This window comes from Streptomyces sp. NPDC006602 (genome assembly GCF_042870385.1).
GTDB lineage: Bacteria > Actinomycetota > Actinomycetes > Streptomycetales > Streptomycetaceae > Streptomyces.
This window is the reverse complement of sequence record NZ_JBIAHG010000015.1, coordinates 1-55,454: the sequence shown is the minus strand read 5'-3', so window position 1 is coordinate 55,454 and position 55,454 is coordinate 1. Positions and strand designations below refer to the sequence as shown.

Annotated in this window: 54 protein-coding genes, 3 tRNA genes, 1 pseudogene and 1 riboswitch (1 of these 59 running past the window's edge); of the genes and pseudogenes, 38 read left to right on the top strand and 20 right to left on the bottom strand. The window is 70.3% G+C overall.

Features of this window, described 5'->3' with window-relative positions; translation table 11 throughout:
* The 5 genes from ACFYO2_RS30780 to ACFYO2_RS30760 all read left to right on the top strand — a co-directional run.
* Positions 1-234, top strand: partial view of an ABC transporter substrate-binding protein gene (locus ACFYO2_RS30780; protein ID WP_388355533.1) — the end only. It extends 1,098 nt beyond the left edge of the window; 234 of the gene's 1,332 nt are visible here — the last part of the coding sequence; its start codon lies beyond the left edge, outside the window; it ends in the stop codon at positions 232-234.
* Positions 231-1,232 (top strand): carbohydrate ABC transporter permease, encoded by a 1,002-nt coding sequence (locus tag ACFYO2_RS30775; RefSeq protein WP_388355531.1) that lies wholly within the window; start codon positions 231-233, stop codon positions 1,230-1,232. The genes ACFYO2_RS30780 and ACFYO2_RS30775 overlap by 4 nt, the downstream gene beginning before the upstream one ends.
* Positions 1,229-2,116, top strand: coding sequence for a carbohydrate ABC transporter permease (locus ACFYO2_RS30770; protein WP_388355530.1), 888 nt, complete (start codon positions 1,229-1,231; stop codon positions 2,114-2,116). Before ACFYO2_RS30775 ends, ACFYO2_RS30770 begins: the two co-directional genes overlap by 4 nt.
* Before the next feature lie 35 nt (positions 2,117-2,151).
* Positions 2,152-3,180: a LacI family DNA-binding transcriptional regulator gene (locus ACFYO2_RS30765; RefSeq protein ID WP_388355528.1), complete on the top strand. Its 1,029-nt coding sequence runs from the start codon at positions 2,152-2,154 to the stop codon at positions 3,178-3,180.
* 103 nt (positions 3,181-3,283) lie between these two features.
* Positions 3,284-4,156 carry an HAD family hydrolase gene (locus ACFYO2_RS30760; protein ID WP_388355526.1) on the top strand — a complete coding sequence of 291 codons (873 nt, stop codon included), beginning with the start codon at positions 3,284-3,286 and terminating at the stop codon, positions 4,154-4,156.
* Here ACFYO2_RS30760 and ACFYO2_RS30755 read toward each other — a convergent pair.
* Both ACFYO2_RS30755 and ACFYO2_RS30750 read right to left on the bottom strand, forming a co-directional pair.
* Entirely contained in the window at positions 4,120-4,881 is a 762-nt protein-coding gene (locus ACFYO2_RS30755; RefSeq protein WP_388355524.1) for a transglycosylase SLT domain-containing protein, read from the bottom strand. The genes ACFYO2_RS30760 and ACFYO2_RS30755 overlap by 37 nt on opposite strands.
* Before the next feature lie 5 nt (positions 4,882-4,886).
* A riboswitch (cyclic di-AMP (ydaO/yuaA leader) is annotated at positions 4,887-5,048 on the bottom strand.
* A gap of 281 nt (positions 5,049-5,329) precedes the next feature.
* Entirely contained in the window at positions 5,330-7,348 is a 2,019-nt protein-coding gene (locus tag ACFYO2_RS30750) for a CocE/NonD family hydrolase (protein WP_388355523.1), read from the bottom strand.
* Positions 7,349-7,594: 246 nt separating this feature from the next.
* On the opposite strand from ACFYO2_RS30750, the gene ACFYO2_RS30745 reads away from it, so the two are divergent.
* The 5 genes from ACFYO2_RS30745 (at position 7,595) to ACFYO2_RS30725 (ending at position 13,149) form a co-directional block, all read left to right on the top strand.
* A complete protein-coding gene (locus ACFYO2_RS30745) occupies positions 7,595-8,605 on the top strand; it encodes a polyprenyl synthetase family protein (protein ID WP_388355521.1) in 1,011 nt (336 codons plus the stop codon).
* Positions 8,606-8,895: 290 nt separating this feature from the next.
* Entirely contained in the window at positions 8,896-9,810 is a 915-nt protein-coding gene (locus ACFYO2_RS30740) for a CHRD domain-containing protein (protein WP_388355519.1), read from the top strand.
* A 256-nt stretch (positions 9,811-10,066) separates the two neighbouring features.
* A complete protein-coding gene (locus tag ACFYO2_RS30735; RefSeq protein ID WP_388355518.1) occupies positions 10,067-11,299 on the top strand; it encodes an outer membrane lipoprotein carrier protein LolA in 1,233 nt (410 codons plus the stop codon).
* Between the two features lie 10 nt (positions 11,300-11,309).
* Positions 11,310-12,290 carry an ABC transporter ATP-binding protein gene (locus ACFYO2_RS30730; RefSeq protein ID WP_388355516.1) on the top strand — a complete coding sequence of 327 codons (981 nt, stop codon included), beginning with the start codon at positions 11,310-11,312 and terminating at the stop codon, positions 12,288-12,290.
* Positions 12,277-13,149: an ABC transporter permease gene (locus ACFYO2_RS30725; RefSeq protein WP_388355515.1), complete on the top strand. Its 873-nt coding sequence runs from the start codon at positions 12,277-12,279 to the stop codon at positions 13,147-13,149. Before ACFYO2_RS30730 ends, ACFYO2_RS30725 begins: the two co-directional genes overlap by 14 nt.
* A 61-nt stretch (positions 13,150-13,210) precedes the next feature.
* Here ACFYO2_RS30725 and ACFYO2_RS30720 read toward each other — a convergent pair whose 3' ends face one another.
* From ACFYO2_RS30720 to ACFYO2_RS30710, 3 genes are all read right to left on the bottom strand, one after another.
* Positions 13,211-13,795 carry a flavodoxin family protein gene (locus tag ACFYO2_RS30720; protein WP_388355757.1) on the bottom strand — a complete coding sequence of 195 codons (585 nt, stop codon included), beginning with the start codon at positions 13,793-13,795 and terminating at the stop codon, positions 13,211-13,213.
* A gap of 77 nt (positions 13,796-13,872) precedes the next feature.
* Positions 13,873-15,156 (bottom strand): amidase, encoded by a 1,284-nt coding sequence (locus ACFYO2_RS30715; RefSeq protein ID WP_388355513.1) that lies wholly within the window; start codon positions 15,154-15,156, stop codon positions 13,873-13,875.
* A complete protein-coding gene (locus ACFYO2_RS30710) occupies positions 15,153-15,680 on the bottom strand; it encodes a DUF6668 family protein (protein ID WP_388355511.1) in 528 nt (175 codons plus the stop codon). Before ACFYO2_RS30710 ends, ACFYO2_RS30715 begins: the two co-directional genes overlap by 4 nt.
* A 279-nt stretch (positions 15,681-15,959) precedes the next feature.
* On the opposite strand from ACFYO2_RS30710, the gene ACFYO2_RS30705 reads away from it, so the two are divergent.
* Complete coding sequence (locus tag ACFYO2_RS30705; protein ID WP_388355510.1) at positions 15,960-17,519, top strand: tetratricopeptide repeat protein; 1,560 nt, start codon at positions 15,960-15,962, stop codon at positions 17,517-17,519.
* Between the two features lie 33 nt (positions 17,520-17,552).
* Here the strand turns inward: ACFYO2_RS30705 and ACFYO2_RS30700 are convergent, their stop codons facing one another.
* Both ACFYO2_RS30700 and ACFYO2_RS30695 read right to left on the bottom strand, forming a co-directional pair.
* Positions 17,553-18,017: a VOC family protein gene (locus ACFYO2_RS30700; RefSeq protein ID WP_388355509.1), complete on the bottom strand. Its 465-nt coding sequence runs from the start codon at positions 18,015-18,017 to the stop codon at positions 17,553-17,555.
* A 38-nt stretch (positions 18,018-18,055) separates the two neighbouring features.
* Positions 18,056-18,499, bottom strand: coding sequence for a winged helix-turn-helix transcriptional regulator (locus ACFYO2_RS30695; RefSeq protein WP_388355508.1), 444 nt, complete (start codon positions 18,497-18,499; stop codon positions 18,056-18,058).
* A gap of 8 nt (positions 18,500-18,507) precedes the next feature.
* Here ACFYO2_RS30695 and ACFYO2_RS30690 point away from each other — a divergent pair.
* Positions 18,508-19,791 (top strand): annotated as a pseudogene (locus ACFYO2_RS30690) (MFS transporter); the annotation flags it as partial.
* A gap of 32 nt (positions 19,792-19,823) precedes the next feature.
* On the opposite strand, the gene rarD reads toward ACFYO2_RS30690, so the two are convergent.
* Together rarD and ACFYO2_RS30680 are read right to left on the bottom strand one after the other, a co-directional pair.
* The gene (gene rarD / locus ACFYO2_RS30685) at positions 19,824-20,840 is read right to left on the bottom strand and encodes an EamA family transporter RarD (protein WP_388355506.1); all 1,017 of its coding nucleotides are present in this window, start codon (positions 20,838-20,840) and stop codon (positions 19,824-19,826) included.
* Positions 20,841-21,028: 188 nt separating this feature from the next.
* Positions 21,029-21,883 (bottom strand): SDR family oxidoreductase, encoded by an 855-nt coding sequence (locus tag ACFYO2_RS30680; RefSeq protein ID WP_388355504.1) that lies wholly within the window; start codon positions 21,881-21,883, stop codon positions 21,029-21,031.
* 94 nt (positions 21,884-21,977) lie between these two features.
* On the opposite strand from ACFYO2_RS30680, the gene ACFYO2_RS30675 reads away from it, so the two are divergent.
* From ACFYO2_RS30675 to ACFYO2_RS30660, 4 genes are all read left to right on the top strand, one after another.
* Positions 21,978-22,385, top strand: a complete 408-nt coding sequence (locus tag ACFYO2_RS30675) for a winged helix-turn-helix transcriptional regulator (protein WP_388355502.1) — start codon at positions 21,978-21,980, stop codon at positions 22,383-22,385.
* 346 nt (positions 22,386-22,731) lie between these two features.
* Complete coding sequence (locus ACFYO2_RS30670) at positions 22,732-23,172, top strand: DUF6082 family protein (RefSeq protein ID WP_388355500.1); 441 nt, start codon at positions 22,732-22,734, stop codon at positions 23,170-23,172.
* Positions 23,173-23,355: 183 nt separating this feature from the next.
* Positions 23,356-23,592, top strand: coding sequence for a hypothetical protein (locus ACFYO2_RS30665; protein WP_388355755.1), 237 nt, complete (start codon positions 23,356-23,358; stop codon positions 23,590-23,592).
* Between the two features lie 151 nt (positions 23,593-23,743).
* Positions 23,744-24,211, top strand: coding sequence for a DUF6082 family protein (locus ACFYO2_RS30660; RefSeq protein WP_388355498.1), 468 nt, complete (start codon positions 23,744-23,746; stop codon positions 24,209-24,211).
* 156 nt (positions 24,212-24,367) lie between these two features.
* On the opposite strand, the gene ACFYO2_RS30655 is transcribed toward ACFYO2_RS30660, so the two are convergent.
* The 5 genes from ACFYO2_RS30655 to ACFYO2_RS30635 all read right to left on the bottom strand — a co-directional run bounded on the left by ACFYO2_RS30655 (position 24,368) and on the right by ACFYO2_RS30635 (position 31,452).
* Positions 24,368-25,447, bottom strand: coding sequence for a 2-oxoacid:ferredoxin oxidoreductase subunit beta (locus tag ACFYO2_RS30655; RefSeq protein ID WP_388355497.1), 1,080 nt, complete (start codon positions 25,445-25,447; stop codon positions 24,368-24,370).
* The gene (locus ACFYO2_RS30650) at positions 25,440-27,365 is read right to left on the bottom strand and encodes a 2-oxoacid:acceptor oxidoreductase subunit alpha (RefSeq protein ID WP_388355495.1); all 1,926 of its coding nucleotides are present in this window, start codon (positions 27,363-27,365) and stop codon (positions 25,440-25,442) included. Before ACFYO2_RS30650 ends, ACFYO2_RS30655 begins: the two co-directional genes overlap by 8 nt.
* Positions 27,366-27,638: 273 nt before the next feature.
* Entirely contained in the window at positions 27,639-28,298 is a 660-nt protein-coding gene (locus tag ACFYO2_RS30645; protein WP_307680173.1) for a response regulator transcription factor, read from the bottom strand.
* A gap of 370 nt (positions 28,299-28,668) precedes the next feature.
* Positions 28,669-30,066: a sensor histidine kinase gene (locus ACFYO2_RS30640; protein WP_388355494.1), complete on the bottom strand. Its 1,398-nt coding sequence runs from the start codon at positions 30,064-30,066 to the stop codon at positions 28,669-28,671.
* A 186-nt stretch (positions 30,067-30,252) separates the two neighbouring features.
* Entirely contained in the window at positions 30,253-31,452 is a 1,200-nt protein-coding gene (locus ACFYO2_RS30635; RefSeq protein ID WP_388355492.1) for a sensor histidine kinase, read from the bottom strand.
* Positions 31,453-31,659: 207 nt separating this feature from the next.
* Between ACFYO2_RS30635 and ACFYO2_RS30630 the strand changes: the two genes are divergently transcribed.
* The 12 genes from ACFYO2_RS30630 to ACFYO2_RS30575 all read left to right on the top strand — a co-directional run bounded on the left by ACFYO2_RS30630 (position 31,660) and on the right by ACFYO2_RS30575 (position 43,543).
* Positions 31,660-32,055, top strand: coding sequence for an NADH-quinone oxidoreductase subunit A (locus tag ACFYO2_RS30630; RefSeq protein WP_388355490.1), 396 nt, complete (start codon positions 31,660-31,662; stop codon positions 32,053-32,055).
* Positions 32,046-32,681: an NADH-quinone oxidoreductase subunit B gene (locus ACFYO2_RS30625; protein ID WP_388355489.1), complete on the top strand. Its 636-nt coding sequence runs from the start codon at positions 32,046-32,048 to the stop codon at positions 32,679-32,681. The genes ACFYO2_RS30630 and ACFYO2_RS30625 overlap by 10 nt, the downstream gene beginning before the upstream one ends.
* On the top strand, positions 32,678-34,312 hold the full coding sequence (locus tag ACFYO2_RS30620) for an NADH-quinone oxidoreductase subunit C (protein ID WP_388355488.1): 1,635 nt from the start codon (positions 32,678-32,680) through the stop codon (positions 34,310-34,312). The genes ACFYO2_RS30625 and ACFYO2_RS30620 overlap by 4 nt, the downstream gene beginning before the upstream one ends.
* A complete protein-coding gene (locus tag ACFYO2_RS30615) occupies positions 34,309-35,277 on the top strand; it encodes an NADH-quinone oxidoreductase subunit H (RefSeq protein ID WP_388355486.1) in 969 nt (322 codons plus the stop codon). The genes ACFYO2_RS30620 and ACFYO2_RS30615 overlap by 4 nt, the downstream gene beginning before the upstream one ends.
* Before the next feature lie 2 nt (positions 35,278-35,279).
* Positions 35,280-35,951, top strand: coding sequence for a NuoI/complex I 23 kDa subunit family protein (locus ACFYO2_RS30610; protein ID WP_388355485.1), 672 nt, complete (start codon positions 35,280-35,282; stop codon positions 35,949-35,951).
* Complete coding sequence (locus ACFYO2_RS30605; RefSeq protein WP_388355484.1) at positions 35,948-36,583, top strand: NADH-quinone oxidoreductase subunit J; 636 nt, start codon at positions 35,948-35,950, stop codon at positions 36,581-36,583. The genes ACFYO2_RS30610 and ACFYO2_RS30605 overlap by 4 nt, the downstream gene beginning before the upstream one ends.
* Complete coding sequence (gene nuoK, locus ACFYO2_RS30600; RefSeq protein WP_388355482.1) at positions 36,583-36,990, top strand: NADH-quinone oxidoreductase subunit NuoK; 408 nt, start codon at positions 36,583-36,585, stop codon at positions 36,988-36,990. The genes ACFYO2_RS30605 and nuoK overlap by 1 nt, the downstream gene beginning before the upstream one ends.
* Entirely contained in the window at positions 36,987-38,981 is a 1,995-nt protein-coding gene (locus ACFYO2_RS30595; protein WP_388355480.1) for an NADH-quinone oxidoreductase subunit L, read from the top strand. Before nuoK ends, ACFYO2_RS30595 begins: the two co-directional genes overlap by 4 nt.
* Before the next feature lie 6 nt (positions 38,982-38,987).
* A complete protein-coding gene (locus ACFYO2_RS30590) occupies positions 38,988-40,562 on the top strand; it encodes an NADH-quinone oxidoreductase subunit M (protein ID WP_388355478.1) in 1,575 nt (524 codons plus the stop codon).
* Entirely contained in the window at positions 40,559-42,082 is a 1,524-nt protein-coding gene (locus ACFYO2_RS30585) for an NADH-quinone oxidoreductase subunit N (RefSeq protein ID WP_388355476.1), read from the top strand. The genes ACFYO2_RS30590 and ACFYO2_RS30585 overlap by 4 nt, the downstream gene beginning before the upstream one ends.
* A gap of 208 nt (positions 42,083-42,290) precedes the next feature.
* Complete coding sequence (gene htpX, locus ACFYO2_RS30580; RefSeq protein WP_388355474.1) at positions 42,291-43,154, top strand: zinc metalloprotease HtpX; 864 nt, start codon at positions 42,291-42,293, stop codon at positions 43,152-43,154.
* The gene (locus ACFYO2_RS30575) at positions 43,151-43,543 is read left to right on the top strand and encodes a YccF domain-containing protein (RefSeq protein ID WP_388355472.1); all 393 of its coding nucleotides are present in this window, start codon (positions 43,151-43,153) and stop codon (positions 43,541-43,543) included. Before htpX ends, ACFYO2_RS30575 begins: the two co-directional genes overlap by 4 nt.
* A 542-nt stretch (positions 43,544-44,085) precedes the next feature.
* Here ACFYO2_RS30575 and ACFYO2_RS30570 read toward each other — a convergent pair.
* Complete coding sequence (locus ACFYO2_RS30570; protein ID WP_388355470.1) at positions 44,086-45,336, bottom strand: APC family permease; 1,251 nt, start codon at positions 45,334-45,336, stop codon at positions 44,086-44,088.
* A gap of 177 nt (positions 45,337-45,513) precedes the next feature.
* On the opposite strand from ACFYO2_RS30570, the gene ACFYO2_RS30565 reads away from it, so the two are divergent.
* The gene (locus ACFYO2_RS30565) at positions 45,514-45,780 is read left to right on the top strand and encodes a GlsB/YeaQ/YmgE family stress response membrane protein (RefSeq protein WP_388355468.1); all 267 of its coding nucleotides are present in this window, start codon (positions 45,514-45,516) and stop codon (positions 45,778-45,780) included.
* Between the two features lie 109 nt (positions 45,781-45,889).
* On the opposite strand, the gene ACFYO2_RS30560 is transcribed toward ACFYO2_RS30565, so the two are convergent.
* On the bottom strand, positions 45,890-46,378 hold the full coding sequence (locus ACFYO2_RS30560; RefSeq protein WP_286064023.1) for a YajQ family cyclic di-GMP-binding protein: 489 nt from the start codon (positions 46,376-46,378) through the stop codon (positions 45,890-45,892).
* A 234-nt stretch (positions 46,379-46,612) separates the two neighbouring features.
* Here ACFYO2_RS30560 and ACFYO2_RS30555 point away from each other — a divergent pair.
* Positions 46,613-46,694: transfer RNA gene (locus tag ACFYO2_RS30555), tRNA-Tyr, on the top strand.
* A 629-nt stretch (positions 46,695-47,323) separates the two neighbouring features.
* Here ACFYO2_RS30555 and ACFYO2_RS30550 read toward each other — a convergent pair.
* Entirely contained in the window at positions 47,324-47,977 is a 654-nt protein-coding gene (locus ACFYO2_RS30550) for a hypothetical protein (RefSeq protein WP_388355466.1), read from the bottom strand.
* A 345-nt stretch (positions 47,978-48,322) separates the two neighbouring features.
* Between ACFYO2_RS30550 and ACFYO2_RS30545 the strand changes: the two genes are divergently transcribed.
* Positions 48,323-48,535: a hypothetical protein gene (locus ACFYO2_RS30545; RefSeq protein ID WP_388355464.1), complete on the top strand. Its 213-nt coding sequence runs from the start codon at positions 48,323-48,325 to the stop codon at positions 48,533-48,535.
* 30 nt (positions 48,536-48,565) lie between these two features.
* Here ACFYO2_RS30545 and ACFYO2_RS30540 read toward each other — a convergent pair whose 3' ends face one another.
* The 3 genes from ACFYO2_RS30540 to ACFYO2_RS30530 form a co-directional block, all read right to left on the bottom strand.
* Entirely contained in the window at positions 48,566-48,952 is a 387-nt protein-coding gene (locus ACFYO2_RS30540; RefSeq protein WP_388355462.1) for a nuclear transport factor 2 family protein, read from the bottom strand.
* A gap of 2 nt (positions 48,953-48,954) precedes the next feature.
* Positions 48,955-49,611, bottom strand: coding sequence for an NAD(P)H-binding protein (locus ACFYO2_RS30535; protein WP_388355460.1), 657 nt, complete (start codon positions 49,609-49,611; stop codon positions 48,955-48,957).
* Positions 49,612-49,707: 96 nt separating this feature from the next.
* The gene (locus tag ACFYO2_RS30530) at positions 49,708-50,994 is read right to left on the bottom strand and encodes an amidohydrolase family protein (RefSeq protein WP_388355458.1); all 1,287 of its coding nucleotides are present in this window, start codon (positions 50,992-50,994) and stop codon (positions 49,708-49,710) included.
* A gap of 273 nt (positions 50,995-51,267) precedes the next feature.
* Here ACFYO2_RS30530 and ACFYO2_RS30525 point away from each other — a divergent pair.
* The 7 genes from ACFYO2_RS30525 to ACFYO2_RS30495 all read left to right on the top strand — a co-directional run bounded on the left by ACFYO2_RS30525 (position 51,268) and on the right by ACFYO2_RS30495 (position 54,923).
* A tRNA-Thr gene (locus tag ACFYO2_RS30525) sits at positions 51,268-51,340 on the top strand.
* 46 nt (positions 51,341-51,386) lie between these two features.
* Positions 51,387-51,459: transfer RNA gene (locus ACFYO2_RS30520), tRNA-Met, on the top strand.
* A gap of 87 nt (positions 51,460-51,546) precedes the next feature.
* Positions 51,547-51,711 (top strand): 50S ribosomal protein L33, encoded by a 165-nt coding sequence (gene rpmG, locus ACFYO2_RS30515; RefSeq protein ID WP_003948671.1) that lies wholly within the window; start codon positions 51,547-51,549, stop codon positions 51,709-51,711.
* 86 nt (positions 51,712-51,797) lie between these two features.
* Complete coding sequence (locus ACFYO2_RS30510; protein ID WP_388355455.1) at positions 51,798-52,250, top strand: MaoC family dehydratase N-terminal domain-containing protein; 453 nt, start codon at positions 51,798-51,800, stop codon at positions 52,248-52,250.
* 4 nt (positions 52,251-52,254) lie between these two features.
* The gene (locus ACFYO2_RS30505) at positions 52,255-52,683 is read left to right on the top strand and encodes a MaoC family dehydratase (protein WP_388355453.1); all 429 of its coding nucleotides are present in this window, start codon (positions 52,255-52,257) and stop codon (positions 52,681-52,683) included.
* 136 nt (positions 52,684-52,819) lie between these two features.
* Positions 52,820-53,389, top strand: coding sequence for a TetR/AcrR family transcriptional regulator (locus tag ACFYO2_RS30500; RefSeq protein WP_388355451.1), 570 nt, complete (start codon positions 52,820-52,822; stop codon positions 53,387-53,389).
* A gap of 91 nt (positions 53,390-53,480) precedes the next feature.
* Complete coding sequence (locus tag ACFYO2_RS30495; RefSeq protein ID WP_388355449.1) at positions 53,481-54,923, top strand: DHA2 family efflux MFS transporter permease subunit; 1,443 nt, start codon at positions 53,481-53,483, stop codon at positions 54,921-54,923.
* The last annotated feature ends 531 nt before the right edge of the window (positions 54,924-55,454 follow it).

Genomic DNA, 55,454 nt, shown 5'->3' with positions numbered 1-55,454 from the left:
GCGTTCTTCCCGAACCAGAAGGACTTCTACACCACGGCCGCGGAGATAGCCGCCACCACGGCCACCGCCGCCTGGGGTCCGAACGTCCAGACCGCCTACACCGCCTTCAACGACGGTTTCGGCAAGGCCACCAAGGCGAAGAAGGAGGCCCAGTTCCTCTCCGCCCTGAGCACCATGCAGTCGAAGACCTTCGACGACATGAAGAAGCAGGGCTTCGAGGTGACCGAGGCATGACCAGCGCTCCGCTCAAGGGCTCCGACCGCATCACGGTCGGGCCCTTGGCGGACGGCACCGGCACCGCCCCGTCCGTCCGCCCCAGCCGCCCCCGCCGCCGTGGCCGTGGTCGCAGCGCACCGTACTGGTTCCTGACGCCGACCCTGGTCCTGTTCGCCGCCTTCACCGTCGTCCCCATCGGGTACGCGATCTGGCTGAGCCTCCACAAGGTCCGGGTCAAGGGCATCGGACTCGGCAAGGGCGCCCGCGAACAGGTCTGGAACGGCTTCGGCAACTACACCGACGTCCTCCAGGACTCCGAGTTCGGCCACAGCGTGCTGCGCGCCTTCGGCTACGGCCTCATCGTCATCCCGACGATGCTCGGACTGGCGCTGCTGTTCGCGCTGATGCTCGACACCCCGAAGGCGCGCAGCGCGCCCTTCGCACGGCTGATGATCTTCCTGCCGTACGCGGTGCCCGGCATCATCGCCGCCCTCATGTGGGGCTTCCTGTACCTCCCGGACGTCAGCCCGTTCTACTACCTGCTGAACAAGTTCGGGCTGCCGCAGCCGGACCTGTTCGACGGCGGCAACCTGTACCTCTCCTTCGCGAACATCGCGGTCTGGGGCGGCACCGGTTTCAACATGATCGTCATCTACACCGCACTCCGGGCGATCCCGCCGGACATCTACGAGGCGGCGCGGATCGACGGCGCGTCCAACTTCAAGATCGCGCTGAAGATCAAGATCCCGATCGTGATGCCCTCCCTGGTGCTCACCTTCTTCTTCTCGGTGATCGCCACCCTCCAGGTCTTCACCGAGCCGATGACGCTCAAGCCGCTGACCAACGGCCTCTCCACCACCTGGAGTCCGCTGATGGCCATCTACGACAGCGCCTTCCTGAAGTCCGACATCTACGGTGCCTCCGCCACCGCGGTGGTCCTGGCCCTGGGCACCTACCTCATCTCCTTCACCCTGCTGCGCGTCTCCGACCGCTACACCCGGGAGGACCGGGCATGACCCCCCTCACCCTCACCGCCGACACCGCCGGCAAACCCCCCGTCAAAAGCCGTGCGCGGCGCACCGCCTGGGTCCCCACCCTCGTGCTGGTCCTCGGCGCGCTGTACTGCCTGGTCCCCATCGCCTGGGTGGTGATGGCGGCGACCAAGGACCGGTCGGAGCTGTTCTCCACCTTCACCTTCGCGCCCGGCACCGGCTTCCTCGACAACCTGAGCGAGCTGAACGCCTACCGGGACGGCATCTACTGGACGTGGATGGGCAACTCCGCCCTCTACGCGGGCTTCGGCGCCCTGTTGTCCGCCGCGGTCTCCGCCGGCGGCGGCTACGCGCTGGGCCGGTTCGTCTTCCGGGGGCGGGAGTTCATCTTCAAGCTGATCCTGGCCGGCGTCCTGGTGCCGAGCATCGTGCTGACCGTCCCGCAGTACCTGCTGCTGTCGAAGTTGGGCATGGCCGACTCGTACTGGTCGATGCTGCTGCCGTCCATCCTCTCCCCGTACGGCGTCTACCTGGTCCGCATCTACGCGGCCGCCGCGGTGCCCGCCGAACTCCTCGAGGCCGCCCGCATGGACGGCGCGAGCGAGTGGCGGATCTTCTCGCGGATCGCCGTACCGATGATGATGCCGGGTCTGATCACGGTGTTCCTCTTCCAGTTCGTCGCCATCTGGAACAACTTCCTGCTGCCGTACGTGATGCTGGCCGACGACACCAAGTTCCCGCTCACCCTCGGGCTCTACACGCTGCTCGCGCAGGGCGCCTCGCAGCCCGCCCTCTACACCCTGGTCATCACCGGATGTCTGCTGGCGATCATTCCGCTGATCGCGCTCTTCCTGGTGATCCAGCGGTTCTGGTCCCTGGACCTGCTGAGCGGCTCGGTCAAGGCCTGAGGCATCCGCCGTCTCCACCGTCACGAACGAGGAACATGACCACCAGCGCCAACGGACGCCGCCGACCGCCCACCATCCACGACGTGGCGCGGGAGGCCGGCGTGTCACGGGGCACCGTCTCCCGCTTCCTGAACGGCGGCCACTACGTGTCCCCGGCCGCCCGCCGGGCCGTCGAGGCCGCCATCAGGAAGACCGGGTACGTGGTCAACCGGCATGCACGCAGCCTCAGTACGGGACGTTCGGACTCGGTGGCCTTCCTGCTGACCGAGCCGCAGGAGAAGTTCTTCGAGGACCCCAACTTCAACGTACTGCTGCGGGGCTGCACCGAGCGCCTCGCGCAGCACGACATCCCGCTGCTGCTCATGCTGGCGGCGAGCGACGACGACCGGCGCCGGCTGACCCGGTACATCACCTCGGGCCACGTCGACGGCGTGCTGCTGGTCTCCAGCCACAGCGGGGACCCGGTCGCCGCCGAACTGCGCGACGCCGGCATCCCGTTGGTGGCCTGCGGCAAGCCGATGGGCCTCGGCTCCAAGGTGAGCTACGTGGCGGCCGACGACCGCGACGGTGCCCAGGAGATGGTCCGCCACCTCCTCGTCGGCGGCCGCCGACGCATCGGCATGATCACCGGGCCGCTCGACACCCCGGGCGGCACCGACCGCCTGGCGGGCTACCGCGATGTGCTGGCCGAGGCGGGCCTGCCCTACGACCCGGCCCTGGTGGTGGAGGGCGACTACCGCCGCACCGGCGGCGAGCAGGCCGCCCGGCGGCTGCTGGCGCAGGCCCCCGACATGGACGCGGTGTTCGTCGCCTCCGACCTCATGGCCCAGGGTGTCGTCAACTCCCTGCACCAGGCCGGGCGTTCGGTTCCCGATGACATCGCTGTCGGCGGCTTCGACGACTCGGCCGCGGCCACCGCCATCACGCCGGCCCTCACCACCATGCGCCAGCCCTACGACCGCATCAGCGCCGAGATGGTCCGCATGCTGCTCGCGCAGATCGCGGGGGAGGACACGGCGGGAGTGATTCTCCCGACGGAACTGGTCGTACGGGACTCCGCCTGAGCGTGCCGGCCGCCGTAACCGGAGCAGGCGTCAACGCATGTGAAGGCTGCAGCCGTCCGGTTCCCGTCGAGTCGATGCGGCGTTCCATCCGTATTCTCTGATCATGGCCGCTCCCACCGCATATTCACTCATCGCCACGGACCTGGACGGAACGCTGCTGCGAGCCGACGACACGCTGTCCGACCGGTCGCTCGCCGCGCTCGCGCGGGTGGCGGCGGCCGGGGCGCGGCATCTGGTGGTGACCGGCCGCCCGGCGCCCAGAGTGCGGCCGCTCCTCGACGACCTGGGCAGCACCGGCCTCGCGGTGTGCGGGCAGGGGGCGCAGGTGTACGACGCCGGCGCGGACCGGCTGCTGTGGTCGGTCACCCTGGACCGGGAGCTGGCCGAGACCGCCCTCGGCAAGATCGAGGCCGAGATCGGGCTGGTGTACGCGGCCGTCGACCAGGACGGCGTCGACGGGCTCACGCTCATCGAGCCGGGCTATCTGATGCCGCACCCGACCCTGCCCGCCGTACGGGTCGGGCGGCGCGACGACCTGTGGTGCGAGCCCATCAGCAAGGTGCTGCTGCGTCATCCCGACCTGTCCGACGACGAGTTGGCGGCGACGGCCCGTTCCGTGGTGGGTTCCCTCGCCACGGTCACCATGTCGGGACCCGGGACCGTCGAACTCCAGCCATGCGGCATCACCAAGGCGACGGGGCTCGCGCTCGCCGCCGACCATCTGGGACTCGGGCCCGAACACACCATCGCCTTCGGGGACATGCCCAACGACATCCCCATGTTCGACTGGGCCGACCACGGCGTCGCCATGGCCAACGCCCACCCCGAACTCAAGTCCGTGGCCGACGAGATCACCCTGTCCAACGAGGACGACGGCATCGCCGTCGTCCTCGAGAGACTGTTCCCCGTTGTTCCTCGGTACGCGCCTCAGTACACGACTCAGTACGCGCCGAAGACGTTGTCGATCGAACCGTAGCGCGCGGCGGCGTAGTTGCAGGCGGCGGTGATGTTCGCGACGGGGTTGTAGGGGTCCCACGAGGTGCCGTCCACGTGGTACGCCTGGAAGGTCGGGTCGATGGTCTGGAGCAGGCCCTTGGACGGGGTGCCCGCCGCCGCGTTGGAGTCCCAGTTGTTGATGGCCAGCGGGTTGCCGGACGACTCGCGCATGACGTTGCGGTAGATGCCGTCGTACGAGCCGGGGATGCCCTTCTGCGCCATGATGTCCAGCGATTCGCGGATCCAGCCGTCGAGGTTGTTCGCGTACGTCTTGGCGGAGGCCTGGGTGGCCTTGGCGACGGACTGGGCGGCCTTCTTGGTGGACGTCGAGGCCTTGTCGGCCGTCTTGCGGGACGTGCTCGCCTTCTTCGCCGTCCTGACCGTCAGCTCGAGACCCGGGTGGATCAGCCTCGGGTTGTCGCCGACGGCCTTGCGGTTGTCCTTGTAGAGCTGTCGCCAGCCGCCGGGGGTGTCGTACTTGTCCGCGATGCCGTAGAGCGTGTCGCCCTTGACCGCGGTGTACGTGATGGACTTGACCTGCGCGGCGGCCTGCGCGGCGGCGGGGGCCTTGGCCGGCTGTGCGGCGCTCGCGGTGGTCGCGCCCAGGACCGGGAGGGCGAGGGCGGCGACGCCTGTTCCGGCTGTGACGACGCCTCGGGTGAGCGGGCTGGTTCGGGTACGACGGTGCTTGCCTCGTGCGGCCATGGCGCTGTTCCTCTCCGGCGCCTACGAGGTGAGCTGTCGGGTTCGGGCGGGAGCTGCCCGGCCGTGCCGTGGGGACGGCGCGACTTAACCCCCAGCCGCACCGGCGTGATCTCCGGTGCGGCGACTTACCTGGGTCCCCCGCTCCTGCCGTGCGGTGTTGGTCGATGGGTGTCCTGTTGGGCGGCGGCAGGATTAGGCGTCCGCCCGACAGGCCCGGAACGTATGCGAGAGCACATGTCCGTAACAAGTGGCGGATTCACACATCACCCTGTTGACCTTGACCTGAGGCATATGGGGCGCTTGATCCTTTGCGGTTGCCAAGACTCAACTGGCGCACCGGGCAAGGCGAGGAGTGAGCCTGTGGCGGCGAGGCCGGAGGGCGGCGCGAGTGACCCAACTCACGTGTGTTCGCAAGGGTGTCAAATCGGGCAATGAGCCCAACTCATAGTCAACCGGCCGTCCGTGGGATCCGCTTCTCCCACGTCCGGTGAAAAACGACCTCGTCGCCGTCCGTGCAGATCACCTCGTTGGACGTGAGGAAGTCCGTCCCGTCACAGCCGAGCTCCGACCGGGTACGGACCGTCGCCCGCCAGGGGAGCTCCGGTCGGTGCAGCACGATCGTCCAGTCCGAGCGGGCCCGGGCCGACAAGGGGTCGGACTCGTTGATCGTGTACGTCTCCAGAGTGTCCTCGGTGAACTCCAGACCGTCGGGGTACACCCGGGTGCCGCCGTATCGCGGATCCACCTCCAGCCGCCACTCGCCCTTGGCCACATCGCGGACGACCAGCCGCTCGGGGCGGGGTTCGTCGAGCGTGACGGGGCTCCATCCGTCAGCGGCCACGCCGCGGGTCATGGCGAGGGGCTCGGACTGCTCGGGCTCCTCGAAGATGATGCCGGAGTCGGATTCCCTTGTCCTGACCGGGAGTTCGAGGAAGCAGCCCGCCGGGTCCAGGGTGAAGCCCGCCGCCGAGTCGGGCTGCGGCCAGATCCACGGCCAGTACGCGGAGGAGACGGCGAGCCGGACCCGGTGGCCGGCCGGGAAGGCGTGGCCGATGCCGTTCAGCTCGAACTCGACGTCCTGCGTGGTACCCGGCTCCCACGGCACGACCCGGTCCGGACCCTGCCGCGCCGACAGGTTCAGCACACCCCGGGTGACCAGGGTCGAGGAGCCGTCGGGGGCGACGTCACACACCCGGGCGATCACCTGGCCGCGCGGCACCTCGGAGGTCAGCCTGAGTCGTACCTTCGGCCGCCCCAACACCCAGGTCTCCTCGTCGGCTTCGAACTCGAACGACACCGACCGCGCGTCCTCCTCCCGCTGGTCGGGCGGCAGGTCGGTGTCGTTCCCGAGAGGGAGGAAGCGGCCGGCGTCGACGCCCGTGTGCTGCGGGGAGCGGACGAGGAGAGGGGCGCCCTGAAGGACGTGCGAGACCGGGGAGACGTTGGGGGAGGGCCAGGCCGGCTCGCCGACCCAGCGGCCGGGCAGGGCGTCGTAGACCGTGGCCGGGGGATGGGAGTCGCTGACGTAGGCACGGAGCAGGGGCTCGCGCATCGCGCCGGAGTCGACCCCCTTCAGCCAGTGGTCCCACCAGCGCAGGGTCTCCTGGAGGAAGCCGATCGCCGGGCCGGGCGGCCGGCCGTGATCGGGGTACTGGTGGGACCAGGGGCCGATCAGGCCACGGACCCGGTCGGCCGGGAGGTGCTCGACGAGGCGCAGGACCGTGTCACGGTACGGGTCGTGCCAGCCGCCGACCGCGAGGACGCCGGCGTCGATCGCGTCGTAGTCCTCGCGGACGCTGCCGTGGCTCCAGTAGCGGTCCCGGGTCTGGTGGTCCAGCCAGGTGTGGATGAGGGGATCGATCTCCTCCAGACGCTTGAGCCACATGTCCCGCCAGGTCTCGCCGACGTACCGCGGGTCCGGCGGGCGGGAGGCGAAGGCCAGCATGGTGGCCGCCCAGGCGTGCATGTCCACCGCCAGGACGGAACCTCCCATGTAGTGCGCGTCGTTGTCATAGGGGTCGTCGGTCGAGCAGACCGTGACGACCGCTTTCAGCGGCTCGGGTGCGAGGGCCGCGATCCGGAGGGAGTTGAAGCCGCCCCAGGAGATGCCGAACATGCCGATCTTCCCGTCGCACCAGGGTTGCGATGCGAGCCATCGGACGACCTCGACACCGTCGGCCGGCTCGGTCGCCGGGTACTCGTCGCCCGGCATGCCCTCGCTGTTGCCGTGTCCGCGCACGTCCACTCGTACGGAGGCGTAACCGTGGCCCGCGTACCAGGGATGGCGTTGCCAGTCGCGGGGTGCGGTCCAGTCGGTCAGGCGGTAAGGAAGGTATTCGAGGATCGCGGGTACCGGTTCCTCCGTCAGGGGGCGCCACACGCGCGCGTAGAGGAGGGTTCCGTCCGGGAGCGGGATACGGAGGTCCTCGTGGGTCGTCTCGTAGGGGAAGGTCGTACGGATGTGCATGAGCGTGACCCCGTGAGTTCAGTGGATCGCGGGTCGGAGATTTCCACTACTTCCATGTAAGTCGATAGATATCCGTTCTTTTCAAGTGATCAAAAACATACCCGGCGTGATCCGATACCGCCCGACCTGGACGGGCGGGCGCTATCGGTGATCGAAACGTGACCGGATACGCTGACTTGAGTGATGGCAGCGACCTATCGACAAACCGTGTAAGCGCCAGTAGACACAGCAGACAGGAGATCCCTCGTGACCGTCGTCGGGCCGTTCGGGCTGAGCGTGCGGGACCAGGCTCTGGAAGCCGATGTCCAGGCCGGATTGGCGGCTGTCGAGGAGGGACTGCTCGAAGCCACCAAGAGTGAGGTGCCCTTCATCACGGAGGCCGCCCAGCATCTGGTGCGGGCGGGTGGAAAGCGGTTCCGGCCGCTGCTCGTGATGCTCGCTGCCCAGTTCGGGGACCCCTATGCGCCGGGCATCGTGCCGTCGGCCGTGGTCGTGGAGCTGACCCACCTGGCGACGCTGTACCACGACGACGTGATGGACGAGGCCGAGGTGCGGCGCGGGGTCGCCAGCGCGAATGCCCGCTGGGGCAACTCCGTCGCGGTCCTCACCGGTGACTTCCTGTTCGCGCGCGCCTCGCACATCCTGGCCGACCTCGGGCCCGAGGCGGTCCGGGTCCAGGCGGAGGCGTTCGAACGGCTCGTGACCGGTCAGATCCTGGAGACCGCCGGCCCGACGGACGGCCGTGACCCGGTCGAGCACTACCTCGACGTCCTCGGCGGCAAGACGGGATCGCTGGTGGCGGTGGCGTGCCGCTTCGGGGCGATGATGTCCGGCGCCGACGAGACGGTCGTCGACGTGCTCACCCAGTACGGCGAGCGGCTCGGCGTCGCCTTCCAGCTCGCTGACGACGTCCTGGACATCGCCTCCGACTCCCACGAGTCCGGGAAGACCCCGGGGACGGATCTGCGTGAGGGCATCCCGACCCTGCCGGTCCTGCGGCTGCGCGAGCGGGCGGAGCGGCTGGGGCTGGCCGAGGACATCGCGCTGTGCGAGCTCCTGGACTCCGACCTGACCGACGACGCGCGGCACGCCGAGGCGCTGGCGGGTCTGCGGGCGCATCCCGCGCTGGAGCAGGCGCGACGGGACACCGTGCGGTACGCGAAGGACGCGCGGGCGGCGTTGGCTCCGCTGCGGGAGTGCGACGCGAAGGCCGCGCTGATGGAGCTGTGCGACGCCGTGGTGCATCGGGCGGGCTGATTCTCGCCCCCGCCGCCCCTTCCCTCCCCCACTCTCGGCTCCGCTCGAGCGGGGGGACCCCCATCGTCCCTGGGGGCTGCGCCCCCGGACCCCCCTTCGGCCCTGAACGGGCCTCGTCCTCAAACGCCGGACGGGCTGAGGGGGACCGGGCCTGGGTGGGCGGAGCCCCCAGCGACGCGCCCCACACGCCCGCAGAGCGGGCGTGATGCAGGTCACATTTCTGGTCCGAGTCGTAACGGAGATCAGCCCGTATACCTGCGCAGAAGTCCTCTACGGGGAGAAACGACATCATGCGCATCAACGCGATCGTCGCCGCCGTCGCGGTGGCCGCCGGTGGCATCGCCGCCACAGCGACCCCCGCCTCCGCCTCCGGAGGCGACAGCGGCGGCACTGTCCTCGCCGCCAGCCTCCGAGGCGCCAACGAGGTGCCGGTGGATGGCGGCCCCGCCGTCGGCGACAAGGACGGCGCCGCGCTCCAGTTCGTCAAGGTCCAGGGCGACAAGGTCTCCGTCGCCGTCAAGTGGCGCGGTACCGGCAAACCGACCGCCCTCCACCTCCACCAGGGCGCCATGGGCACCAACGGCGGCATCAAGGTCGACTTCACCGATCTGCTCGACAGCAACCGCAAGGGCCGTACCGTCACCGGAACCGTCAAGGTCGGGGACGCGGCACTGCTCGACGCCCTCACGACCGACCCGGGCTCCTTCTACGTCAACCTGCACACCGCCGAGTTCCCCGGCGGAGCCGTCCGTGGCCGGCTCCACAAGGTCACGGTCGCCGCCTTCGACTTCCGCGACGCCCTGCACAACTTCCAGGCGTCCGTCCTCAAGGGCAAGCAGATCTACGAGTGCAAGCCGGCCGAGGGCGGCGGGTACGCCTTCGCCCAGCGGGACGTCAGCGCCGTGCTCGCCGGCGGCATCGCGCACTCCTTCGTGCAGCCCAACTCCGGTACGCCGCAGTGGATCGCGCCCGACCGCAGCGCGGTCACGGGGGCGGTCCTCTCCAGGACCCCGAACGGGAACGGCAACATCCCCGAGCTGGACCTCAAGGCGACCCGATCCGGCAAGCACCACGGCCTGCTCGCCGACGCCACGGAGATCCTGCGGCTCAACACCGTCGGTGGCGTCGCCCCGGCCGGTACCTGCACGCCGGGCACGATCGTCGGCGTGCCGTATCAGGCGGACTACGTGTTCCTGCGGGGCTGAGGCACCGACCGCGGACGACCGCACACGGCGGCGTCTCCACCCCGACCCCTACGGGTCGGGGGAGGCGCCGCCTCCGTGTGTCATACCCCAGGTGTACGTGGAGTTGAGCCCGCGGGTTGACGAATCCTCCTGGCCGATTTGGTCAGATGGACACACGGAAAACACCACTCCTCACCGATTCGGGTGAGAATGGCGGCTACGGGGTGGACTTACGGGAGTTGGACCAGCCGCCGCCGACGACGGAGGTAAGGCACACATGGCACCGTTCGAAACCGACGACAGCACGACCGCCGCGGAGGCCGACGACCGGCACGCGGGGCGCCGCAGGGCCGCACGGTACGTCGTCCCGGTCGCGGTGGTGGGGGTGGCGGCGGCGACCATCGGGCTCGTCCCGGCGCTCGCCGACTCCGGCGACCCCGACCTGCCGAAGATCAGCGCACAGGCACTCATCGAGAAGATCGCCGCTTCGGACGTGGAGCAGCTCTCCGGCACGGTGCGGATCAGCACGGATCTCGGACTGCCCGACCTCGGCGGTCTGGAGAGCAGCCTGACCTCCGGCGCCATGGACTCGGGTGACGGCGGCTCCTCCGCCGACCCGTCCACCAAGCTCACCGAGCTCGCGTCCGGCACGCACACCCTGCGGGTCGCGGCCGACGGCCCCGACCGGCAGAAGCTGTCGCTGCTGGAGAGCGGCTCCGAGTACAGCGTGATCCACGACGGCAAGGACGTCTGGGGCTACGACAGCAAGTCCAACGAGGTCTACCACGCCACCGCCTCCGACAGCGCGGCGGCCGAGAAGGAGCAGGACGTCCCGGCCACGCCCAAGGACATGACCGAGGAGGCCCTGAAGGCGGTCGACGACACCACCTCCGTGACCGTCGACGGCACCGCGCAGGTCGCGGGCCGCGACGCCTACCGGCTCGTCATCAAGCCCAAGGACTCCGGGTCGACGGTCGGCCAGATCACCGTGGCCGTCGACTCGAAGACCGGGCTGCCGCTCAAGTTCACGCTGACCCCGTCGAGCGGCGGCGCCGCCGTCATCGACGCCGGCTTCACCCAGGTCAGCTTCGCCAAGCCGGCCGCGTCCACCTTCGACTTCACGCCGCCCAAGGGCGCGAAGGTCACCGAGGGCGAGACCATCGAGCACGGCGAGAAGAGCGCGCACGATGGGCACGGCAAGCACGAGGGCGCGGGCGCCAAGCCCGAGGAGGACCTCGGCAAGGGCCTCGACGGTCTCAAGGTCATCGGCGAGGGCTGGAACTCCGTCGCGACCTTCGACACCGGCGGCGAGGGCATGCCCTCCGGCTCCGAGGCCGGCGGCGACATCGGCGGCTTCCTCGACTCCCTCGGCGACAAGGTGACCGGCAAGTTCGGCTCGGGGACGGTCTTCTCGACCCGCCTGGTCAACGCGCTGATGACCGACGACGGCAAGGTCTACGTCGGTGCGGTCAGCAAGGACGCCCTGGTGAAGGCCGCGAACGCCGGGTAGTAAGGCAGCCATGAGCGAAACGCCGGCCACGGAGCCGGAACGGGAGCAGCACGCGGGTGACGGCGTCATCGTCACCCGCGCGCTCACCAAGCGCTACCGGGGCGGGCAGCTCGCCGTCGACGGTCTCGACCTGACCGTCCCGGCGGGCAGCGTCTTCGGCTTCCTCGGTCCGAACGGCTCCGGCAAGACCACCACCATCCGCATGCTGATGGGCCTCATCGAGCCCACGTCGGGATCGGCCCGCGTCCTGGACCGGCCCATGCCGCGTTCCGCGCGCGCGGTGCTCCCGCACGTGGGCGCGCTCATCGAGGGCCCCGCCCTGTACGGCCACCTCTCCGGCCGCGACAACCTGCTCCGCTACGACTCCGCCGACCCGACCGCCGACCCGCGCAGCCGGCGCCCCCGCGTCGCGGCGGCGCTGGACCGGGTCGGCCTCGCGGCGGCAGCGGGCAAGAAGGCGAAGGCGTACTCGCTGGGCATGAAGCAGCGACTCGGCCTCGCCGCCGCGCTCCTCCAGCCGCGCAAGCTCCTCGTCCTCGACGAGCCGACCAACGGGCTCGACCCGCAGGGCATGCGCGAGATCCGGTCCCTCATCCGGGAGTTGGCCTCGGACGGCACGACCGTCTTCCTCTCCTCCCACCTCCTCGACGAGATCGAGCAGGTCTGTACGCACGCGGCGGTGATGGCCCAGGGCCGCCTGATCACCCAGGGCCCGGTGGCCGACCTGGCGGCGGGCACGCGCGGTCGGCTGGTCGTGACGACCCCCGACCCGGCGGACGCGGCCCGGACACTGAAGGAGCAGGGCGCGGCCGACGTGGTCATCGCCGATGACCGGGTGAGCGCCGAGCCGCCCCAGGACCGCGACCTGGCCGACGTGAACGCCGCGTTGGTGACGGCGGGCGTCCGCGTCCGCGGCTTCGGCGTCGAACGGGCCTCGCTGGAGGACGCGTTCGTGGCCCTGACGGGGGAGGGGTTCGATGTCGCAGGCTGAAGCGGTACGTGCGCCGAGCGTCCTGTGGACCTTCGGGTTCCTCCGCAACGAAATGTGGACCACCTTCCGCCGCTGGCGCACCCTCGCCCTGCTGGGCGTGCTGGCGGCGGTGCCGATCCTGGTCGGGATCGCCGTGAAGATAGAGACCAGCGACGGATCGGGGTCCGGCGGCGGAGGCGGCGGCGGGGGTCCGGCGTTCATCTCGCAGATCACCAACAACGGCCTGTTCCTGGTCTTCACCGCGCTCGCCGCGACGCTCCCCTTCTTCCTGCCGATGGCCATCGGCGTCATCGCGGGCGACTCGATCGCCGGCGAGGCCAGCGCGGGCACCCTGCGCTACCTCCTGGTCGCCCCCGCCGGCCGCACCCGCCTGCTGCTCACCAAGTACGCGACCGTGCTGGCCTTCTGCCTGCTGGCCACCCTCGTGGTCGCCGCCTCGGCCCTGACGGTCGGGGCACTGCTCTTCCCCCTGGGCGACCTGACGACCATCTCCGGCACGCAGATCAGCTTCGCCGAGGGCCTGGGCAGGGCCCTGCTGATCGCCCTGGCCGTCGCCGCGTCACTGGTGGGCATGGCGGCCCTCGGCCTGTTCGTCTCGACCCTCACCAACAGCGGCATCGCCGCGATGGCGACCACGGTCGGCCTGCTGATCACCATCCAGATCCTCGACCAGATCCCCCAACTGCACGCCATCCAGCCGTACTTCTTCTCCCACTACTGGCTGTCCTTCGCCGACCTCATGCGCGAGCCCATCTACTGGGACGACCTGGTGAAGAATCTCGGCCTTCAGGCGCTGTACGCGGCGGTGTTCGGTTCGGCGGCCTGGGCGCGGTTCACGACGAAGGACATCGCCTCGTAGTCGTTACGTGTTGTTGCTGGTCGTCACTGGTCGTCACGGGTCTTACGGCGTCTTGTGGCCGTCACTCCGTCTCGTACGGAAAGCGTGCGAGCGGCGCCTCACCCGCGAAGAACGTCTTGGCGCGGGCCAGCGCCTCGGTGTCCTTCAGTACGTCACCGGGCTTGCTGCCGTTGCCGAGCAGCACCCCGCCGAAGCGCATCCCCATGTACGCCGCCGAGTTGCTGAGTGTGCCGACCAGCGGGTCGGCGACCTCCTCCTCCGCGTGCGCGAGCACGGTGACGCCCCACAGCGTGCGCCCGGCCAGCGTGGCCTTGAAGTCCACGTCCGGGGTGCGCAGCCAGCCCGACCAGTGGTCCAGGTAGCGCTTGACCGGAGCGGAGACCGAGTACCAGTACAGCGGCGACACGATCACGATGTCCGTCGCCGCGAGCGTCGCGTCGAGCAGCAGCGCCGCACTGCCCTCCGTCGGGCGGAGGTGGTCACTGTCGTGCCGCAGGTCCACGAAGTCGGGCAATGGATGATCGGCGAGGCTGATCCACTCCTGCTCGACGTCCGCGGGGAGCTGCTCGGCGGCCCCGCGGGCCAGCATCTCGCTGTTGCTCTCGGTGCGGCTGCTGCCCAGGACGAAGAGGAAGCGGCGGGTCATGGGGTCCCCCTGGTGGTCGGCATAACGACTATTCATGCCCGTGCGATTGCATGCTCCTGCGATTGCACGCGTCTGCATTATATGTTCGTGCAAGCAAAAGGGGCAACGTCGATGGTCCGGAGCAGCAGGTCCTCCCGTCCGTGCGGCGCCACGATCTGGAGCCCGACCGGACACCCGTCGCGGCCGAACCCCGCCGGGATACTGACCGCCGGATGCCCGCTCAGGTTGAACGCCCAGGTCAGGGCGGTGGAGTAGCGGTCGCCGGGGCCTTCGTGGCCGTGCGGCGGATTGGGGGTCGTCGGCGTCAGCAGCAACTCCGCGTCGGTGAAGAGGGCGGCCAGACGACTGTCGTTCGCCGCGCGGGTGCGGTGGGCGGAGGCCAGGTCCGCGCCGGGTGACCGGAGGGCGAGCCAGGCGGGGGCGGGGTCTTCGAGGCGGAGAGGCACGGAGGGCCGTATGAGCCGGAGGGCGCCGACTTCCGCGAGGCGTAGGGCGGCAGCGTGGGCGATCTCCGCGATCTCCGCAACGTCCGGATCGGGGCCGGGGGCGAAACCGAGGTCGGCCGACCAGACGGCAGCAGGAGACGGCGAGCTGGCCGATACGGTCGCGTCCCGCGATACGGCCGTGTCCCCCGGTACCGCTGTGTCCCCCAGTACCGCTGTGTCTCCCGATACTGCCGTGTCCGCCGGCACAAGCGGATCCCCCGACACCACCCGCCAGTAGGCTGCCGCGTCCGCCGTGCACCGGGTGAGCACCCCGGGAGCCGTGAGACCCGTACGGTCGGTCGTCGGCAGCCGTCCGTTCGTGACCTTCAGTCCCACCACACCGCACCAGGCCGCCGGGATCCGTACCGACCCCGCTCCGTCGCTCCCGGTCGCGAGCGGCACCAGTCCGGCGGCCACCGCGGCGGCCGACCCGGCCGAGGAGCCGCCCGGCGTACGGTCGGCCCGCCACGGGTTGACGGTACGGCCATGGGCGCCAAGTCCCCAGGTCTGCCAGGGAGTTCCGGGGCCGGGTACGGCCGTCGCACCCACCGCCACGCACCCGGCCGCCAGCAGCGGAGCCGCCGTACGCAGCCCGTGCCGGCCCTTCACCCCGATCGGCACCCCGGCCAGCGGACCTCCGGGGAGCGGCCCCTCACCCGCCGCGACCCGTGCGTCCACCTCAGCTGCCCGCCGCAGCGCTTCCTCACCCCACACCTCGACGAACGCGCACAGCTCCCGGTCCACCCGCCCGATCCGCTCCAGCGCCGCCGCGACCACGTCGACCGCGGACAGCGCCCGCGACCGTACGGCGGCGGCGGTCTCCTCCGCCGAGAGCGCGGCGAAATCGGAGGGGAGGGGGAGGGGACGTCCGTTCAACGCGACCGTCCCGCCGCCCCAGTCAGGCCGGCCAGTGCCTCGGTCTCCCTGGGCGGCGTCCCGCTCAGGTCGCCCAGGCGCCAGGCCGGCACCCAGGGCACGCGGTGCACGGGGATCGCCGAGTCGATCACCTTGATCCGCTGGGCGAGCGGGCGCGGCAGCCGGCCGGGAGCGTCCGCGACCAGGACGACCGCGTGGACTTCGAGGCCGGGCGGAGCCTCGCCGTGCCGGAAGAGTTCCAGGGTGTGCAGCGCGGCGCCGAGTCCGGCCGCGTGGGTACGGGCGACGAGCAGGACCGACCGAGGGTCGGCGGGGCCCGGCCAGTCGCGTCCGCAGTCGTGGCCGCCGTAGACCCTGGCGAGGGTGGAGGTGCCGGCCCCGCCGTGCGTGCCGACGAAGGAGTGGCGCCGGAAGCCGGCAGAGCCGTGGGCTGCCTCCGGCGACTCGCCCTCCAGTCCGCCCACCGGCGCGCGGAGCCAGATCTCGGGCCCCTGCCGCCTCTCGGTCCGTACGTCCGCCCGCATGCCCCCGGGTCCTCCCTCACCAGCCCCGACACCCCCGACAAATCCTTGCTACCCGGCGACACGCACGGCATCCGGAACGCGTCCTGACGAGGCATGAGTTCCTGGAACGAGTCTGTGACGTCGCAGTGACGTGAGAACCGCGAGGGAGCGGAGAGACTCGACAGTACGTGTACGACCGGATCATGCGCTGAGGGTGCGGAAGCCCGACGCGGGAGGGAGCACCATGGAACCCGAACGCGTTGTCCGGCGACTGCCCGACACATCCGAGTGAGGGAACCGATGGCTCGACTCAGCCGCGACAAGAAGCGGGACCAACAGCGCGCAGCGCACCCGGACACCCCCGCGGCGGCGCCGATCGACGTCCATGTCCCGGCGTCCGGTCCGGGCGCGGGCGCGGCGTGGGTCGGTGACGTACGGGTCGTCGCGGCCCCCGGCGAGGAGGTCCAACAGGCCGTCCTCACCCACCTCCACCACCTCGCCGCCACCACCGGGCACGCCGTCCAGGCCACCATCCACGACGAGCGCATCGGCTACGTCGTCCCCCTCCAGGTGGACCCGGACGGCGCAAGCCGCTTCACCTCCGACCCGGTCCCGATGGCTCCGCCCGTGGAGCGGGGGTCTTCCACGGGGGCCGCTCCCGAGCACTCGGGAACGCGGACCCCGGCATCGGAGCCGGGGGTGTCCGCGCCGCCGCCGCTGCCACCCGGCATGCCGACCTCCTCCGACGACCTCGCACCCGCCGCAGAGCCGCAGCAGCCCCGGCGAGATCTGCCCACGGACCTTCCACGGCCGGTCGGCGAGCCCGTGCGGGACGCGGTCCCCACGTTCCGGACGCGGGCGGTGCCGGATGCGCAGCCGGCCGACGAGGCGGGCACCGGCTCGCCCCCGGCCGGGGCTGCCGAGCCCGAGCCGCCGGCCGACGCGGCCCCCGCGTTTCCGCCCCCGGCCGGTGACTCGTCCCAGATCGGTGAGTCGACCGGGGCTGGTGAGCCGTCACCGGCCGGTGATTCGTCCCCGGCCGGTGCGGCACCGCCGATCGGGTACTCCCCACAGACCTTCACCCTCCGCGTGCTCCCGGAGCAGCCCTCCGGCCACGCCCCCGGCACGGTCGCCCCGCCGACCGGCGAGTTCGGCCCGCCCCCCGTGATGGACGCGAGGCCGGAGCCCGCAGAGACTGCCCGCGGCGCCCAGTCTCCCCTGCCCGGGCCGCCTGCCCCGCCGGTACGGCCCACCCCACCCGCGCAGCCCATCCCACCAGCGCACCCCTCGCTCGCTGACCTCGCCCTCGACCCGGACCGTGCCCCCGACCCCAAGCCCACTCCACCCCGCGGCTTCGACGCCGTCGCCGAAGCCGTGCTCGGGGACGATCCGACGGTCGCCGCGCCCCCGCTGCTCGCGGAGCCGTTGGCGCGGATCAACGAGGCCGTGAAGGCGGGGCGGACGGACACGGCGGCGGAGTTGGCGGACCGGACGCTGGCGCAGGCGTCCGGGGCGCTGGGGCCTGAGCACCCCGAGGTGCTGCACCTGCGCGAACTGGCCGCGTACATCGCCTACTTGGCGGGCGACCCGGTCCGCTCCTTCCAGCTCTCCCTCGACGTCGCCCACGTCCGCCGCCACACGCGGGACGCGGAGGCCGCGTACGGCAACATCCAGAGCGCGTTCACCGCCTGGCGTGCCGTACGCGACCCGCTGCTGGGCCTGGAACTGGGCCACGCGCTGATCGGCCTGTGGACCGAGCTCACGGCCGAACAGGGCCCCGCCGCCGACGACATCGAGCAGTTGGACAAGGCCCGCGCCCGCATGGGCCGCCTCACCGAGCGCGCCCAGAGCGCCCGCTGAGGCGTCGGCCTTCATGCAACGACAGCGCCGCGCTCAGTGCACGCAGAACTCGTTCCCCTCCGGATCCGCCATCACCACCCACTCGCCCGACGGCTCCTTCACCTCCCGCAGCACACTCGCCCCGAGCCCCGTCAGCCGCTCCACCTCGGCGGCGCGCCGCCCCTCGCCGGGATGCAGGTCGAGATGGAGCCGGTTCTTGCCCGTCTTCGCCTCCGGCACCCGCTGGAACAGCAGCCGCCGCCCCAGCCCGGTCCCGCTGTCCTCCTCGTACGGGTCGTCAGGATGCCGCACGGCGATCAGGTCCCGGAAGGCGAGGCGGGCGCGGTACTCGACGGTGGCCTCGCGCGGCAGGGCGCCGAGCTCCAGCAACCGCTGGATGAGCCCGTTGTTGTCCTCCACCTGGTAGTTGAGCGCGGCTGCCCAGAAGTCGGCCTGCGCGTGCGGGTCACCGGCGTCGATGACGAGCTTCCAGTGCACGGGTGCGGGTGTCTGCGTCATACCCACCAGTTATAGCGGCCGGGTCTGACAGTGCCGGGTCACTGAAGGGACGCGGCCGCCGTCTCCCGCACGTCGTACGCGGCCCGCGCCACCGCGATCTCCTCCTGGTGCGCCTCGGTCCACTTCACCAGGGACTGGATCGTGGCGTGCAGGGTCCCGCCCAGCGGCGTCAGCTCGTACTCCACCCGCGGCGGCACCACCGGATACACCGTCCGCTTCACCAGCCCGTCCCGCTCCAGCGAGCGCAGGGTCACGGTCAGCATCCGCTGGCTGATCCCGTCGATCTCCCGACGCAGCTCGGTGAACCTGAGCCGCCGGTGCTCCAGCAGCGCGATGACCAGCAGCGACCACTTGTCGGCCACCCGGTCGAGGATCTGCCGCACCTGGCAGTCCTCCCGGGTGTCCCACTGGAAGGGGTCGGCGTCGCCGTAGTCCACGGTGCCCGCGCAGTTACTCGGTGACTTCGAAGTGCCTTCTTCCATGTCTGCCGATGCTGCCGCAGGCTGAAGTCGGTTACAAGAGGGAACCGACCCTCACCGCCGTAACCGCCCCTATCTTGTGGAGTACTGCCATGGGCACGCGCGCGTGGGCGCTGTTACTCGTCCTCTGCGGAACGATCTTCCTCGAGGGCATCGACGTCGCGATGATGGCGGTCGCGATCCCGTCGATCAGATCCGACCTCGGCCTGACGACCGGCACCGCGGCCTGGGTGATGAGCGCCTACGTCCTCGGGTACGCCGGTTTCACCCTGCTCGGCGGCCGGGCCGCGGACCTGCTCGGCCGCCGCCGGATGTTCCTGACCTGGCTGATCGTCTTCCTGCTCTTCTCCGGGCTCGGCGGCTTCGCCACCGAGGGCTGGATGCTGGTCGTCGCCCGCTTCGTGACCGGGGTGTCCGCCGCGTTCATGACGCCGGCCGCGATGTCCCTGATCACCACCTCGTACGAGGAGGGCCCGCGGCGCGACAAGGCCCTGCTGGTGTTCGCCGGCACCGCGGCAGGCGGCTTCTCGCTCGGCCTCGTCATCGGCGGCCTGCTCACCCAACTCGGCTGGCGCTGGGTGTTCTTCGCGCCGGTACTGCTGGCGGGCGCGCTGCTGGTGGCGGCCGTACGACTGGTCCCGACGCAGGACGCCCCGCCCGGGCGGCGTCGCGGCTTCGACCTCCCCGGCGCGATCACCGCCGCCGGCGCGATGCTGCTGGCCGCCTACGCCGTCGTACGACTGGAACACGGTGTGGACGGATGGCGGTGGACCGCGGCCGCGGCCCTCGCGGCGGTGCTCCTGGCCGTGGCCTTCGTCGTCGCCGAGCGCCGGACGGCCGACCCGCTGGTCCGGCTCGGCATCCTGCGCACGGGCTCGGTCGTCCGCGCGGACCTCGGCGCGTTGCTCTTCGTCGGGGCCTTCTTCGGCTTCCAGTTCGTGGTGACGCTGTACCTGCAGGAGCTGCGCGGCTGGTCGTCGCTCCAGACGGCGATCGCTCTGGTCATCATGGGATGTGACGCGGTGCTGGCCCCGACCCTCACCCCGAGACTGGTCGCCCGCTTCGGCAACACCCGCGTGATCCTGGGCGGATTCGCGCTGGCGGTCGTCGCGTACGGGCTGTTCCTGCCGGTCGGCATGGACTGGCCGTACGCCGCGATGTTCCCGACGCTGATCATCGCGGGCACGGCCTTCGCGCTGGCGTACGGGCCGTTGGCGATCGCGGCGACGGACGGGGTCGTCGAGTCCGAGCAGGGGCTGGCGAGCGGGCTGCTGCACACCGCAACGCAGTTCGGCTCGGCGATCGGGATCTCGGCGGTGACGGCCGTCTACGGCTTGGCGTCCACCGGTCGGTCGGGGCCCGAGGCGACGCTCTCGGCCTTCCGGGTGGCACTCACCGTGCCCGTCGGCATGGTGACGCTGGGCCTGTTGATCTCGGCCCTGAGCGTGCGGGCGGACCGGCGCGCGGCGCGCAGGGCGTCCCAGGTGAGCAGCGTCAGCGCCAGCCAGACCAGCGCGAACCCGGCCCAGCGCTCGGGCGGCATGGCCTCGTGGAAGTAGAGGATGCCGAGCAGGAACTGGAACACCGGTGCCAGGTACTGCAGCAGTCCCAGCGTGGACAGGGGCACGCGGATCGCGGCCGCGCCGAAGCAGACGAGGGGGAGCGCGGTGACGATGCCGGTCGCGGCGAGCAGGGCCCCGTGGCCCGCGCCCTCGGTGGTGAAGGTGGAGTCGCCCTGCGCGCCGAGCCACAGCAGATAGCCGAGCGCGGGCAAGAACTGGATCGCGGTCTCGGCGGCCAGCGACTCGACGCCGCCGAGGTTGACCTTCTTCTTCACCAGGCCGTACGTGGCGAAGGAGAAGGCGAGGGTGAGGGAGATCCACGGGGGCTGGCCGTAGCCGACGGTGAGTACGAGCACGGCGGCGAGGCAGACGCCGACCGCCGTCCACTGCACGGGCCGCATCCGCTCCTTCAGGAGCAGCACGCCCATGGCGATGGTGACCAGCGGGTTGATGAAGTAGCCGAGCGAGGCCTCGACGACGTGACCGGCGTTCACGGCCCAGATGTAGACGCCCCAGTTCACGGTGATGACGGCCGCGGCCACGGTGATCAGCGCGAGCCTGCGCGGCTGCCGCAGCAGCTCACCGGCCCAGGCCCAGCGCCGGATGACGACGAGCGCGACGCCCACGAAGACGAGCGACCACACCATCCGGTGGGCGAGGATCTCGCCCGCTCCGGCGGGCTTCAGCAGGGGCCAGAAGAGAGGAACCAGCCCCCACATCCCGTACGCCGCGAAGCCGTTCAGCAGACCTATGCGCTGCTCGCCCTTCGACGTCCCGGCCACGGGGTCCCCCTTCTCACGTCCAGCTCACCTGCAAGAAGGTAGCGCCGAGCACCCCCGCCTGTCATGCCCGTATCGGAATACGGTCATGACGGACGGGGGTGCTCCTGAACCCAGTGCTTCACCGGGGGAGTCCGGCCCTGGGCAGTCCCTCTGTGGCTTGGGCAGTCCCTCTGTGGCTCAGGTGTCGGTCAGGCCTTGACGGCGGCCGCGATCGCCTCGGCGAACGGCGTCGTCGGGCGGCCGGCCAGGCGGGACAGGTCGCCGCCGTCGACCACCAGCTCGCCCTTCTCGATCGACGCGTCCACGCCGGCCAGGGTCGCGGCGAACGGCTCGGGCAGCCCGGCACCGGTCAGGATGCCGATGAGGGCGTCGGTGGAGACGGCGGAGTAGACGATCTCCCTGCCGGTCTGCCGGCTCAGCTCGGCCGCGTACTCGGCGAAGCTCCACGCCTCGTCGCCGCCCAGTTCGTACGTCTTGTTCTCGTGGCCCTCGCCGGTCAGTACGGCGACCGCGGCGGCCGCGTAGTCGGCGCGCGAGGCGGAGGAGACCCGGCCCTCGCCGGCGGCGGCGACGACCGCGTTGTACTCCAGCACCGGGGCGAGGTTCTCGGTGTAGTTCTCGTGGTACCAGCCGTTGCGCAGCAGGGCGTACGGCACGCCGGAGGTGGTCAGCGCCTCCTCGGTGCCCCGGTGGTCGTCGGCCAGCGCGGCGGTCAGGGTGCCGGGGGCGCTGGTGTAGGCGAGCAGTGCCACACCGGCCGCCTTCGCGGCGTCTATGACGCCCTTGTGCTGCTGGACGCGGCCCTTGTCGAACTCGTTGCCCGAGATGAGCAGCACCTTGTCACCGGCCGCGAACAGCCCGTCGAAGGAGGCGGGGGCGTTGTAGTCGGCGAGCGCGATCTTCACCCCGCGCGCCGCGAAGTCGGCGGCCTTCTCCGCGTTGCGGACGACGGCGGTGATCTGCTCGGCCGGAACCTTTTCCAGCAGCTGCTCCACGACGTGGCGGCCCAGGTTTCCGGTGGCTCCGGTGACAACGATGCTCATGATCTGCGATCTCCTTGTGGGGTGCGGTTCTCGCACTAACCCTAGGGCGTGCGCTAACTCAGCGAAAGTACCCACTTTGAAGTAAGGTACTGGCATGTCGGTAAGCAACAAGGTGAGCAGCCCTTCGATGGTGGCGGTGGCGGGTGAGGCGATGTGCCCGCACCGGCTGGTCCTGGAGCACGTCACCAGCCGCTGGGGCGTCCTGGTCCTGATCGCGCTCATCGACCGCCCGTACCGCTTCAGCGAACTGCGCCGGGCCATCGGCCACGTCAGCGAGAAGATGCTCACCCAGACCCTCCAGACCCTGGAACGCGACGGCCTCGTCCACCGCGACGCCAAACCGGTCATCCCCCCGAGAGTCGACTACTCCCTCACCGGCCTCGGCCGCGAGGCGGCGGAACAGATCCGGGCGCTGGCGGTGTGGACCGGGGAGCGGATGGGGGAGGTGCAGAAGGCGCGAGAGGTGTACGACGCGCGGAAGGCGGGCTCTGAGCGGGAATGACGCACGCGCTTCAGGTCCACTGAACGAATGCGGACGGCGCTCGATGGGCACACACATGTCAGGGCGCTGGTTGACATGAGCGGTACGTCCATCCATGCGCCCCCTCTCCGCCTCCCGCGCCGACTTGAGCCGCCCGGCATTCTGGGAGCGGGGCGCTGTGCCCACCCGCGAGCCGGTCCTCGTGCCGCCCACGAGATCACCGACCGGCGCCGGATGCCTGAGTCGGGGGTTCGCATTGGCCACACAGAATCCGGACGCGCGAAGGAACGGTTCTGCCGCACGCGTGAGGACCGGTCGGGCGCGTACCTCCTTACCCCGGCTGCCCCACAGGCGGCGACAGGAGGAGTTGGCCCTGGAACTCCTGCGAGAACTCACCCGCCTCACCGACGAAATCCGGCACGCCAACCTGATCCAGCTGCATCGCATCACCGCCGCGCAGGTGGACCACGCCATGGCGGATCCGGCGCTGGCGTCAGCCATGAGCACACTCGAGGGTCTGTCGGACGGCAAGCGGCGTCAGGTGCTGTTCGTGAACCGCGAGTACGGCGCGATCATTCTGGGGCACCGCATCGGCGCCTACGGCTGGGCCGAAATGATCGGCCACCTGCGCGTGCTGGCCCGGAATCAGGTGTTCAAGGAGTACTGGGGGATGACCGGCGAACACCGGCGGAGTCTGCCGCAGGATTCACTTGAGGCAAAGACGGGCAAAGCGGTTGATCAAATCATGGAGGAGCTTGCCGAGGATCCCGACGAGTGGTGGGTTGTGGGACCGTCGGACGGAGTCTGATATTCCGTCAAATGTCAATGGAGAGGGAATAATTCGACCGTGCCGGTGAGGAACCGGTTTTCAGCCGTGACCCATGGGAATGCTGATAAGTTGGGCCCGGCGTCTACCGCATCCAATCCGAGGGCCCGACCTCACCCTGTCCGGCCCTAGAACAGGGTCTCCGTGCACAGCGAAGTTACTCGTATCAATATTGTCCGCCGCCTTGGCGATTCGCCCCGCCAGCGAGGGAGTATGGCGGGCGAGACGTGCCCGGACCTGTTTGAACTCAGTGACGGAACATTCGCGGTCATCGGCACCGACCGCACTGAGGAACTCGATCCACTGCTCCCGGCGGACGCCTCACGCGCCGACCACGAGCGCATCGTTGTCATCACCCGTGATGTCCTTCTTCGCGCCAAGCGGGACATTCCTGACGCCTGAAGACGGGCCGGGGCGGACGAACGGCGCAGCCCGTCCATCTGTGCGCCCCCTTTCCGCCTCCCACGCCCGTTTGTGCAGCCGGGCACCCTGAAGGTCGGGGTGGTTTAGGAAGGGGGTGTGCCGGCATGCCGTACCGGACCAAAAGGGTTTTTTGCGGGATCTCACGGAGGCCCTCACCTTCGCCGGGGAGGGCATGGCCGCCGTGGCGAAGGAATTGCACCTGGCGAACGAGATCCGGATCCACGGTTTGTTCGTCGAGCAACTGGACCGGGCGATCGGCGACCCAGTGCTCGCGGATGCGCTGAGCACCCTGGAGGGACTCTCCGTGGACAAGCGGCGCCAGATGCTCTTCGCCAACCGGGAGTACGGGCTGCTCCTGCTTGCCCACCGGGCCGGCACAACGGACCGGAGCGAACTCCTCGGGCACCTGAAGATACTGAGCAAGAACTCTCTCTTCGCCGAGTACTGGGAGCTGACGTCCGAGCGGCGGCGCGAACTGGCGCCGGACTCGCTGGAAGCAAGGACCGGCCGCGCCGTCGACGCGATCATGGAGGAGCGGCTCGACGATCTGGAGGAGTGGTGGGTCGTGGGGCCCGACTCGGCGGTGTCGTCCGGCTGATGAGGATCCTCGGGACTTCTTCGGCAACCGCTGTTCCGGCGGCCCGACCTTCGCGCTGAGGAGATCGGATCACCGACGCGTGATGTCATGCGACACCGAGGGCCTGGGCGCCAAACCGCACCCAGGCCCTCAGCCGTCAACCGTGGTCAGCCCAGGTCAGCCCACGACCGTCCAGGTGTCCCCGCCCGCCAACAGCGCAGCCAGGTCGCCCTTGCCGTTCTGTTCGATCGCGGTGTCGAGCTGCTCCGACATCTGGGTGTCGTAGACGGGCCTCTCCACGGACCGCAGCACGCCGATGGGCGTGTGGTGGAGGGTGTCGGGGTCGGCCAGCCGGGACAGGGCGAAGGCGGTGGTCGGGGAGGTGGCGTGGGCGTCGTGGACCAGTACGTCGGCCTCGTTGGCCGGGGTCACCGTGATCACCTGGAGGTCGCCGGTGGCCGGGTCGCGCACGACGCCGCGTCCGCCATCGGTGCCGAAGCGGATGGGCTTCCCGTGCTCGAGGCGGATCACGGCATCCTCGGCCTGCTGCTTGTCCTTGAGGGCCTCGAAGGCGCCGTCGTTGAAGATGTTGCAGTTCTGGTAGATCTCGATGAGGGCGGTGCCGGGGTGGGCGGCGGCCTGCCGCAGGACCTCCGTGAGGTGCTTGCGGTCGGAGTCGATCGTCCGCGCCACGAAGGACGCCTCCGCGCCGATGGCCAGGGACACCGGGTTGAAGGGCGCGTCCAGGGAGCCCATCGGGGTCGACTTGGTGATCTTGCCGACCTCGGAGGTGGGGGAGTACTGGCCCTTGGTGAGGCCGTAGATCCGGTTGTTGAACAGCAGGATCTTCAGGTTCACGTTGCGGCGCAGGGCGTGGATCAGGTGGTTGCCGCCGATCGACAGCGCGTCGCCGTCACCCGTCACCACCCACACGCTCAGGTCACGCCGCGAGGCGGCAAGGCCCGTCGCGATCGCGGGCGCGCGGCCGTGGATGGAGTGCATGCCGTAGGTGTTCATGTAGTACGGGAAGCGGGAGGAACAGCCGATGCCGGAGACGAAGACGATGTTCTCCTTGGCCAGACCCAGCTCGGGCATGAAGCCCTGCACGGCGGCGAGGATCGCGTAGTCACCGCAGCCGGGGCACCAGCGCACTTCCTGATCGGACTTGAAGTCCTTCATGGACTGCCGGGCCTCGGCCTTGGGGACGAGGGAAAGCGCCTCGATCGTGCCCGTGCCTTCCGTGGACGTCTCAGCCATCGATGGCCTCCTTCAGAGCCTTGGCGAGCTGTTCTGCCTTGAACGGCATGCCGTTGACCTGGTTGTAGGAGTGGGCGTCGACCAGGTACTTCGCCCGGACGAGGGCGGCGAGCTGGCCGAGGTTCATCTCGGGGATCACCACCTTGTCGTAGCCCTTCAGAACGGTGCCGAGGTTGCGCGGGAAGGGGTTGAGGTGGCGCAGGTGGGCCTGCGCGATGGACTCGCCGGCGGTGCGCAGCCGCCGTACCGCGGCGGTGATCGGCCCGTACGTCGATCCCCAGCCCAGCACCAGGGTGCGCGCCTCGTGCGGATCGTCGACCTCGAGATCGGGGACGTCGATGCCGTCGATCTTGGCCTGGCGGATGCGGACCATGAAGTCGTGGTTGGCGGGGTCGTAGGAGATGTTGCCGGTGCCGTCCTGCTTCTCGATGCCGCCGATGCGGTGCTCCAGGCCCGGCGTGCCGGGGATCGCCCAGGGGCGGGCGAGGGTCTGCGGGTCGCGCTTGTAGGGCCAGAACACCTCGGTGCCGTCGTCGAGCGTGTGGTTCGGTCCCTGCGTGAACTGCACCCGCAGGTCGGGGAGCTCGTCGAGGTCAGGGATGCGCCAGGGCTCGCTGCCGTTGGCCAGGTAGCCGTCCGACAGAAGCATCACGGGCGTGCGGTAGGTCAGCGCGATCCGCGCAGCCTCCAGCGCCGCGTCGAAGCAGTCGGCCGGTGTGCGCGGGGCGACGATCGGGACCGGGGCCTCGCCGTTGCGGCCGTACATCGCCTGCAGCAGGTCCGCCTGCTCGGTCTTGGTCGGCAGACCCGTGGACGGGCCGCCGCGCTGGATGTCGATGACCAGGAGCGGCAGCTCCAGGGACACCGCCAGCCCGATCGTCTCGCTCTTGAGCGCCACGCCCGGGCCGGATGTCGTGGTCACCCCGAGCGAGCCGCCGAAGGCCGCGCCCAGTGCCGCGCCGATGCCCGCGATCTCGTCCTCGGCCTGGAAGGTGCGGACGCCGAAGTTCTTGTGCTTGCTCAGCTCGTGCAGGATGTCCGAGGCCGGGGTGATCGGATACGAGCCCAGGAACAGCGGCAGGTCCGCCTGGCGGGACGCGGCGACCAGTCCGTAGGACAGGGCCAGGTTCCCGGAGATGTTGCGGTAGGTGCCGGTCGGGAACGCCGTCGTCGCCGGGGCGATCTCGTAGGAGACCGCGAAGTCCTCGGTCGTCTCGCCGAAGTTCCAGCCCGCGCGGAACGCGGCGATGTTCGCGGCCGCGATGGCCGGCTTCTTGGCGAACTTCGACGTCAGGAACTTCTCGGTGCCCTCGGTCGGCCGGTGGTACATCCACGACAAGAGGCCGAGCGCGAACATGTTCTTGCTGCGCTCGGCCTCTTTCCGGGTGAGGTCGAAATCCTTCAGGGCCTCCACTGTCAGAGTCGTCAGGGGGACCGGATGGAGGTGGTAGCCGTCGAGTGAACCGTCCTCCAGGGGCGAGGTGTCGTACCCGACCTTCTGCATCGCCCGTTTGGTGAACTCGTCCGTGTTGACGATGATCTCCGCGCCGCGCGGCAGATCGCCGACGTTGGCCTTCAGCGCCGCCGGGTTCATCGCGACCAGCACATTCGGCGCATCACCCGGCGTGAGGATGTCGTGGTCCGCGAAGTGCAGCTGGAAGGAGGAGACGCCGGGCAGGGTGCCGGCAGGGGCCCGGATCTCGGCCGGGAAGTTCGGCAGCGTCGACAGGTCGTTGCCGAACGACGCCGTCTCCGAGGTGAAACGGTCCCCGGTGAGCTGCATACCGTCACCCGAGTCCCCCGCGAACCGGATGATCACCCTGTCCAGGCGGCGGACGTCCTTCACGCCTGCCGCTTTGCGCTGCTCTCCCACGACGGTTCCATCGGCCTGCTCCGCTGGACTACTGACCTGCGTCACTGAACTGGACCTCCCTCGAGGCGGCTGTCTGGGAGCGGCCTTCCCGCAGGCCCTCCCAAAATCAACCCTACGACCGTAAGGGTCGCCTTCCTTGGGTCATTCGCATGTTGGACACGCCTTTGAGACGGTTCGGAGCACCGACTTGTCATGATTTACCCGCCCCCCGGGGTGCTTCCTCTTGAAGACGCTGCCCTTCATTCTTCGGTTCTCGGGATCGGCGGGCCCGCGTGTCCCGCTCAGTGGTCGCCCCATTTCCGACACGGCGTCAGACCGTCAGGAGTTCAAATAGGTGAGGACCGCGAGGACCCGCCGGTGGTCGCCGTCGCTCGGGGACAGCCCGAGCTTCAGGAAGATGTTGCTGACGTGCTTCTCGACGGCCCCGTCGCTCACGACCAGCTGCCGGGCGATCGCGGAGTTGGTCCGGCCCTCGGCCATCAGCCCCAGGACCTCACGCTCCCTCGGGGTGAGTCCCGCGAGCACGTCCTGCTTGCGGCTGCGCCCCAGCAGTTGCGCGACGACCTCGGGGTCCAGGGCCGTACCGCCCTGGGCCACCCGCACCACCGCGTCCACGAACTCACGCACCTCGGCTACCCGGTCTTTCAGCAGATAGCCGACTCCGTGACTGGAACCCGCCAGCAGTTCGGTGGCGTAGCGCTCCTCCACGTACTGCGACAGCACGAGCACGCCGAGGCCGGGATGCGCCTTGCGCAGCTGTACGGCGGCCCGCACCCCCTCGTCCGTGTGCGTCGGCGGCATCCGCACATCCGCGACCACGACGTCCGGCAGCGCGCCCTCCGCGTCCAGCTCGGTAATGGTCTTGATCAGCGCGTCCCCGTCACCCACTCCAGCGACGACGTCGTGCCCACGGTCGGTCAGCAACCGGGTCAGGCCCTCCCGGAGCAGCACCGAATCCTCGGCGATGACCACCCGCACCCTGTCCTCCACGATCCTCGGCCCCCCACAGCCCCGACTCCACGTCCACCCGGACGACGAAGTCCAGCATTCCAGCATTCGGACCGGGGCGTGCCCGCCCATGGGGAATCAGTGGGGATGCGTGCACGGCACGGCGTGTTCCGGCCCCTGCGCGGCCGGTTGTCGATCACCGGCCCACCCAGCCCGTCCGGCGTTTGAGGGCAAGGCCCCTTCAGGGCCGATCGGGGGTCCAGGGGGCGGAGCCCCCTGGCGGGGGTAGAAGGGGCAGAGCCCCTGGGATGGGAACGGGTAAGGGCGGCGGGGGCGAAACACACCCTCGCCGCCCACCCGCCGAGCTCACCGCATCGCCGGCTCCGCCCGCCCGCGGCGCTCACCGCATCGCCGGCTCCGCCCGCCAAGGCAACTCCGCGGTCACCCGGGTGGGCCCGCCCACCGGCGAGTCCACCACCAGGATCCCGTCCACCGCGTCCAACCGCTCCGCGAGCCCGGCCAGCCCCGACCCGCTCGACGTGTCCGCCCCGCCCACCCCGTTGTCCACGACCTGCAGCATCAGCCGGTTGTCCACCCGCCACACATCCACCGCCGCCCACGTCGCCCGCGCATGCTTGCTGATGTTCTGCAGGAGCTCCGACACCGTGAAGTACGCGATCCCCTCGATCGCAGCCGCCGGCCGCGCAGGCAGATCCACCTCCACCTGCACCGGCACGGTGCACCGCGAGGCCACCGCCGACAGCGCGGCGTCCAGCCCCCGGTCCGTCAGCACCGCCGGATGGATCCCGCGCGCCAGGTCCCGCAGCTCCTGCAGCGCCGTCTTCACCTCACCGTGCGCGTCGTCCACCATCCGCGCCGCCGCCCGCGGATCCTCCGTGAGCTTCTCCTTCGCCAGCCCCAGATCCATGGCCAACGCCACCAGCCGCGCCTGCGCGCCGTCGTGCAGGTCCCGTTCGATGCGCCGCAGGTCCGCCGCGGCGGTGTCGACGACGACCCCCCGGTCCGACTCCAGCTCCACCACCCGCGCCGACAACCGCGTCGGCCCGAGCAGCCCGTGCACCAGCACCCGGTCCACCATCGTCAGGGCCCGCACGATCCACGGCGTGGCCATCGTGAACAACAGCCCGATCAGGGCCGTGACGGCGATCTCGAAGGGGTTGTCGAGGTAGATGTGGTGGCCTTCGTCGCCGTACAGCTGAAGCCCGTCCTGTCCGCCGTACACCGGGAAGAGCCAGAACCACAGCGGGTACGTCATCAGCGTCCAGCCGATCGAGAAGAAGCTGATCGCGACGGTGAACGAGAACACCGACCACGGCAGGTACAGCAGCGAGTAGAGCAGGGTCCGCCACGAGGTGCCGCTCTTGAGGACGGCCCCCATCCAGGCCATCGCGCCCTGCTTCCTCATCCGCAGCGGCTCCGGGTCGCCCACCTCCAGACCCAGCAGCCCGCGCGCCCGGCCCCGCTCCAGCGCCCCGAACCCGCGGCACCCGGCCAGCCCCGCCGCCAGCACCGGGATCCCGAGGAACGTCACGAGCAGGCCCGCGCCGAGGGAGACCATCGTGACGGCGTACGTGAACAGCAGGACGCTGATCGGCAGGCCCAGCAGCACATACGCCAGCTCGCTCCAGCTGCGTGCCGCGAGCGGCGCCCGCAGCGCGGAGGGCAGCCGATGCCCGCGCGTCTCCTCCGCGAACCCGAGCCCGCTGTCGTGCCCGTAGCCCTGTCCGTGGTCGAGCCTGCTGTCCTGCCCGTAGCCCTGTCCGTAGTCCGTGGCCATCGGCGTCGTCCGTTTCTACTCGTCCTGAGGCTCCGGGGACCGTCCTGGTCCCGAGGCTGTGCCGTCGTACCTCCACCCTGCTCGGCCGCAGGTCCGCGGACCATGGAGTCCGTCGGCGTCTTGGACGGGGGGTTTTCCCTACCTCCGGGACCGTCCGGGCCCCCAGGACTCCCCGGCCCCCCGCGGCTACCGCGCGTCGAGCGACCGGTCCCGCCACGGCAGCTCCGCGGTGACCACCGTCGGCCCGCCCGGCGGCGAGTCGATGACGAACAGGCCGTCGACGGCGCCCAGCCGGTCGGCGAGGCCGCGCATGCCGCTGCCGCCGTCGAGGCGTGCGCCGCCGCGGCCGTCGTCCCACACCTGGATGAGCAGCCGGTCGTCGGCCCGCCACACGTCGACGGACGCCGACCTCGCCCCGCTGTGCTTGCTGATGTTCTGCAGCAGCTCCGAGACGGTGAAGTAGGCGATGCCCTCGATGGCCGCGGCCGGTCTGGCGGGCAGGTCGGCCGTCACCTTCACCGGCACCGTGCAGCGCGAGGCGACCGAGGACAGGGCGGCGTCCAGGCCGCGGTCCGTCAGTACGGCGGGATGGATGCCCCGCGCCAGATCCCGCAGCTCCTGCAAGGCGAGCTTGACCTCGCCGTGCGCCTCGGCGACCATCGCCGCCGCCGTGTCGGGGTCCTCCAGGAGCTTCTCCTTGGCCAGGCCGAGCCCCATGGCCAGGTTGACCAACCGGGCCTGCGCCCCGTCGTGCAGATCGCGCTCGATGCGCCGCAGATCGGCCGCGGCCGTGTCGACCACGACCCCCCGGTCCGACTCCAGCTCGGCGATCCGCCGCTCCAGCTCGTCCGAGGGCGACAGTAGGCCGCGCACCATCGCCCGGTCCACGTTGGTCAGACCCCGCGCGATGAACGGCAGCACCGGCCACAGCACGAACAACGAGGTCAGCGTGATGGTGAAGGTGAGGACACCCCAGGGCAGCCGGACGAAGTCGTACAGCACCGTGCGCCAGGCGACCGGGTCCTTGATCCCCATCCACAGCTGCGCGAAGAAGCCGTTCCTCCGGCTGCGCAGAGGAAGGGGGCTCGGCTCGTCGACCCGCACCCCGAGCAGCGCCCTGGCCCGTGCCCGCTCCAGCTTGCCCAGCTGCCGGGCGCCCATCAGGCCGGCCGCCAGCAGCGGGAAACCGATCACCGTGACGGTCAGCCAGAAGCCGGTGAGCAGCACCGTCATGACGTAGGTGAATCCGAGCAGTGCCACCGGAAGATTCGCCAGCAGGTGCGCGATCTCCTTCCAGGTGTGCCGGTCGAAGGCGAAACGGACAGGCGGCAGACGGTCGCTGTCCGCTTGCCCGCCGGGTCTCGAGGACGGGAGACGTTCGGTCATACGGGTCAGCGTGCCGCGCGGCGGGCCGCCGCGCCATGAGGCGGACCGCCGCGATCGCCTGGGGATAACCCCACCATCCGCGACCTGTGGCTTCTGCCAAGCGTGACGGGCTGCTTACGCTTTCTTTAGCAGGGCCTAGACTCCCGTGCGTACAGATCGTCGAACAGAGTCCAGGGTCGTCCAGGGGTCAGGGAGCGAGGGAGTGACGTGCCGGAACCGACCGTCGTCGTTGCGGCGGACTACTTCCAGTCGTACTCGGTCGTCGGGCTGCTCGCCGTCGTCGGCGTGCTGTTCGTGGCCGTCGCCTTCGGCGCCGGGCGGCTGCTGCGACCCGTGGTCCCCACCCCCGAGAAACTTCTGACGTACGAGTGCGGCGTCGACCCCGTCGGCGAGGGCTGGGCCCACACCCAGGTCCGCTACTACGTCTACGCGTTCCTGTACGTCATCTTCGCCGTCGACTCGATCTTCCTGTTCCCCTGGGCGACGGTGTTCGCCGCCCCCGGCTACGGCGCGACGACGCTCGTCGAGATGTTCATCTTCCTCGGCTTCCTGGCCGTGGGCCTGCTGTACGCGTACAAGAAGGGCGTACTGGCATGGACGTGACGCCAGAACTGAATTCGCCGGAGACCGCCGCCTCCCAGCCCGTACTGCTGCCGGAGCCGAAGCGGCTCGGCGTGCTCTCCCGGCTCGCCCCCGAGCCGATGAAGGTGGTCCTCAACTGGGGCCGCCGCTACTCCCTGTGGGTCTTCAACTTCGGCCTCGCCTGCTGCGCGATCGAGTTCATCGCCGCGTCGATGGCCCGCCACGACTTCATCCGCCTCGGCGTGATCCCCTTCGCGCCCGGCCCGCGCCAGGCCGACCTGATGGTCGTCTCCGGCACGGTCACGGACAAGATGGCGCCGGCCGTGAAGCGCCTCTACGAGCAGATGCCCGAACCGAAGTACGTCATCTCCTTCGGCGCCTGCTCCAACTGCGGCGGCCCCTACTGGGACTCGTACTCCGTCACCAAGGGCGTCGACCAGATCATCCCGGTCGACGTCTACGTCCCCGGCTGCCCGCCCCGGCCCGAGGCGTTGCTCCAGGGGATCCTCAAACTCCAGGAGAAGATCGCCCGGGAGTCCCTGGGGGAGAGGTACGGGACGGCCCGCCCGTCGGCCGCGGCACTGCAGAGCGGGCTGGTGCGACCGCCGGGCCCGGCTTCGAGTCCGATTGCGGGGGACGCCCGATGACGGTGGTCGGCTGGCTGCCCGCGCCCGCCGAGGACCTGTTCGGTGCGGAGGCCACGGCGGAGGAGTCGTACGAGGTCCTGACGGTGGACGTGCCGCCGGCCTCCTGGATCGCCGCGCTGGAAACGGCCCGCGACCGCCTCGGCTGCACCTACTTCGACTGGCTGAGCGCGGTCGACGAACCCGGCACCGGCTTCCACGTCTCGGCCCACGTCGTAGCGCTCTCCCCGGTACGCCGCCTGCTCGTCCGCACGACCGTCCCGCACGAGGCCCCCCTCCTGCCGACCGCCGTCGACGTGTACGCGGGCGCGGCCTGGCACGAGCGCGAGACCCACGAGATGTTCGGCGTCGCCTTCGAGGGCCACCCGTCCCTGGACCACCTCCTCCTCCCGGAGGGCTTCGAAGGCCACCCCCTCCGCAAGGACTTTGTCCTCGCGGCCCGCGTGGCCAAGGCCTGGCCGGGTGCCAAGGAACCCGGCGAGTCCGAACACGGCGGCCCCAAACGCCGCCAGATGCTGCCCCCAGGTGTCCCGGACCCCAACGAATGGGGCCCCCTGAAGGGCCAACTCCCACCGGCCCCAACCCGCCCGGCACGCGGCGCGGGCCGCGCCGCAGCGGGGGAACGACCAGCGCGGGCCACAGGGGACCGGCCGGTGCGCCCGACCGGCGAACGGCCCGTACGCCGCGCTCGTACGGCGGCCGAGGGATCCGCGAGCCAGGGGGCGGCGGCTCCGGTGGAGGGTGCGGCTGGACAGGCGGAGGCGGCTCCGTCCGCGGGTGCGGTGTCCCCGGGCGAGTCGGCTGCGGCTGCGCAGGCTGGGGGCGCGCCCGCTGGGCCGAGGCGGTCTCGTACGGCGGCGGAGGGCTCGGCGAGCCAGGGGGCGGCGGCTCCGGTGGAGGGTGCGGCCGGTCAGGCGGAGGCGTCCGAGGCCACGGGCGCGCCCGCTGGGCCGAGGCGTCCCCGCGCTGCTGCAGAGGGTTCGGCCGACCAGGTCGACACGTCCCGGTCAGCGGAAACGCCGGCCGCGGACACGGTCGCCCCTGCCCCCGACGCGCCGGTCGCCCGGCGTCGGGCTCGCACCGCTTCTGAGGGGTCGGCGAGTCAGCGAGCCACGCCCGGCACGGCAGCGCCGACCGGCGAAACCGGCGAGGCCGCCGCACTTCCGCAGACAGAGGGCACGCCACCGAAGGCTCCCGCCACCCCGCGCAGCCCGGACGCCCCCTGGCACCACGCTCGCCCGGCCTTCGACGAACCCGAACCCGAGCGAGGAGCTGAGCCCGAGCCCAGCGCCGAGCCCGAGGGCGGCACCGGGCAAGCATCCGGCGCGCGGCCCGAGGGTGGGACCGGCCAGACACCCGGCGCCGAGCCGGAAGGTGGTACCCGTCGGGCACCCGGCGCCGAGCAGGCACCGGCAGCCGAGCCCGATCAGGCCCCCGAGGCCGGGGCCGGGGCCGACACCAACGCCAACGCCGACGCCGACACCAAGGCCAACACCGACACCGACACCGACACTGAGGCCAACACCGACACCGACACTGAGCAGGCACCCACGCTCAAGCCCGGCCCCAAGCCCGGCCCCACGGCCGCCCCCGAGTCCGACACTCCCGAAGACCCCGCAGGAGGCCCGCAGTGAACGACGTACTCGACGTCGCCCTGCGACTCCTGATCGTCTTCGTCGTCTTCCTCACGTTCCCTCTGATCGTCGGTCAGACCGAGCACAAGGTCATGGCCCACATGCAGGGCCGCCTCGGCCCGATGTACGCCGGCGGCTTCCACGGCTGGGCGCAACTCGTCGCGGACGGCGTGAAGTTCGCGCAGAAGGAAGACGTGGTACCGGCGGGCGCGGACCGCCGTATCTTCCAACTCGCCCCCGCGGTAGCCCTCCTCCCGTACCTCCTGGTCCTCCTGGCCATCCCCATCGGCCCCGGCGACGGCGCCGTCGGCGAGGTCATCGACGCGGGCGTCTTCTTCGTCCTCGCCGTCATGGGCGTGGGCGTCCTCGGCTCGCTCATGGCCGGCTGGGCCTCCGCCAACAAGTTCTCCCTCCTCGGCGGCCTGCGCACCGCCGCCCAGCTCCTCGCCTACGAACTCCCGATGCTGCTCACCGCCGCCTCGGTGGCGATGGCGGCCGGCACGGTCTCGATCCCCGGCATCCTCGACGCCTTCGAGTGGTGGTGGCTGCCCTGGCAGATCGTCGGCGCGATCGTCTTCTTCGTCGCCGGCCTCGCCGAACTCCAGCGCCCGCCCTTCGACATGCCGGTCGCCGACTCGGAGATCATCTTCGGTGCCTATACCGAGTACACCGGCCTCCGCTTCGCCCTGTTCCTCCTCGCCGAGTACGCCGGAATCGTCGTCCTGTGCGGTCTGACCACCGTCCTCTTCCTGGGCGGCTGGCACGGTCCCTGGGGTGCCGACGGCCTCGGCTGGGTCTGGACCCTCCTCAAGGCGGCCGTGCTGGCCTTCGTCGTCATCTGGCTCCGCGTCACCTATCCCCGCCTGCGCGAGGACCAGCTCCAGAAGCTCTCCTGGACCCTCCTCGTCCCCCTCTCCCTCGCCCAGATCGCCCTCACCGGCATCGTCAAGGTGGTGATCCAGTAACCATGGCTGAGCCTCTCCCGCCCACCCGGCCCCGCATTCCTGGCAGTGGCCTCGCCAAGGGCCTGGCCGTCACCCTCCGCACGATGACCAAGAAGACCGTCACCGAGCAGTACCCGGACGTCCAGCCCGACCTCCCGCCCCGCACCCGCGGTGTGATCGGCCTCTTCGAGGAGAACTGCACGGTCTGCATGCTGTGCGCCCGCGAGTGCCCGGACTGGTGCATCTACATCGACTCCCACAAGGAGACGGTCCCGGCGGCGACCCCCGGCGGCCGCGAACGCAGCCGCAACGTCCTCGACCGCTTCGCCATCGACTTCGCCCTGTGCATGTACTGCGGTATCTGCATCGAGGTCTGTCCTTTCGACGCCCTGTTCTGGTCCCCGGAGTTCGAGTACGCCGAGACCGACATCCGCGACCTCACCCACGAGCGCGACAAGCTCCGCGAGTGGATGTGGACCGTCCCGGCCCCGCCCGCCCTCGATCCCGCGGCGGAGGAGCCGAAGGAGATCGCCGCCGCTCGCAAGACCGCCGAGAAGCTGGCCGCCCAGCAGGAGGCCCAGTCACCGACCGAGCCGCATGCCGACGAGCAGGCCCGCGCGGCCGAGCAGCCCACCCGGCCGATGGGTGAGTCGAAGCAGCAGACGGATCAGCCCCGGCAGGAGGGAGACGCATGACCCTCGCCGCAGCCGCCGGATCCCTCACGGCCGCCACCGACACCCACGGCTTCCTCTCCCCGACCGGAGTCGAGATCGCCTTCCTCCTCGTCGGCCTGGTCACCTTCGGCGCCGCACTGGTCACCGTCACCACCAAGCAGCTGGTGCACGCCGCCTTGTGGCTGGTGGCGACCCTCGGTGGCCTCGCCGTCGAGTACCTCCTGCTCACCGCTGAGTTCATCGCCTGGGTGCAGGTCCTCATCTACGTCGGTTCCGTCGTCGTCCTCCTCCTGTTCGGTCTGATGCTCACCCGAGCCCCCATCGGCCGCTCCCCGGACGCCGACTCCGGCAACCGCTGGGCCGCCCTCACCGTGGCCGTCGCCGCCGCGGCCGCCCTGGTCTGGGTCGTCGTCGACGCCTTCCGCACCACCTGGATCGACCTGGACGGCCCGGCGGCCGGCTCCACCGAGGCCACCGGCGCCAGCCTCTTCCAGAACTGGGTCCTCCCCTTCGAGGCCCTCTCCGTCCTCCTCCTCGCCGCCCTGGTCGGCGCGATCGTCCTCTCCCGCAAGACCAAGGCGGACGCGGAGAGCACCGGTCCGGGCGTCCCCGGCGCCTCGGGCACCCGGCGCGACACGGAAGGGGCCCGCTGATGCACCTCGCCTATCCCGCCGTCCTCTCCGCCCTCCTGTTCTGCACCGGCCTGTACGGCGTCCTCGCCCGACGCAACGCGATCCTGGTCCTGATGTCGGTCGAGCTGATGCTCAACGCCGTCAACCTCAACCTCGTCGCCTTCGACGTGTGGCTCAGCCGGGCCGCCGAAGAGACCCTGCACTCCGGTCAGGCCCTGACCTTGTTCACCATCGCCATCGCAGCCGCCGAGATCGGCATCGGTCTGGCGATCGTCCTCGCCGTCCACCGCAACCGCGGCACCGCGGACATCGACAAGCTCCGCGACACCGCCGAGGGCCACGAGAGCCACCCGGCGGACGGCTCCGACAGCGACGCCCTCACGGCCGGGCAGGCCGACCGGGCCGGGAAGGCTGAGGCCAGCGCGTGACCACGACCACCCTCGCCGTCCTCGTCCCCCTCCTTCCGTTCCTGGGCGCCGCCGCCGGCCTGCTCCTGGGCCGCGCGGCCCCCGGCTTCGTCCGCCCGCTCGCCGTCCTGCCGACGCTCGTCGCCCTCGCGCTCGCCGCGGACGTCGCCGTGCGCCAGGGCGGCGACCAGGCCGTGGACGCCGCCACCGAGCTCACGCCCACCGGCTCGGTCCCGATCGAACTCGCCCTCCACATCGACGGCTTCGCCGCCCTCGTCGCTGTCCTGGTCGGCCTCGTCGCCACCTGCGTGCAGATCTACTCCACGGGCTACCTCCGCGACGACCCGCGCTACCCCTCTTATGCCGCCCTCGTCTCCCTCTTCACCTCCGCGATGCTGCTCGTCGTCTACTCCGGTGACCTGGTGGTGCTGCTGGTCGGCTGGGAGATCATGGGCATCTGTTCGTACTTCCTGGTCGGCCACTACTGGGAGACCCCGGAGGCCCGCGCCGCCTCCCTCAAGGCCTTCCTGGTCACCAAGCTCGGCGACGTCCCCTTCCTGATCGGCCTGTTCGCGCTGGCCACCGACGCCGGGTCGTTCCGCATCACCCGCGTCCTCGGCGCCGTCGCGAGCGGCGGACTCGACCATCCGACCCTGATCGCCCTGCTGCTCCTGGCGGGCGTGGCGGGCAAGTCGGCGCAGTTCCCGCTGCACACCTGGCTCCCCGACGCGATGGCGGGCCCGACCCCCGTCTCCGCGCTGATCCACGCCGCGACGATGGTCGCCGCCGGTGTCTACTTCGTCGCCCGTCTCCTCCCGGTCTTCGAGGCCTCCCGGGCCGCCATGGTCGTCCTCGCCGTCATGGCCGCGGTCACGATGGCCGGCTCGGCCCTCGCCGCGCTCGCCCAGGACGACATCAAACGCGTCCTCGCCTACTCGACGATCGGCCAGCTCGGCTACATGACCGGCGCCCTCGCCGTCGGCGACCGCGGAGCCGCCGTCTTCCACCTCCTCACTCACGGCGCCTTCAAGGCGCTGCTGTTCCTCGCGGCGGGGGTGATCATCCACGCCGCCGGCACCAACTCGCTGGCCGCGATGTCCCGCATGGGCAACCTGCGCGACCGCGTCCCCGATGCCTACTGGACGATGACCGTGGCGCTCCTCGCGCTCGCCGCGATCCCGCCCTTCAGCGGCTTCTTCTCCAAGGAGTCGGTCCTCGGCGCCGCCGAGCACGTCGCCACCGGCCACACCGAGCACGCCCCCGGCTCCGCGGGCTGGACCGTCCTCGTCGCCGGCCTGCTCACCGCCCTCCTCACCGCCGCCTACGCGGCGCGCCTGTGGCTGCTGGCCTTCCGCGGCCGGGGCACCGAGGCCCCCGACCACGGCAGGCAGCCCCTCACCATGACCGTGGTGCTGTGGGTGCTCGCCGTCCCGTCCCTCGCCGTCGGCGGATTCGCCTACCGCGTACTGCCCGACTGGTTCGACGGCCGTGACCTGGCGCCGACCCTGACCACGTCTGTGCTCGGAACAGGCGTGGCCCTGGTCGGCGGCATCGTCACCTACGCGGCCTGGCGGCACACCACCGCTCTCGCGGCCCGTGTCCCGCTGGGTGCGGTCGCGGCCCATCCCGAGGGCGACGCCGGCCAGGTGGAGGCCGAGGCCATCGCCAGCCACAAGCCCGCGTACGGAGACGTGGCCTACGCGCCCGACCCGGCGGACCCGGGCCGCCTCCTGCTCGGCCCGCTGCACCGCCACGCGGCCGTCGGCTTCCACCTCGACGCCGTGTACGCGGCCCTCTTCGTCCGCCCGGTCCAGGCCGGAGCCACCCTCGTCCGGTTCCTCGACCGCGAGGTCGTCGACACCTACGTACGCGGCGCGGGTGCGCTGCCCCGCCTGCTGGGAGCCGCCGTCCGGCGGGCCCAGACCGGCAATCTGCAGACCTATGTGAGCGCGCTGCTCGCCGGCACCGTCATCCTGGTGGTCGCCGCCGTCCTCGTCGCCACGGGAGCGTGAGCAGGCGTGATCGATATCAACGAGTCCGTGATGCAGGCCCTTCTGGCGTTGATCGTGGTCGGCCCGCTTCTCGGCGCCGCTACGGCTCTGCTGCCGGCCCCGCCCGGACTGAAGGGGAAGTCACCCGACCAGGCTGTGCTGCGGCACGGCGTGACGGTCACCGGCGCGATCCTCATCGCCGCGGTCGTCCTCGCGCTCGGCTTCGACCACGACCACCCGTCGAAGATGCAGGCCACGACCGACATCAGCTGGATCCCCGCACTCGACGTGCGGATCCACCTCGGCATCGACGGCATCTCCCTCCCCCTTCTGGTCCTGACCGCGCTCCTGACCTTCCTCTGCGCGCTCTACTCCTATTTCAAAATGCCCGCGGGACCGACCCCGAAGGCATTCGTCGCCCTGCTGCTCGTCCTCGAGTCCGGCACCCTCGCGACCTTCGCCGTCCTCGACCTGCTCCTCTTCTTCCTCGCCTTCGAGATGGTCCTCATCCCGATGTACTTCCTCATCGCCCGCTGGGGCGGTGAGCAACGGACCCAAGCGGCTTGGAAGTTCATCCTCTTCACCCTGCTCGGTTCCGTAGTCATGCTGCTCGGCCTGCTCCTGATCGGAATCACGTCGGGCACATTCGACATGGTGGCACTCGCCACTGACAACGGCCGGTCGCTGACCACATCCGTGCAGGTCATCGCAGTTTTGGCGATCGGGATCGGGCTCGCGGTCAAGACGCCGATGTGGCCGCTGCACAGCTGGCTGCCCGACGCCCACACCTCCGCCCCAACCGTCGGCTCGGTTCTGCTGGCCGGCGTCCTGCTGAAGATGGGTACGTACGGGTTCGTCCGGATTCTGCTCCCGATCACGCCGGACGGCTTCCGCACCTTCGCGCCCTATCTCGCCGCGTTCGCCGTCGTCGGGATCATCTACGGATCCCTGGCCTGCCTGGCCCTGGCCAAGCAGGGCGCGAAGGGCGATCTCAAGCGGCTCATCGCCTACTCGTCCGTCGGCCACATGGGCTTCGTCCTGCTCGGCATCTCCACCATGACCCCGACCGGCGTGAACGGCGCCCTGTTCGCCAACATCGCCCACGGCCTGATCACCGGCCTCCTCTTCTTCCTGGTCGGGGCGCTGAAGGACCGCACCGGCACCACCGACCTCGACACCCTCGCCGAGGAGACCGGCGCCGCTCTCTACGGCAAGGCCCCCCGCCTCGGCGGCCTGCTCGCCTTCGCCGCCGTCGCCTCACTCGGCCTGCCCGGCCTCGCCGGATTCTGGGGCGAGATGCTGGCGTTGTTCGGCGCGTTCGAGCCCGCCGACGACCTCAGCCGCCCCGCCTTCCTCACCTTCATGGCGATCGCGGCGTTCGGCACGCTGCTGACGGCCGCGTACATGCTGATCGTGGTCCGCCGCGTCTGCATGGGCGCCGTACGGCAGGAATCCCCGAAGCTCGCCGACGTCAGCACCTACGAGCTCGTCGCCTGGACCCCGCTCGTCGTCCTCACCGTCGTCTCCGGCCTCTGGCCGAAGGCCCTCCTCGGCCTGACCGACCCGGCCGTGCAGCAGCTCCTCGCAGGAGGCACCCGATGAGCTCCCTGGCCCAACCGCTGGCCGCGAATCTCGTCCAGTCCGTCGACTGGCTCGCCATCGCGCCGCCCACCATCACGGCGGTCGTCGGACTCGTCGTCCTCGTCGCCGACCTGTTCGTCGGCGAAAAGAAGAAGGCGCTGCTCGGCTGGGGATCGGTCGCGGGTCTCGCCACCTCGACGCTCATGCTGCTCCCCCTCCTGGACGGCGACCGCAGCACCTTCTGCCTGACCGGCGCGCCCGACGTGTGCAGCTACACGGCCGACCGCTTCACCCTCGTCCTCCAGCTCCTGGTCCTCGGCGGCGCCCTCCTCGCAGCCCTCCTGTCGGTCACCGCCCTCAAGGACGCCGACAAGGGACTCTCCGAAGGGGAGTACTGGTTCCTGCTGCTGTCCTCCGCGGCCGGCGCCGCCCTCCTGCCTGCCTCCCGCGACCTCGCGACCCTGATCGTCGCCCTGGAGGTCGCCTCCCTGCCCGCCTTCGCCCTCGTCGGCCTCAGGCACGGCGACAGGAAGTCCTCCGAAGCCGCCCTGAAGTTCTTCCTGTCCTCGGTCACCGCGACCGCGGTCAGCCTCATGGGCATCAGCTTCGTGTACGCCACCACAGGCACCCTGTACCTCACCCAGGTAGCCGACCGCATCCAGCACATCGACGGACAGCTCCACACCCTCACCCAGACCGGCGTCGTCCTCACCATCATCGGCTTCGCCTTCAAGACGGCCGCCGTCCCGTTCCACTTCTGGGTACCGGACACCTACGTGGGAGCGCCCCTCCCGATCGCCGCCTACCTGTCGGTCGTCGGCAAGGCAGTCGGCTTCTCCGGCCTCATTCTCATCACGGTCGTCGCCCTCCCCTCGTACGCCGACGTCTGGGGCCCGGCGCTCGCCGCACTGGCCGCCTTGACCATGACTGTCGGCAACGTCGGAGCTCTGCGGCAGCAGGCCACGCGCGCGTACAGCGCGGTACGGCTGCTCGCCTGGTCCTCCGTCGGCCAGGCCGGCTACCTCCTCGTCCCGATCGCCGCCGCCGCGTACTCCGACGACCCCGAGCACTCGATCGGCTCCACGGTCGCCTACGCCCTCATGTACGCCGCCGTGAACCTCGGCGCCTTCGCCGTGGCCGCACTGGTCGGCCGTACGAAGTCCCTCAACCGAGTCTCCGACTACCGAGGCCTGTACGCGTCCAACCCCCTCGCCGCGCTCCTCCTGGCCTTCTTCCTGCTCTGCCTGGCCGGACTGCCGCCGGGCATCATCGGCCTCTTCGCGAAGGTCACCGTGTTCTCCGCGGCCGTCGACGCGGGCCTCGGCTGGCTCGCCGTGGTCATGGCCGTGAACGTCGTCATCGCGCTGTTCTACTACCTCCAGTGGACGACCCTGCTGTTCCGCGCCCCCGAAGGCGAAGTCGCCGAGCACCGCGTCCCGGCCCCCCTCACCGCCGCGATCGCCCTCACCGGCGTCCTGGGCATCGCCCTCTCCGGAGCACCTCAGCTGGTCCTGCGCTTCACCGACACCGGGCTCTTCTGAGGGGGTACCTGTGCCCTCACCCGGACGGCCCACGCGTGCCGCCGTACGTACCAGGGAACTCGAAGCCCTCGCCTGGCGTTGACCAGAACGGGAGGGTCCACTGGACGTGACACCACGACACCAGTGGCGTCGGAGTCAGTAAGCAAGATCATTTGAGTGAGATCAGCAAGCAAAGGGTTCCCCTGCTGCGCGACTTGGAGGGCGTACCGTGCACCGCCGGCACAACGGGCTAAGGACCGCAGTACTCCTCGGGGGACTGTCCGCACTCATCATCGTCTTCGGCAGCTTCTTCGGCCGCATGGGGCTCGTCGTGGCGGTAGTGATCGCCCTGGGTACCAACGCTTACGCGTACTGGAACAGCGACAAGCTCGCTCTACGCGCGATGCGCGCCCGCCCCGTCAGCGAGTTCGAGGCCCCCGCCCTCTACCGCATGGTCCGTGACCTCTCCACCCAGGCCCGCCAACCCATGCCCCGCCTGTACATCTCCCCGACGGAGGCGCCCAACGCCTTCGCCACCGGCCGCAACCCGCGCAACGCCGCCGTGTGCTGCACGGAGGGCATTCTGCGCATCCTGGACGAGCGCGAGCTGCGCGGCGTCATCGGCCACGAACTCAGCCATGTCTACAACCGCGACATCCTGATCTCCTCGGTCGCCGGCGCCCTCGCCTCCGTGATCATGTTCCTGGTCAACTTCGCCTGGCTGATCCCGATCGGCCGCTCCGATGACGACGACGGCCCCGGCCTCCTCGGCATGCTGATGATCATGATCCTTGGCCCGCTCGCGGCCAGCCTCATCCAACTCGCCATCAGCCGCTCCAGGGAGTACGAGGCCGACGCGTCCGGCGCCCAGCTCACCGGCGATCCCCTCGCCCTCGCCAGCGCCCTGCGCAAGCTCGAACTGGGCACCAAACAGCTCCCGTTGCCCCCTGAGCCCCGCATCGAGACCGCGAGCCACATGATGATCGCGAACCCCTTCCGACCAGGCCAGGGGCTATCCAAGATGTTCTCGACACACCCGCCGATGGCAGAACGCATCGCCCGGCTCGAGAAGATGGCAGGTCGATCCCAGTGAAAACCATCCTGAACGTCATATGGCTCGTCCTGAGCGGCTTCTGGCTGTTCCTCGCCTACCTGGCCGCGGGCCTGCTCCTGTGCATCACGATCATCGGCATCCCTTTCGGCATAGCGGCCTTCCGCATCGGCGTCTACGCCCTCTGGCCCTTCGGCTACACCACCATCGAGCGCCGCGACGCGGGCGCCCCCTCCTGCGTCGGCAATGTGCTCTGGCTGGTCCTCGCCGGCTGGTGGCTGTCCATCGGCCACATCGTCACCGGCATCGCCCTGTGCGTGACGATCATCGGCATCCCGTTCGGCATCGCCAACTTCAAGCTGATCCCGGTCTCACTGTTCCCGCTGGGCCGCGAAATCGTGCCGTCCGACCAGCCGTTCGCGACCCGCTGACAGGCGGACCCAGGGGTGGGGCAGCCGAAGTACCTCCTGCTGTCGTACGACGGAGTGGCCGAGTTCGAGGGCGAGGAGGATTACGAGGAGACGTGGGCGCTGTGCCACGAGCCCGGCTTCTTCTGCGCGATGGGTGAGGCCGTGAACGGCCCTGGGGCAGCGCGGCCTTCGACGACTGCCTGCGCGGCCGTTGGGGTGCCGCCCCGCCTTTCACTCTCGTCTGGCACGACGCCCGCATCGCCCGTACCCGCCTCGGCGTGACACCGCTCGTCGACGACCGCCGCCGACCTTCGACGAGTTGCTCACCTTCATGACCGCCAGAGGCGTCGACGTCCGCCTCGCGTGACCGCCGGTTCGCCACAAGCCACGTTTTCCACAGGCAGGTGGTTGTCCACAGCTCCACCCGACTGTCAGCGGGGCCTTGCATGATGAACCCATGGCCGCGAGCGCCCAGTTGCCGAAACGGGCGGACGACTGGGCGTGCCGTCACCCGCTCCCCGTCACCCGCTCCCCGTCACCCGCCCCCGGCCTTTCCTCTGCCGCTACGAATCCCGCCCCGCCACCCGGCGCCGTACCCCGTACGCGGCCGCACCCACCGCAAGCACCCCCGCCCCCACCACCACTGAGACCCCCGGCAGCGCAAAGGCCAGCACCGCGCACCCGAGCAGCCCTACCGCCGGAACCACCCGAGCCGCCGGAGCCGAACCGAGCGTCCAGGCCGACGCATTGGCCACCGCGTAGTACGCCAGCACACCGAAGGAGGAGAACCCGATCGCACCGCGTACATCCACCGTCGCGGCCAGGACGGCGACCACCGCACCCACGGCCAGTTCGGCCCGGTGCGGTACCTGGAACCGCGGATGGACGGCCGCCAACGCGCCGGGCAGATGCCGGTCCCGCGCCATGGCCAGCGTGGTCCGCGAGACGCCCAGGATCAGGGCGAGCAGCGAGCCCAGCGCGGCCACGGCGGCGCCCGTCCGCACCACCGGCACCAGTCCCGGCACCCCGGCCGCCCGCACCGCGTCGGCCAGCGGCGCCGCCGCGTCCCCGAGACCGCCTGCCCCCAGCACGGAAAGGACAGCCACCGCCACGCACACGTACACCACGAGCGTGATGCCCAGGGCCAGCGGGATCGCGCGTGGGATCGTGCGCGCCGGATCCCGTACCTCCTCGCCGAGAGTCGCGATCCGCGCGTACCCCGCGAACGCGAAGAACAGCAGACCGGCCGCCTGAAGCACCCCGCCCGCCCCGCCCGACGCCCCGATGTCCAGCCGCCCGGCATCAGACGACCCGGACCCCAGACACACGACCACCACACAAGCGAGGACCCCCAGGACCACCGCCACGATCGCCCGGGTCAGCCAGGCCGACTTCTGGACACCGCCGTAGTTAACCGCGGTCAGCGCCACCACCGCCGCGACCGCCACCGCATGTGCCTGCCCCGGCCAGACGTACGTCCCGACAGTGAGCGCCATCGCCGCACAGGAGGCCGTCTTCCCGACCACGAACGACCAGCCCGCGATATAACCCCAGAACGGTCCGAGCCGCTCGCGACCGTACACGTACGTGCCGCCGGAGGCCGGGTACAGGGCCGCCAACCGAGCCGAGGAGGTGGCATTGCAGTAGGCGACCACGGCGGCGACCGCCAGCCCGAGCAGCAGCCCGGACCCGGCCGCACGCGCCGCGGGCCCCAGGGCGGCGAAGATACCGGCGCCGATCATCGAGCCCAGCCCGATGACCACCGCGTCTCCCACCCCCAGGGTGCGCCGCAGTTCGGCTCCAGAACGTGTCATATGCCGCACCCTACTGATCCCTGCAACCGCCGGGTGCAGCCGTGACGTCCTCTTCATCAACACAACACGAACACTCGCGCGCAGCGGTACGCGCACGGCCCGAGAACACAGCCTGCCGCGACGGAAGTCACAGGGCAAAGACAGTGCGGGCACAGAACGGAAGGGCAGGTTCAGGCCATGGGCATCATCAGCTGGATCATTCTCGGTCTGTTGGCCGGAGCCATCGCCAAGTTCCTGCTGCCGGGCCGCGACCCGGGCGGCTTCATCGGCACCACACTCATCGGCATCGCGGGCGCGTTCATCGGCGGCTGGATATCGGCCCGCTGGCTGGACCACCCGATCAGCAAAGAGTTCTACGACGGCACGACCTGGGCGGCGGCGATCGGCGGCTCGCTCGTCCTCCTGATCACCTACCGCCTCCTGTTCGGCAACTCGCGCGACTGAGCGCGAGGAAGCATCCCTGGACCGCAGCCAGCAGGCGAGAAGGGTGGGCCCCCGCCGGGAAACCGCCGGGCGCCCACCCTTCCTCGTACGAGCAGCCCGCTCGCACGACCTACCGGTAGTTCACGAACTGCAGCGCGAAGTCGAAGTCCTTGCCTTTCAGGAGAGAGATGACGGCCTGCAGGTCGTCGCGGCTCTTCGAGCTGACCCGCAGCTCGTCGCCCTGCACCTGGGCCTTCACGCCCTTCGGACCCTCGTCGCGAATGATCTTCGCCACCTTCTTCGCGTTCTCCTGCGAGATGCCCTCCTCGATCGACGCGAAGATCTTGTACTCCTTGCCGGAGAGCTGGGGCTCGCCCGCGTCCAGCGCCTTCAGCGAGATCCCGCGCTTGATCAGCTTGGACTGGAAGACGTCGAGGACAGCCTTCACCCGGTCCTCGGAGTTCGCCTCCATCAGGATCTTGTCACCGGACCACGAGATCGAGGCACCCACACCCTTGAAGTCGTAGCGCTGCGAGATCTCCTTGGCGGCCTGGTTGAGGGCGTTGTCGACCTCCTGCCGCTCGACCTTCGAGACGATGTCGAAACTGGAGTCGGCCATGTCCTGTGGCTCCTTGTATCAGGGTGCGTATCTGGGTGCGTACGTGCGTATCGGCGTACGTGGGGGCGGGCGCCGAGCCCGGTGTCGCCCCGGGCCGCATCCGGACAAGCCTAGCCACCCACCGACCTTCGAGCGCAGATCAATCGGGTGGCGAAGCACCCCTCCCCATCGGGTATCGTTTACGTCGTTGCCACGGAGCACCGCCGAAACGCGGTTCGAAGGGCAGCAAACCCCGGCGGTGTGCCCGAGCGGCCAAAGGGAGCAGACTGTAAATCTGCCGGCTTCGCCTTCCCAGGTTCGAATCCTGGCGCCGCCACATGAAGGTAGACCCTCTCCGATCTGCGGAAACGCAGAGTGGAGGGGGTCTTTCTTATTCGAACAGGCTCACTCGAACGGATATCGAAAAAGCGCGCGGTTTGTCTCACCTGATCTCAGGGGAGTCCCAAGCCTGATCAGCGCGTGTCCCCCAGACGTCCCCCAGGAGGGGAGTGCCGTCTCTCTCCCATTCTCGCAGGCCAGCCTCGATCTGGAGGTTTGCTCCATGGGGTCGACCCTGCTGGAGAGCCAGAAGGAGACTCCGGCGCTTCGGAGGTCGTAAGGACGCCGGGCAAGCGGCGAGGCAAACTCGTGCGGCATCAGCACGGCTTCGCGGGCGTCTGCCCAGGCCTCGCCATACCCCGTGTCCTGAATCACGCCGCCGCGGCTTGTACGGAACAGCCGGCTGTCCGAATCCGTGCCGTAGCGCTGAACGTGCCGCCTGAGCATCGCGACGAACGTCCGGCGTGGGCCCCGCCTCGGAGAGTGAGCTTGCCCCAACCGCTCTCTGGCAAGTGGCACTGCGACGCGGTCAGCCCAACCGCTTCGGCGGGGCGCATGGCGGCGTAGGACAGGCATCCGAAGAACGCCTCAGGGTGTGCGCCACGCTCGCCCTGCCTCCGCACTCCGTCAAGCAAGGCCCGGACTTGGCCAGCGCAGGGCCTTTGTGACGTCGCTGGGGTGCTCCTGAGTCCAACGTCTCTTGTTGTAGGCCCACCCGTAGAGGGCGGTGCGGAGCGCGCGAGGGGACGGCTGGCCGACTGTGGTCTTCACGACCGCCGGCGTGATGGCTGCCAAAGCGCCGGCGTCGTTGCGGCGGGACTTCCGCAACGGTGTCACCCAGCTGATCCCACTCCTCCAAGCCGTGCCGCCCGTGCGGGCCAGCGCGGCCGGCTCCGGCGCCGCCCGGATGTGGTGCTGGGTGACCGTGGCTACGATCACGACAGGTACCGCCGCCTGGTGTGGGGTCTCGGCGTGAAGCCGGTGATCGCCCGCCGCGGCACCGAGCACGGCTCCTGCCTGGCACCCAACGCTGGTAGTGGAGCGCGCGTTCGCCCACCTGCGCTGTTTCGCCGCCCGTGCATTCGCTGGGAGATACGCGACGGCATCCACGAAGCATTCCTCACCCTCGGATGCGCACTCATCTGCCGGCGACGCCTTGAGACAGTGCGCAGGGAGGTTCTTCTTGGTTCCCGTCCTGTCCACCTCGAGTGATTCACCGGTGTCGAACGCATGATGCTTCAACTGCAGGCCACCTGAACGGGCAGCGTACTCGTAGCGCATCTCCAGCTGCTCACCCTCCCAGCTGAAGAGCTAGGTGCCGTGGCCTGCGACGGCGGTCGGCAGAGGGGGCACGTCTTCAGGCAGCATCCTGTCGAGTTGCCAGCGAGCCATTCCGTTCCTGCCTGCCTTGTGCACCTCAACGTGCGTATACCTGCCGGGCAGCACGAACGGATGCCACGACCGCCCCCACGTTTGGAAAAGGGCGGCATCCGACGACCGCTCCCGCGCCGTGTCGGTCCGGGGGCAGCGCGACATGCGCAAGCCAAGTCAGTTGATCGGCTGAGCAAGTGGGGCCGATTTTTGGGGATGCGCGGTGAAGAATTCGCGGCGGGGCACACTGATCCCATGTCCACCCGCCGTAGACACTGCCCCGAATGCCGTCGTGAGATCGCGGTCGTCGCCGGACGCTTCGCCCGGCATGACCCGCCCGGCGCACGCGAGAGCGGCGACCTCGTCTCGTGCGCCGGTTCCCGGCGGCAGGCGGAACTCGGAGCCGCGCAGCCGACGTTGGACGGGTACGCAGTCCCCGTCTTCCCCGGACAGCTGCCCCTGTTCTAGGCGGGATTCACACGTCGTTCCAGGCGGGATTCACCGGTCCTGAGGGCCGGGCCGCACGTCCATCCGCGTCACCGACCCGGCCCCGCCGAACCGGTACACATGCTCGACCGTCCCGGCCCAGTGCTCCCCACTCGCATCCCGCATCCCGAGACGCACGGTCGCCACCACCGCCTCGTCGTCCTCGTCGAGCCGCAGCCCCTCCAGCCGTACGAGGGGATGCCCCACCGCGAACTGCCCCGCCCAGTACGCGCGTACCGCCTCGCGGCCGTGCAGCCGGACCCCGTCCAGCATGTTCGGCCAGTCCACGTCCGGGGCCAGGCACCGCTCGAGGAAGGCGTCCCGCTCGTCGGTGGAGAAGACCTCGTACATCCGCCGCAGCAGCGCCTCACGCGCCGCCGGCACCGCCTCGGCGGGCATTTTCAGTTCCCCGCCACCGACTTCACCGCCACCGACACCGGCGAGGACCCGCCGACCAGCTCCAGGGTCAGGCCGGCCGTCGCCGGAGAATCCACCAACTCCGCCAGTACGGCGGCCACGTCGTCGCGCGGCACCGAGCCCCGGCCCGTGTGCGCCTCCAGTCGTACGAGACCGGTGCCGACGTCGTTCGTCAGCGAACCGGGCCGCAGGATCGTCCAGTCCAGGGCATCCAGTCCGCTCACGTACGCGTCCGCCTCGCCCTTGGCGCGAAGGTAGACGTCGAAGACCTCGTCGCCCTCGTGCGCCGGATCCGCGCCCATGGACGACACGACCACGAAACGCCGTACGCCCGTCCGGACCGCCGCGTCCGCGAACAGCACCGCCGCGGCCTTGTCCACCGAGTCCTTGCGGGCCACCCCGCTGCCCGGGCCCGCGCCCGCCGCGAAGACCGCCGCGTCCGCGCCCTGCAGACAGGCCGCGACCTCCTCCACCGAGGCCGACTCCAGGTCCATCAGTACCGGTTCGGCACCGGCCTCCCGCAGGTCGTCGCCCTGTTCGGAGCGGCGGATGATCCCCGCGACCTCGTTCCCGCGCGCGGCGAGCAGCCGCTCCAGCCGCAGCGCGATCTGACCATGACCACCAGCGATGACAATGCGCATGGCTTCGACCGTACGCCCGAAGAGCCGCATCCGCCGCACGACTCCGGCCACACCTCAGAGGCGTACGCACGAGGCGTACCGCCCGCGGGCCACCCCCTACGACAGCTCGCCCCGCCCCTGCCGAGGCAGCCCCAACTCCGCCGTCGCAGCCGTGTTGCAGTACTCCCGCACCGCGCTCGTCCGCGCCACCACGCGCCCCTGGTGCACCACGATCCGGCTGTACGCGAGCGACAGCGCCCCCGCCAGCCGCTCACCGCGCACGGCGAGCAACTCGGCCGGGAATCCGGCCTCCACGCGTACCTCGGGCAGACCCAGCACCGCCCGGGCCGACGTGCTCACCGTGTCGTACGCCTCCTCGGGGCGCAGACCATAGCGGGAGGCCAGGAGATAGGCCGCCTCCAGCGGGTCCCCGCGGCCCACGGGGTTCGAGACGTCCCGCAGCGCGCCGCTGCCGGCCGCCACCCGCACTCCGGCCGCACGCAGCAGCCGTACCGGAGCCGTGCCCCGCCGTTCGACGCCTCCGCAACCGCCCTGCGGCAGGGACACCACCGCCACGCCGGCCGCCGCGAGCTGGTCGGCGGTACGGGCCGCCACCTCGGCGGGCAGGCGGCCCAGGCCGCCGCAGGGCGCGAGGGTCACTCCGGGGCGCAGCCCGCCGGCCATGGCCGCGAGCCGTGACAGGCGGGCCGGGTCGGTGGCGTCGGAGTGCAGGTCCACGGGGCAGCCGTGTTCGGAGGCGACGTCCAGGACCGCCTGCACATAGCCCGTCGGATCGGGATCGAGATCCGGACAGCCGCCCACCACGGAGGCGCCCATCTTCAGCGCGTCCCGCAGCATCGCGAGCCCGTCGGCCCCGGCCACCCCGGTCAGCACTCTCGGCATCGCCACGGTCGTCAGCTCGGTGAACCCGCGCAGCGCACGCCGTGCCTGGAGTACGGCGGCCAGCGCGCCGAGCCCCTGGACGTCGCCCACGTGCACGTGTGCCCGCAGCGCGGTGGCCCCGTGCCCGAGTTGCAGCAGGGCGGCCTCGGTGGCCCGGCGTCGGACGTCCCCGGCGTCGTAGGAGACCGGTCCCTCGGCGTCGGCCGACAGCGCGGTGTCGGCGTGGGCGTGCGGCTCGGCCGGGGCCGGCAGGAGCAGATAGCCACCGAGATCCACGCGCGCGCCACCCGCGCGTGCCTCGCCGCCCGCGAGGCTGCCCGCCGTACCGACCGCCTCGATTCGCCCGCCGTCCAGCCGTACGTCCACCGCCCGGCCGTCGGTGAGCCGCGCGCCGCACAACAGGAGAGACGTCCCCTCGGACCGCCCGGACGCCGAACCCGAGGAAGCACCCGAGGAAGCACCGGAGGAGGAGTGGGCGGGCTGCGGCTGGCTGTCGGGCATCGCGCTCCAGGGGCTCGGGGGCTGCGGGGCTCGGGGGCTGCAGGGCTGGGGACTGCACAAGGGGATAAAGGGACGCAAGATCACGCAGAGTGAGACGAGCCTAGGGTGACGACCTGCTCACCACGGGGAGGAGCGCAATAGTCTTACCGGTGTGGGTCAGTCATACGGGACGGGCCTCCGAGGCCCGTGGGAGGGCCGCGGATCGGGGCGCGCCGGGGGCCGGGAAACGGATTTGGGTGAACGGCGGCCGAGCGTGTAATGTCTTCATCGCTCGCCCCAATAGCTCAGTCGGCAGAGCGTCTCCATGGTAAGGAGAAGGTCTACGGTTCGATTCCGTATTGGGGCTCTGGTGTGAAAGGTTCCCGTCGCAAGACGGGTCCTGATCGCATCTCAGCGGTGTAGCTCAGTCGGTAGAGCAAGCGGCTCATAATCGCTGTGTCACCGGTTCAAGTCCGGTCACCGCTACTGACAGTAGCCGATTGTGGGGTCGGTCCTTCGATCGGCTACTCTTCTATGCATTAATGTCCCATCCGTTCGTCAAGGAGCACTCCTGTGGCTGCCACCGACGTCCGCCCGAAGATCACGCTGGCCTGCGTGGAGTGCAAGGAGCGGAACTACATCACCAAGAAGAACCGGCGTAACAACCCGGACCGACTGGAGATGAAGAAGCACTGCCCGCGTTGCAACGCGCACACCGCGCACCGCGAAACGCGATAAATCAGGCTCGTACGTGAGGCCGCCCCCGCAGTCGGGGGGCGGCCTCACGTCGTTTCGGTTCAGCAGACTTCAGGAGGTACCGAGCCATGGCGCTCGACCAGTCCTTCGTGGGGCGGACCTATCCGCCCACCGACCCCTACGAGGTGGGCCGGGAGAAGATCCGTGAGTTCGCGGAGGCGGTGGGTGATGAGAACCCCGCGTACACGGACCCGGAGGCCGCCAAGGCGTTCGGTCACCCCGATGTGATCGCCCCGCCGACCTTCGTGTTCGCGATCACCTTCAAGGCGGCGGGACAGGTCGTTCAGGACCCGCAGCTCGGCCTCGACTACAGCCGGGTGGTGCACGGTGACCAGAAGTTCGCCTACGTCCGCCCCGTGCGCGCCGGTGACCGGCTCACGGTCACGTCGACCATCGAGGCGATCAAGTCCATGGCGGGCAACGACATTCTGGACATCCGCGGCGAGGTCCACGACGAGGCCGGCGAGCACGTCGTGACCGCCTGGACCAAGCTCGTCGCCCGCGCGACCGAAGGGGGCTGAGCAGATGACCGCCAACATCGCGTACAGCGACGTCGAGGTCGGCACCGAGCTGCCCGCCCGGACGTTCTCCGTGACCCGCGCCACCCTCGTCCAGTACGCCGGCGCCTCCGGCGACTTCAACCCGATCCACTGGAACGAGAAGTTCGCCAAGGAGGTCGGGCTGCCGGACGTCATCGCGCACGGCATGTTCACCATGGCCGAGGCGATCCGCGTGGTCACCGACTGGGCCGGCGACCCGGGTTCGGTCGTCGAGTACGGCGTCCGCTTCACCAAGCCCGTCGTCGTCCCGAACGACGACAAGGGCGCCACCATCGAGGTCAGCGGCAAGGTAGCGGCCAAACTCGACGACAACACGGTCCGCGTGGACCTCACGGCGACCAGCGCCGGGCAGAAGGTGCTGGGCATGTCGCGGGCGGTCGTACGGCTGGCCTGACGCCGGAGCGGCGGTAAGGGGCGTCCTCCATTGTGGGGCGCCCCTTACTCGTGGGGCGCATGGGCACTTCTCGGTCATCCTGGGCCAGGAACATGAGCCCTTGACGTAGTTAGTGATTGAGCACTAACTTACTGCCATGGTCAGGATGAGCGCAGAAGAGAGGCGCGAGAGCGTCATCCGTGCGGCAACGGCCGAGTTCGCCCGTGGTGGCTACCACGGCACCTCGACCGAGGCGATCGCCAAGCGGGTCGGCGTCTCGCAGCCGTACCTCTTCCGGCTCTTCCCGGGCAAGAAGGCCATCTTCATCGCGGCGGCCGAGCGGTGCATGGACGACAGCATCCGCACCTTCGAGGAGGCCGCCAAGGGGCTTGAGGGTGAAGAGGCCCTGCGTGCCATGGCGAACGCGTACACCAAGGTCATCGCGGAGCAGCCCGAGCGGCTGATGATGCAGATGCAGGTGTACGTCGCCGTGGCCGCCGCCGCGGAGGTCGGGGAGCACGAGTTCGGCGAGGCGGTGCGGGCCGGCTGGATGCGGCTGTGGGACACGGTGCACCTGCCCCTCGGTGGCGACGCCAAGGAGACGACGACCTTCATGGCGTACGGCATGCTCATCAACTGCCTGGTGGCCATGGGCTTCCCGCCCGAGCACAGGGTCTGGGAAGGGCTCTACCCGTCGGCGCGACTCGAAGGTCGGCTGCAGAAGTAGCGAAGCGAAGGCGTCGCGAGCACCTTTTCATGAGCGCGAAAGTTAGTAATCAATAACTAACCGATCTGGATGATCACTCTCTGGGGGAGAGATGTCACAGCAGACCGCACGTCGCGGGGGAGCCGTCTGGGCCCTCGTCATCACCAGCGTCGCCGGGTTCATGGCGGCCCTCGACAACCTCGTCGTCACCACCGCCCTGCCCTCCATCCGCAAGGATCTCGGGGGAGCGCTGGACGACCTGGAATGGACGGTGAGCGCCTACACGCTCACCTTCGCCGTCTTCCTGATGTTCGGCGCGGCGCTCGGCGACCGCTTCGGCCGCCGTCGCCTCTTCATCATCGGCACCGCCGTCTTCACCGCGGCGTCCGCCGCCGCGGCCATGGCGCCCGGCATCGACTCCCTCATCGCCGCACGCGCGGTCCAGGGTGTAGGCGCGGCGATCATGATGCCGCTGACGCTCACCCTCCTCACAGCGGCCGTGCCCGCCGCCAAGCGCGGAATGGCGTACGGCATCTGGGGCGCCGTCAACGGCCTCGCCGTGGCCTCCGGCCCGCTCATCGGCGGCAGCCTGACCGAACACATCTCCTGGCAGTGGATCTTCTGGCTGAACGTCCCGCTGGGCATCGCCCTCCTGCCGCTCGCCCGACTCCGCCTCGCCGAGTCACACGGCACCGGCGCCCGGCTCGACATCCCCGGCACCCTGCTCGCCAGCGCCGGCCTGTTCGGGATCGTCTACGGCCTGGTCCGCAGCCCCGTCGACGGCTGGACCAGCCCTCTCGTACTGACCGGCCTGTTCGCGGGCACCGCGCTGCTCGCCGGCTTCGTCCACCACGGCATCCACAACAAGAACCCCATGCTGCCGATGCGGCTGTTCCGGAACCGCGCCTTCACCGGCATCAACGTGGCGAGCCTGCTGATGTTCCTCGGAATGTTCGGGTCGATCTTCCTGCTCAGCCAGTACATGCAGGGCGTGCTCGGCTACTCGCCCACCGAGGCGGGCCTGCGGATGCTGCCCTGGACCGGCATGCCGATGCTCGTCGCGCCGATCGCGGGCATCCTCTCCGACCGCATCGGCGGCCGCCCGGTCGTCGCCGCCGGCCTCTTCCTCCAGGCGGCCGGCCTCGCGTGGATGGCCTCCGTGGTCACTGCCGACGCGTCCTACGGCGTCCAGTTGCCCGGCCTGATCATCAGCGGCATCGGCATGGCCCTGTTCTTCGCCCCCGCCTCCAACCTGGTGATGTCCAGTGTCCGCGCCCACGAACAGGGCATCGCCTCCGGCGCCAACAACGCCCTGCGCGAGGTCGGCGGCGCGCTCGGCATCGCCGTCATGGCGTCGATCTTCTCGGCACAGGGCGGCTACGAGAGCGGGCAGGCCTTTGTCGACGGGCTGCGGCCGGCGCTGGTGACGGGGGCGGTGGTGGTGGCCGGCGCCGGAGTTGCGGCGCTGCTGATCCCGGGACGGAAGCACTCCGCGCGGGTGGCGGTGTCCGACGATGCCGTCGCGGCGCCGGTAAAGGAGACCGTCTCTCGGTAACCAGCGCACGACACGACCGGTCCCGTAGCTACCGACGGGACCGGTCGTCTCGTGCGGGCGGCCCCGGCTACCCCACGTCTCCCGGCACCCGGCACCCGGCACCTGCGCGTCCGCCGACTGGGGGCTCCGCCCCCAGTCCCCCGGCCTATGCCCACCCACCACCCGACTCGGTCGGCCAAGAGGTGCACCTCGCCAGACCGCCACCGGCGCCGCAAGGTGGACGCTCCCGCACCCGCGTACGGCGCGAAGGGGACGTGTCGGGGGGGCGCCCGCAGGGCTGGCGGTCGGCCAAGAGGTCACCGCCACCGGCGGCGCCGCAAGGTGGGCGCTCCCGCAGGCGCGTACGGCGGCAAGGGGACGTGTCGGGGGGTGTCCGCCCGCAGGGTTGGCGCGTCAACACCGTCAAGTTGGTGAGCGACCGATTCCGCGCCGTTCCGAGGACGGACACCCCCCGACACGTCCCCGCCCCCCCCCCCCCCCCCCGCCGAACCCCCCCCCCCCCCCAGCGGGGAGCCCCCGGGGGGGATGGTT

Coding starts and splice junctions, on each gene's coding strand:
- ACFYO2_RS30775 (WP_388355531.1), top strand. CDS start 231: ATGACCAGCGCTCCGCTCAAGGGCTCCGACCGCATCACGGTCGGGCCC.
- ACFYO2_RS30770 (WP_388355530.1), top strand. CDS start 1,229: ATGACCCCCCTCACCCTCACCGCCGACACCGCCGGCAAACCCCCCGTC.
- ACFYO2_RS30765 (WP_388355528.1), top strand. CDS start 2,152: ATGACCACCAGCGCCAACGGACGCCGCCGACCGCCCACCATCCACGAC.
- ACFYO2_RS30760 (WP_388355526.1), top strand. CDS start 3,284: ATGGCCGCTCCCACCGCATATTCACTCATCGCCACGGACCTGGACGGA.
- ACFYO2_RS30755 (WP_388355524.1), bottom strand. CDS start 4,881: ATGGCCGCACGAGGCAAGCACCGTCGTACCCGAACCAGCCCGCTCACC.
- ACFYO2_RS30750 (WP_388355523.1), bottom strand. CDS start 7,348: ATGCACATCCGTACGACCTTCCCCTACGAGACGACCCACGAGGACCTC.
- ACFYO2_RS30740 (WP_388355519.1), top strand. CDS start 8,896: ATGCGCATCAACGCGATCGTCGCCGCCGTCGCGGTGGCCGCCGGTGGC.
- ACFYO2_RS30735 (WP_388355518.1), top strand. CDS start 10,067: ATGGCACCGTTCGAAACCGACGACAGCACGACCGCCGCGGAGGCCGAC.
- ACFYO2_RS30730 (WP_388355516.1), top strand. CDS start 11,310: ATGAGCGAAACGCCGGCCACGGAGCCGGAACGGGAGCAGCACGCGGGT.
- ACFYO2_RS30725 (WP_388355515.1), top strand. CDS start 12,277: ATGTCGCAGGCTGAAGCGGTACGTGCGCCGAGCGTCCTGTGGACCTTC.
- ACFYO2_RS30720 (WP_388355757.1), bottom strand. CDS start 13,795: ATGACCCGCCGCTTCCTCTTCGTCCTGGGCAGCAGCCGCACCGAGAGC.
- ACFYO2_RS30710 (WP_388355511.1), bottom strand. CDS start 15,680: ATGCGGGCGGACGTACGGACCGAGAGGCGGCAGGGGCCCGAGATCTGG.
- ACFYO2_RS30705 (WP_388355510.1), top strand. CDS start 15,960: ATGGCTCGACTCAGCCGCGACAAGAAGCGGGACCAACAGCGCGCAGCG.
- ACFYO2_RS30700 (WP_388355509.1), bottom strand. CDS start 18,017: ATGACGCAGACACCCGCACCCGTGCACTGGAAGCTCGTCATCGACGCC.
- ACFYO2_RS30695 (WP_388355508.1), bottom strand. CDS start 18,499: ATGGAAGAAGGCACTTCGAAGTCACCGAGTAACTGCGCGGGCACCGTG.
- ACFYO2_RS30680 (WP_388355504.1), bottom strand. CDS start 21,883: ATGAGCATCGTTGTCACCGGAGCCACCGGAAACCTGGGCCGCCACGTC.
- ACFYO2_RS30675 (WP_388355502.1), top strand. CDS start 21,978: ATGTCGGTAAGCAACAAGGTGAGCAGCCCTTCGATGGTGGCGGTGGCG.
- ACFYO2_RS30655 (WP_388355497.1), bottom strand. CDS start 25,447: ATGGCTGAGACGTCCACGGAAGGCACGGGCACGATCGAGGCGCTTTCC.
- ACFYO2_RS30640 (WP_388355494.1), bottom strand. CDS start 30,066: ATGGCCACGGACTACGGACAGGGCTACGGGCAGGACAGCAGGCTCGAC.
- ACFYO2_RS30635 (WP_388355492.1), bottom strand. CDS start 31,452: ATGACCGAACGTCTCCCGTCCTCGAGACCCGGCGGGCAAGCGGACAGC.
- ACFYO2_RS30625 (WP_388355489.1), top strand. CDS start 32,046: ATGGACGTGACGCCAGAACTGAATTCGCCGGAGACCGCCGCCTCCCAG.
- ACFYO2_RS30620 (WP_388355488.1), top strand. CDS start 32,678: ATGACGGTGGTCGGCTGGCTGCCCGCGCCCGCCGAGGACCTGTTCGGT.
- ACFYO2_RS30610 (WP_388355485.1), top strand. CDS start 35,280: ATGGCTGAGCCTCTCCCGCCCACCCGGCCCCGCATTCCTGGCAGTGGC.
- ACFYO2_RS30605 (WP_388355484.1), top strand. CDS start 35,948: ATGACCCTCGCCGCAGCCGCCGGATCCCTCACGGCCGCCACCGACACC.
- nuoK (WP_388355482.1), top strand. CDS start 36,583: ATGCACCTCGCCTATCCCGCCGTCCTCTCCGCCCTCCTGTTCTGCACC.
- ACFYO2_RS30585 (WP_388355476.1), top strand. CDS start 40,559: ATGAGCTCCCTGGCCCAACCGCTGGCCGCGAATCTCGTCCAGTCCGTC.
- ACFYO2_RS30570 (WP_388355470.1), bottom strand. CDS start 45,336: ATGACACGTTCTGGAGCCGAACTGCGGCGCACCCTGGGGGTGGGAGAC.
- ACFYO2_RS30565 (WP_388355468.1), top strand. CDS start 45,514: ATGGGCATCATCAGCTGGATCATTCTCGGTCTGTTGGCCGGAGCCATC.
- ACFYO2_RS30560 (WP_286064023.1), bottom strand. CDS start 46,378: ATGGCCGACTCCAGTTTCGACATCGTCTCGAAGGTCGAGCGGCAGGAG.
- ACFYO2_RS30550 (WP_388355466.1), bottom strand. CDS start 47,977: ATGCGCTACGAGTACGCTGCCCGTTCAGGTGGCCTGCAGTTGAAGCAT.
- ACFYO2_RS30545 (WP_388355464.1), top strand. CDS start 48,323: ATGTCCACCCGCCGTAGACACTGCCCCGAATGCCGTCGTGAGATCGCG.
- ACFYO2_RS30540 (WP_388355462.1), bottom strand. CDS start 48,952: ATGCCCGCCGAGGCGGTGCCGGCGGCGCGTGAGGCGCTGCTGCGGCGG.
- ACFYO2_RS30535 (WP_388355460.1), bottom strand. CDS start 49,611: ATGCGCATTGTCATCGCTGGTGGTCATGGTCAGATCGCGCTGCGGCTG.
- ACFYO2_RS30530 (WP_388355458.1), bottom strand. CDS start 50,994: ATGCCCGACAGCCAGCCGCAGCCCGCCCACTCCTCCTCCGGTGCTTCC.
- ACFYO2_RS30510 (WP_388355455.1), top strand. CDS start 51,798: ATGGCGCTCGACCAGTCCTTCGTGGGGCGGACCTATCCGCCCACCGAC.
- ACFYO2_RS30505 (WP_388355453.1), top strand. CDS start 52,255: ATGACCGCCAACATCGCGTACAGCGACGTCGAGGTCGGCACCGAGCTG.
- ACFYO2_RS30500 (WP_388355451.1), top strand. CDS start 52,820: ATGGTCAGGATGAGCGCAGAAGAGAGGCGCGAGAGCGTCATCCGTGCG.
- ACFYO2_RS30495 (WP_388355449.1), top strand. CDS start 53,481: ATGTCACAGCAGACCGCACGTCGCGGGGGAGCCGTCTGGGCCCTCGTC.